The following is a 57671-nucleotide window of genomic DNA, read 5'->3' as shown; positions in this document are numbered from 1 at the left end:
TCATATTGAACTCCAATTTCGCTCCCTTTAATAGCTCGGCGTAGCGAAGGTAGTTTTTATCATACACCTTTCCATTCCAGGAAAGGCGATCTACATAGACTTGGTCTGGGCCCTGCTGTTTTGCATAAATATGAATTTCTTTTCCATTTTCGAGTTTTAAGGTCGCCTTCTCAAACTGAGGAGAGCCAATAACGTACTCTCCGGAGCCCGGCGAAACAGGATAAAATCCCAGCGAAGAAAAGACATACCATGCAGATGTCTGCCCATTATCTTCATCGCCACAGTAACCATCCGGAGTAGGTAAATAAAGTTTATCCATTATCTTGCGGATCCAATATTGTGCCTTCCAAGGTTGTGCCGCATAATTGTAGAGATAAGGCATGTGCTGGATAGGCTGATTGCCATGAGCATACTGTCCCATATTCATTACCTGCATTTCACGCATCTCATGGATCATGCTACGGCTCTTCATTCCCTCATAACTTGGAATAGCAAATACCGTATCCAACATGGAAACAAATGATTTATTTCCGCCCATCAAATCTATTAATCCCTGTGGATCATGAAATACGCAGAAGCTCCAATGCCAGGCATTTCCTTCAGTATATTCACGCGACCAGGCGCTTGGATCAAAATTAGTGACAAACGATCCATCAGATTTTTTGCCCCGCATCAACTTTGTACTTGGGTCATAAAGATTCTTGTAATTCATCGCACGTTGCGCATAAATGGCTATTTCGGATTTTGGTTTCCCCAGCGCCTTTCCAAATTCATAAATACACCAGTCATTATAAGCGTATTCTAAGGAACGTGCTACATTCTGGTCCACCTTGACATCTGCTGGAATATAGCCCAATTTATTATAATATTCATGGCCAAAGCGTCCGGTAGAGGAATGTTTGGGATATGCATTATGCGCTCCGTGTTTTAGGGCCTCCCAAAGCACTTCTTTATCATAACCTTTTCGATCAGTTATCAAAGCATCTGTTACTATTGAGGCAGAATTATTACCGATCATAGATGCGCGGTGTCCTGGTGATGCCCATTCAGGCAAATAGCCACTTTCCTTGTAAGCATTCACCAAGCCGACCTGCATACGGTCGTTCATCGACGGATACAATAAATTCAAAAGTGGAAACAAACTTCTGAACGTGTCCCAAAAACCTGTATCCGTAAACATCTCACCAGGCAAAACCTGTCCATTGTAGGGACTATAATGGATTCTATTTCCGGAAGCATCAATTTCTGAAAAATCCCGGGGAAATAAAGTCGAACGGTAAAGGCAAGAATAAAAAGTGCGTAAACGGTCTATATTGTTATCTTCAACCTGGATACGACCCAATACTTCATTCCATTGCGCTTTACCCTCATCAGCAACCTGTGCAAATGTTTTGGATTTCACCTCCTTGAGATTAAGTTCGGCCTGTTCAAAGCTAATAAAGGAGGAAGCAACTTTAGCGACTACTTTATCACCCCTTTTTAACGAAGGAAAACCTACGATCGCCCCAGCGTGATCATCCCGAACTTCCAGCTGATTGTCTTTAATATTACCATTCGTTACACCGGCTTTGTAGGAAAAAGGCCGATCGAAAGTAATGACAAAGTAATTCTTAAAATTGTCCGGAACACCACCGCTATTTTTTGTCGAATAACCGATAATTTTATTTTCCTGTGGAATAACTTTAATATACGACCCTTTGTCAAAGGCATCAATAATCACGTACGCCTGATCTGTCTTGGGAAAAGTAAATTGAAATACCGCTGCCCGCTGTGAAGGTGTAAGCTCGGCCGTTACATCATGATCCGCTAGATAAACACTGTAATAATAAGGTTTCGCGATTTCAGCTTTATGCGAGAACCAGCTCGCGCGTTTTTCCTGATCAAACTGTGGTTTGCCCGTCATGGGCATCAAAGAAAATTGGCCATAATCATTATTCCAGGGGCTTGGCTGATGCGTCTGTTTAAATCCCTTGATTTTATCCGCAGTATAGGTATACACCCATCCGTCGCCCATATTCCCCGTCTGTGGTGTCCAAAAATTCATTCCCCAGGGACGTGCTATCGCCGGATATGTATTTCCGTTTGACAGTTCATATTTAGATTCTGTACCGATCAATGGGTTTACATAGTCTACGGGTGAAGCTTGCTGTGCCAAACTCAGCTGAGCCGCAAAAAGAAATAGAATGCCGCCTGTTATTTTTTTAATATTGAACATAATTATTGATTTGGTTGATGCTGCCTAAAAAACAACCTAAAAGCTAAAACGTATTAGTAAATATAATTAAGAATTTTAAATATAAGCAATAAAGCCCCTGTTTTTCACAAGATGGTTACAATTCAAACCCGATTATCTGGGAGTTCTGATCCTTATTTTTGTTGTTTTTTTATAAAAAAAACAGCATTGAAGTCCAGGTCTTTTATGACCTGTAAACCTCAATACTGTTTTCTAAAAATCACCCCACTTTTTCTAGCGTGCATACATTCGATTGCAGCTAAAATTATTTTTTTCGTTATTGTGGCAACTCTAATAACCTGAACTCTGTCATTTGAAAGTTTGATCCTGATGATACAGCTTTCACAACGTAGCGGTAATAGCCATATGATTTTGTATTCGAGAACGTAAACGGTTGCGATCTTCTTCGATCTGTGGGCGCTGTACCAAAACTATAACCTGTGACAGTATTCAAAGTCACCCAAGTCTCGCCATCATTAGACCCCTGTATTTCCCAGTCTTTGGGATCCCGTTCAGGCGAATCGTTTCCGGTCGTGATGGTATACCCATTGATTGTCTGAGGTTGATAGAACGCAAACTGCCAGAACATTCCCGGCTGGTAGCCACCAATAAACAATTTGGTTGTCAGATCACCATCTATAAGCTTCTTCGACCCCTCCCCCGCATCAGGCCCGCTGGAATTATCCTGCGAGATGCGGAAGGTATTGTCGATATTGGTCAAGTCTTTGACGATCCCCAGGTCCGTAAGTAATTTGGGGATTTCTATCACAGAACCTTTTGGTGTCTTGACGGCAAGTTTATAATTTGCAAACGTTCCAACGTCAATAGCTATATCGGCTCTGGCCTGATCAGAAACCTGTTGGTACTTGTCATCATCCGTCATCACAGACCAGGTGACACCTTTCACCGCAATGTCGCTATCGTAGCTCAAGGTCAGTTTACCCACTCCATTTTTTGTCGCATTGAAGCGCACCAATTTTTCTGCATCAATTGTCACTACCTCTTCACGTTGCGCCCAATCGCCATTTTCATTAAGAACCCGCAACTTCACAATAAAAGTTCCTGTGGTTAAAAATGTATGCTGTGGAGATGTTTTCGATGATGTACTGTCATCACCAAAACTCCAGCGCGTTTCCGTATAATCTTTAGACTGATTCGTGAATTCAAATGTAAAAGGATCATCCTTGGCGACCTGCTTGATTGAGAAAGCTGACTGAGGATTGGGGAGTTGCGGTTTTTCAACCACAACTTCCTTATCCTTACCACAGCCCAGTAAAGCAAATAGTAAAACTATACTATAAATATATCTTCCTAATTTCATGACTATAATTTTCATCGTTATAAAATAACACAAGTGAGTAGCTCTAATTACAAGAATTCAATCATCCGCCATTCCGAACATTGGAACAAGCGATCGCCAACATTTTCCGTTATATTCAACCGGTAGAATTTGTAGCTACCTGGTTTTTGAATATTAAATCGTCGCGTTTGGATCCGATTTGGAAAGCTTTCATTTGTTCTACTATCTATAATAACCCAATTGGCCCCATCCAACGAGCCCTCAAGGAACCAGCTTTTTGGATCTCGACTTATTGCATCATTTCCAGAAGTTAATGTGTACGCACCAATTTTTAGTGTTCTTGTAAACGTTAATGTACATTGTAAATCTCCTGTGAATGCACTTTGCAAAAATTTAGTACTTGTCAAGTTATCTACAAATTTGAGACTTCCTTCGCCGGCATTTGGACCGCCATTGTTATCTCTATTAACTGTTAGTGTAGCTTCTTGCGTCACATCAAATTCAACAACGTTCGCACAGTCAATTAAAATAGTTGTATAGTTCTTTTTCGGATTGATGACATGCAATGTCGGATCTTTTAAATAGACAGTAATTGCCAGATATTTGTCTTTATTTTTTGCAATAATGTCCCAAGGAACTGAAATATTGAAGTCCGCAGATGACTTGTTACCCAATACCTGCACACGTGATGGAAGCATAAACTCATTATCTTTCAATCCTATCGTATTTGCGGGCAATATTTTCTTCGCTATCCAATTTGAAATAGAGTCCGTCGTACCGCGTATTTCCACATAAAACCATTTACTCGGAAACGAGGCTAGTGAAACTCCTAATGGAATTTCAATCCCTGAAGGGGTTGTATTATAATTATTGTGACTACTCGCCAAAATTATGCTCGCGGGCGAATTCGTTATGGAAAGATAATGAATATCTGCAGCCGTTAGCAAACTTTTGGAATCCAGGGTGACAATGATGCTATTGGGATTACCCAACTGATTGCCCTTACCCGGATTCGTTAGTTTATAAGAAAGTGCAAATTTTTTACCATACACGCGTTCTATTTCCGTTCTGGATATAGTGAGCACAAAGGAAGCCGTATCTGAACCGTATTGAAATTTAACCACATTCGGGAAAGAAAAAGCCGAATTAGGCAATGTTATTACATCTTTTAAAACTCCTGATTCAATAAGCTTCGTTACCGTGTCGGTATTCAGCTGGAGCTCGACATCAAAGGTTTTTGATGCGGGAGCGCTCAGCTTAACTTTCATAGGTACCTGAACATAATCATTGGTCTTGATCAGGTCTTTGCCTCCGCCTTCAGCAATTACTTGCACAGGACTGTTATCCTGCAAGTTAAATACTTCAAGATTATCTTTCGAACAGCCCATGAATTGGCTATAACTCAAAATTATCGCCAAAAAATAAAAAAATCTCTTCATATTATCTCCTTTAAGATTATTTATCAATCCACACCCGGCCATCCAGCTGCCAGTTCTCCTGTCTTGCAATCTGAAGCCAACTGAAAATCTGCGCAGTAATATCTGTACTTTTCGGCACTAAGGTGCTGATGGTTTCCACGGAAGGGGCACATAGAAAATCATTGAGTTTTGATATCTCATACGTTGTATTACCAACTTTCAAGGTATTTCCAAATGGTCCTTCGTCATAAAGTACACCGTCTGTAACCGTCCCAACGACTGGCCAATTCGCCGCTAACGCATCAAAATAAGGATGATCCTCACTTATCCCAACCTCACAATTATATTGTGAAACAACCGACTCAGGCAAAGCCTTCTTCCAAAAACGCACATCTGCGATATAATAGTCACCTTCATTCCAATTACTGCCTCCATTGACCAACCCAAGCCGCAGTTTTGCAGGACTTTTAATCACGCCCCAATCGCTGACGTCCATTTCATTTCCCGGCAACCCATTTGTATAGGTTTTGATAACCCTTTTTCCGCCACTGCTTATGGATCCCACAACGGTAACATTGTTCCAGGTTGCATTGTTCAATTTCGGGCCGTTAACCTCGCCGCTTCCATTCGGGCCACGCGCATTAAACATCCAATAATCCTCCTTAAAGGCCATAATCCATCCGTTGGTCGGCGCACCAGACTCCCATTTTTCACGTTTTCCAATAAAAGACGGATAATTTGGAAACCTGTATGTATTATTTGGCCCCTTATTCTTTTTCACCTTTAATTCGATGGTAAATTCGCTATTCCTATCTCCCAGGTCAAAAAGTGTATCGGCTTCAGCCATCTCGGCAAATATGCCTCCTTTAAACCGTAGAAAGTCTCCGGAAAACCTGCTCCCCAGATAAGGCTTATTGATAAATCTTGAATTATATTTCGGTGAGTAGAATATTGTAAATGTATTGACATTTGCATTGCTAAAAATCGTATTGTCGTTTTGTGCTGGAGGAATTTCAAAAGGCCCACCCTTACTTGAGGTGATAATCACCAGCCAATTTTCCTTTTTAAAGGTCGACCGCTGTTCTAGTGCCTTTGTGATTTCGCCCACTTGTTTATCGAAGTTTTCGATCGCCATTTTATACCGCGCACTGCTATTATCATAGGCTGTTGCCTTTCCAGCCTGGTCAATTTCGGTGAAATGGGCAGTCAACATCGTTAAGTCCGGCTCTTTCAACCCTTCTTTTACGGCATCAGCAACAGCTTGATCAGAGCCTTCAAGCTTAGCGACGGCTGTAGGAGCCAAATTGTCAACAAACAATTTGGAGCTACTATATACTTTAAACTCTGGCGCTTTAACATTCGCAGCAATCCGTGTATAGACCGTAGGAAAAGTCTGTAGGTTATTATTGCTAAAATTGTCTCCCATCACCAAATGCTTGTTTTGGGTGACTCCAGTAATAATACTTGCCAAATCGGACCCTGTCGCCTGCTTATCTTCGTGCTCTGCACTCAACGATACCCATGAATAAATGGCATGATCCAGCAACCCGTTCATGACAGGAATATTGGCATTACGGACAGACTCACCTCTGGCCCCATCCGCTATTATCAGCAGTACTTTTGGCTTTCCGTACACTAAATCTACCGTATCCTGCTGGCCCTGATTGTCCGGTATAACGCGTCCAAACTCATCCTTACAGGCAACCATCGTCGAAATCAGCAGTAAATAAATTAGCCACAAATGTATATTTCGAAAATTATCTTGCATTTTCATCCGTTTAATTTTAGGTTATTGTTCCAGTTTAATGCGAATCAAATTGCGCACTTCTTCATTATTAAATCGATCAAAAGATCCCATCAGCAGCAATGCGCGTTTTCCATCCTCCGTTTTCGTTTCAACAGCTTTGTTGATATATCCTGAAAAGTATCCCGAAGTATTGTATGCAGCATTCAATTCGCCGTTTGCATTCAAAATCATAAATCCGTTACGAGCGATATTATTATAGCGCACAAAATCTCCCGCCAGTACAATCAGTCCATCGTTCAGTTGCAAACCATACGATGGGTTTCCACCCTCGAATATTTTCGCCTGAAAAGAAGGATCCAACGTGCCATTTGCATTGAGCAAGGCGACTTTGACTGCCGTAGAACCATTGTATTTTGTAAAAGAACCGACTACCAGATACTTATTCGTCACACTATTATACGTGACCGATGAGATGTTGTAGTCGGCGCCTTGCGCACCAGGATTAAATGTTGCATCCAATGTACCATTTTCATTTAAGCGGGCGATATATCCTTTGGACTCACCATCAAAACGGTTAAATCCACCATACACCAAAATCTTTCCTTTTAGTGGACCAATGGCATGATAAACCGTGGCAACATTGCCATTTCCACCGACAAACGGTTTACCATCGGACCCAAATCTGAACGATTTATCCAATGAACCATCGGTATTGAGTCGCGCAACGTGCCGGATTTCAGTACTGTCCAAAATAACAGTGTCTCTCGTTTCCAGCTTATTAGGCTTACCATAGGTCCGATGTATATAATACCTAAAATTTCCCGTGGCTAAAATTTTTCCATCAGATTCATAAATATTCCCCACATTGCCGTCAAATCCACCATTAAACGCAGGATAATATTTCAACGTATCCGATTGACCGGGTCTACGGAATGGTTTGATCCCCATGGTATCTATCGCGCCTGTCATACTGATCCGGGTCAAATTGCTGATATCGGCGTTCCGCTGCCCATATCCAGAAAAAGATCCTGCCAAATAGTAAAAATTACCAAACTTTAAAATGCTATTCAGTGAATTATTTGCTCCAGTTCCTATGCGAAAACTTGCGTCATAAGTACCATCAGCAAAAGTCCGCACCAACCGGTTTATCGGACGTATTGACCCCTTATTATTATAATTTGTAAAGGCACCGGTAAAAATCATTTTACCATCCTCCAAATAAAGTACATCCGAAACAAAATTATTTGTCCCCACACCCACCTGAAATGTCGCATCTATTGCTACATTTCCTAAAACAGTAAATTGTGGACCAAAGAATACGATGTCATCAATTGTTACCGAAAGTACACCTGTACTTGCATACGGAGGCACCTTCAATTTGACATGATCTGCGGTCAGTTCAATCACATCAGCTTTTTCTCCATTGAATCGAATAACCGCTTTATCTTTATATTTGTCCAATCCCTTGATCCGCATTGTTGTTTCCGTACCGGTTTTTCCAGACTCCGGTTGCATCTTATCTGTTGGATTAATCTCGATATCCAAAGGAGGTAGTCCCTCCTCATAGGGTGCAGAAAACATTTTGTTATCCTTCTTACATCCGAAAAAGAGAGAGAAAACAAACAATAGCGCAATATATTTCCACATGATTCTATACATAACATCCATGATTTAATTCATAACTGGTTCTTAACGTTTACTTTCCAAAATATCAACCATAACCTCTCCTCTTCCATATCCAAACTCAGCTTTTGTATAATCGATAACGTGCACAACACCATTATCAGGCTGTATATCAGAGGACGCAACGGGGCAGGAAATCCATTCCCTTGGCCTACTGATATCTGGGATATAAGAAATATGAAGCTGCCGATACCCCATATATTTCAATCTGGTAATGTTATTTTTGTCCGAGTCATTGATGGCGTCATTGTACACCACACCAATATTAGAGACAGTATTACCAAACGACGTATAATTCTGTCCTTTATAGACATTTAATAAGTCGAAATCAATCTGCGGATAATCCATCAATTTACGTTTTCCATTGAACATATACCGCAACAGATATTTTCGCCAAATCGTACTATCTACATCCGCCAGTGTTTTAATTGTATCCCTCCCCAATTGGTACAGCAACATATTGGCACCCGAAGGGCCGTTTTGTGCATTTCCTCTTGCCAGGCCAATTAACCTTTTGATATTCTCATCCCTTGGTGCAAAGAAGGTAAATTCTTTGGTTTTGAAATCTTCTTCCAATCCAGCCAAACGGACGATCTGTGCAATGGAATCAAATTCTCTCGGTTTTGAATCCAGATAGGCCATAATTGATCCCTCAAATTTCGCCTGCGCCAATCCACCATCTTTGTAATAATCATCTTTCTTACATGAAGCTATACCACAAAACAACAGGCTTATCAAAATTACGTAGCTTATATTTTTTAAACTTCTCATAATACACATCGTTAGTTTCCACTAGTCCAATATTCGTTCAATACGATTTTAGCATTAAAATTCTTGGCCGAAGCGTCCAAAGGCCATGTCCAGGCGCGTCGATTGTACTGGTCGATTGTCATCGGCGCCATTGTCCACTGCGGGTTCAATATCCGTCGTGTTCGGATCAGATCAAAATAGCGTATCCCCTCCCCGATCAATTCTCGGCAACGTTCTTCAAAAATGAAGTTCTTGAGCTCAGTACCGCCGCCAGTATATCTAGGGGCTTCAGCTCTGTCCCGAACAATATTTAATACGTTGATTGCTTCGGCCTCACGTGCCGATCCAAGATTTGCCAAAGCTTCGGCCTCCAAAAGAAGTGCATCGGCATAACGAAAAATCATAAAGGTATTGTCCGGATTAGAATCCTCATTTCCTGAGGCAAATACATTTGCAGCAAATTTTTTCAACACAAATAGACCATCATTCGCATACATATCCTCGTACCAAATCTCCTTTCGTTTATCCGCAGGTCCGTTCAAGGGATAAATCCGCGACATAAACACCGATGAATAATACGCGATGCTAAATTGTTGATTGTAGCGTGGGAATTTATATGGCCACCTCAAAAAGTGGTCCCATAAGGGAGCATAGGCATTATTTTGGTCGCCATAATTGATTGTGCGATAAAATTCAAAAAGAGATTCTTCGGTACGGCCTTTGGAGACTTTAGCCCAATTTTCCGGTGTAAGCGCATACAAATAATGTGCGCCACTACCCCGCAGCTCCTTGCCTAGAGCTGCAACGCTTTCATAATATTTCGTTGCAATGGATGGATTAAAGTTTGCATTCCACATTTTCATATGCATCAACAAAGCGATAATACTTCCACGGCTCGCCCTTGCTCCACGTTGTGAAGCATCGCCAAAAGTCCAGGGCATAATATCTTTGACCGGTTCCAGATCAGCGATGCACTTGTCAATGACGGACACCATGTCCTCTCTACCCAACTGCTGCGCAAAATAGGGATCAGTATAATAAACCACATCACCATAAAGCCGAACCATCCAAAAATAGCTGAGGCAGCGCATAAATGTCGCTTCCGCTTTATAGCGGTCTTTATCGGGGGCTGAAAGCCCAGGGATGCCTTCTTCCAGCTTGGAAATAAGGATATTACAACTTTGAATCACTTTATAGTAGGTATCCCAGATTCCAACTTTGTACATCTGGTAACCACTTGAGCGACCTCCGGGAGAACTATTGATATAAACCATGTTCATATTATTCGTACCCAGATCCCGCAGGATCATCCGGTCGCCTGAAGAGGTCGGAGATGGAAATATTTCACCGGACCGCGCCTCTCCTATGGCGCCCATTACCCAAGATTCATTCAATTTTTCAAAAAACTGGCTATAGATACGGGCGATATTCGCCTCAACATCCTCTTTGGATTGATAAAAATTATTTCCAGTAAGCCGATCAATGGGCTCAACGGTCAAAAACTTCTTACAGCCCACAGTAACAAATGCACATAGGCATATGACAACTGCGATTTTTCCTAAACTCAATTTAATTTTCATGACATCAACCTATTAGAAATCGATATTAACACCTACATTATATTGCCTCGGGACAGGGTATCCGCCAGAACCATCCCTTCCCATACTCGTAACATTCTCGGGATTGGGACCACTGTATCTCGAAAACGTGTTTAAATTTTCTGCTGATACATACACGCGCAAACGCTCCATACCAAACCGTCTCGCAGCATTTTTTGTAAACATATAGGAAAGCGTTACACTGTTTAATTTAAAGTAAGATCCGTCTTCAGCCCATAGATCCTGATCCATCCGGAAAGGGTTGATGTTCGCATAACGTTTAAAATCATAAGCATAGGGATACTTCGCTACATCACCGGGTTTCATCCACATGTTGATATCATCCAATGGGACTACTGCCCTATCCCCATAAGGATCACTCATCAATTGGAGTCGCTCTGCCAGGGCATTATTCAAAATTGTACGTTTGGCTGTATAAGATGCATATACATTTAATCCAAATGAGCCCAAAGTCTCATGGTTGTAATTAAAATTCAATTGCATCCCGCCTGTGATCAAGGGCTGAGAATTTCCTGTACGCGCATAATCATTTTCGTCCAGGATATAATTGCCATCAAGATCAGCAATAATGGGATCCCCGGCCTGAAACTCAGTACCATTTGCCATTCGGTAGCGCCGGCCAGTCGCGGGGTCCACAGGCACATCGGCATCTGTACTATATACACCACGGTTTAGCAACATATAATTGGACATAGTTGATGTACCAACACGAAAAACAATATGTTGCTTATATTTATCATCGTTCTCCCAACGGACAAACTGACCGCCGTAATGTTCTGGCAACTTGAGCAATACATCCTTATTATAGGCCCCATTTGCGCCAATTGACATGGTAAAGCGCCCTTCGGTCCAAGGCCTGAACATCAGGGAAAGCTCATGCCCATAATTGGCGATTGCAGCAGAATTACTATTGACCTTTTCAAACCCCAAAGAAGAAGACAGACGCTCTTCGAAAAGAATATTATCCACCTTTTTATAATAGGTGTCATAAGTCATTTCAAACCTATTGTTGAAGAGAGCGAGGTCTAATCCAAGATTATACTGTGTCGTAGTCGTAGGTTTTAGATTGGGATTTGGAATCTGCTCATAATTGATCCCGATACCGATCTTGTCATTGTAACTACCGGTAATATCGTATTTACCATAGACCCGCTCCAATGTACTATTGGGCATCACATTTACCCCCCAACTGGTTCGCAGGGAAAGTAGGTTTATCCAATCGACCTCTTTTAAAAACTCTTCATGGTATGCGTTCCACCTGAAACCAACAGCTGGGTTTTTGGTGTACAAATTTCCAAATCCGTTTTGAGAAGATCCATCCCTACGGTAGGAAAGATCTACCACATAGCGCTTCATGTAATCGTAGGTCCCTGCAATCGCAAAAGATAGCCCACGTTCTTTTCCAAATCCGCGTCGCAATAGCCCCCCACCTTTAGAGAAATACCCGTCAAAACCCAAAGGTCCCTCAAATTGATCATTTGGCGTACGTGCCTGTAATGTCGCGTTTGCCTGTTTTTCTAAGGTGCGGATTTCATTGAACAAATTGAAGAACACGGTATGTTTTTCATTGAACGTATGACTATAGTTGATCGAATTCCGATTATAGAGAGAATTGTAGCGTCCATAATAGGCATACACCTGGGCAAATTGACCGTTTGCCGCAGCCGGCGTAAAGGTATTCTCATTATCAGAGGTAGACTCATAGCTTACAGTCGTTGTTGCGCGCAGCCCAGATAGAAATTCGTAGGAGGCCTCGATAAAAGGCTTAATCGACTTGGAAGAATTATCATTCTTTGTTTGCAAAGCCGAGTTATATCCCGATGATGCCAGATAAAAGGAAGGACCGGGTAGTAAGGTAGAAAATGTTCCATTGGTTGCAACCCCAGATTGCAATATACCTAAACCATTTCCCTTACTTTTAGACCCAAGAGATGCATTTACCTGCGCTGTAAACCTAAATTTTTCATTTGGATAGTACTCAAAGCGCATATTGGCCATGTAACGATCAAAACCGGTATTTTTGATGATCCCGTTTTCATTATAATAATTCAGATTTGCTTTATAGTTCAACTTCTGGTTACCTCCATCAATGGCGACGTTATGCGTTTGGTTATAAGTTGTTGCATAAAATAAGTCCTGCCAATTAGTCGAGTTATTATAATAAGCATTCAAACTATCGGACAACATGGGTGTCTGCGAAATTTGATCCAGATCCAACTGAGATAAGGCATTGCCGTAAATTTGCATTAATTTAAGGCGACGTTCAAGATTTCCGCCCAGTGTCTCCCGTAATTTTGGTGGTGTTTTCAAAAAGAAATTGCCCGTATAACGTACCCTGGGTACTTCGGAATTGCCGCGCTTGGTATTAATAATAATAACACCATATGCGGCCAATGAACCATACAAAGATGTTGCTTGTGCATCCTTAAGAACCTCAATACTTTCAATATCTTCAGGCGGAATCAATGACAACGGACTGATCCCCGGCCCCTGTTGGCTCAATCCCAGCTCATTTGCGCGGTCAGCGTCCATGGGCACCCCGTCGATGACATATAAGGGTGAGGTTGGCGTCAAAAACGACTGCTCTCCACTGCCACTGACACTAATGGTCGATAGTCCCCGGATCTGTGTTGAGCCCCTGAACCCCGGAGCCCCGGTATTCACCTGTATATTTAATCCGGCCACTTTTCCCTGGAGCAGGTTTTCTACATTGGCGGCAGGAATATCCTGAATTTCTTTCCCACTGATCTTGGTCGAAGCTCCGGTAGTTGTCTCCCTGGGCCGCTTGACATAGCCCCGTACTACAACCTCATCCATCTGATTGTCGAGTTCCTTCATACGAACAGTTACTGTGCGGTCTGCCCGAGCGGTCATCGTAACGCCTTCGTAACCAATCAATCGAAACGCGATTGACGTACCGGCACTAACAGTCACGCTAAATGCTCCCGAAGAATTCGTTGAGGTGACCTCACGTGAAGTTTTCCCAAAACGTACAGTTACCCCGGCAAGCGCCCGCCCCTTATCATCCGTCACTTTGCCGGACATAATAATCGCTTGTGCAAAAGCCCCAACAGACAAAAGCATACACAACGCCAGTAAAATAAATCTGCTATAAAATATTTTTAATTGCATAACTTTCCGCTATTATTCATTATCAAATCGTGGATTTTCCCGTTGAAAATGGAAGACAATCTCCCAATCACCTTTGGTAAATATTTTGAAGTTTAGACCAAATCCTGCCGTGATTAATGTCCCCCCAAATCCAATCCTTGAATAGCCAAAATCAATTTTTGCGCTACTTCCGCTGGTGTATTTGGTCGGATAATTGGTCAACGGAATCGGATATGCCACATCATATTGCACATAAGTAGGTGTTTTCTTTATGTTAAAACCATGCACAAGTTCAGCCCAGTTTGTTTCATTAAAACTTTCGGGATTGATCGGTTTTTTGTCTTTATCCCAAAAAACAAATCGCAGATTATGGCCATTTCCTCCATCGAAACGGCGGATATAAACAACTAAATCCTTGAATTCATCATTTGTCCGCAAAAGCTGGTTAGAAGACTCGCCGTAAACGTTGTTCATATAAGCGGGCCAAATGTAACTTTGCTTCCTTGGGTTTTTGGGATCTTGTGGATCGGGAGCAACTTCACCATTATAGGGATTCTTATCCGAATAAGGCTCATAATCCTGCACCCGCCAAGGAAGAATCATAAAATCTTTAACGATAGTTGTCCCTCCGGAATTAGAAACTTTGAGATCAAAGTAACGCACATTCTGAACGAGATCAATACTGTCCTTAGAGCGGGGTGGAATCAACTCATTGGTAGAAGAATTCCAGAGGATAAAGGTACCGGTGGAATCCACTTCAAAAAGTGGACGGTTGACCAGCTTACGCTTGGCCTCAATTTCTTCCAGATTCTTTTCTGTACCGTCATAACGTGTGACCCACTGGTATACAGGTTTTACCTGAAAAAGGTCAGTATAAGGTCTACCATCACCATAGCGGGGATTAATAATCTCAAAATGCAAGGGTGTGGTTGAGTGATCTGTATTGACTGTCCCCATAAGCGTTGTACGGCCCAAAATAGGGTAAAAGGATTTTCCATCATAGGTCAGATTCACACTCAGAAAGTCCTTTTCATCCGGTAGATTGTATAATTTTTTACACCCGTTTAAGCCTGCACACAACGAGATCAATAAACCCCAGGAGTATGCATGCCTATATATCGTACTATTTCTTTTCAAAATTTTCATGTCTATATCTTGTTAAATTGGTTTATTGATCGCGGTTCATCGTCCAATCTGCCAACTGGAAATCCCCCCCACTATACATCCGGATAATATTCAAACGATATATTTTATAGGCTCTGGTATTATTGAAGAAGAATACACGTAACTGAAAACGCTCATCAAAAACTTCATCTTGCTTTGAGTCCAGAAGATCCCAATCTCTTCTCTCTTCATTCCATCCTTGCAAGTTCCAATCCGTTGGATCCCGCTGCTGAATATCATTGGCTGACCGGAGCGTATAACTGTTAGCGGCCACCGCTACCGGAAAATCCCATTGCAGATAGAATCCACCCGGATTTGAAAGGAAGAATTTAGTTTCCGGATTACCATCAAATACATACTTCGAGGCCTCCACGGCATTGGGACCACCAGAAGCTTCTTTTGATGCGGAGCCCTTACCACCGACTGTAACGAATAGATTCTCTGGTGGCGGGATGTATATGATTTGACTGACAAACTTGTTGAAACCAAAAACATGGTCTGGGTTCAACACATGCACCACTGCATTGTCGGTCTGTATATTTAGTGAGCTTGTCTCCGTAGTAACCCAGTTACGATTGAAAACAGATCTTCTGGTATCAGAAAAGTCGATGATAGTTGGTCCACCGTCCAAGAACCCGGACGAAGCTTGTCGATTCAATCCAATATGCATCGGATAGCCATATCGGATACCGCGAACATCTTTACCGTCCTGATTTAAAAGTGAATCACTCGAGATCCGTCCCTGGACAATATATTGGCACATCAATGAATCAAGTATCTCATATTTTACCGAGGTCAGATACTGCGCCGGCTTATCCGAAACATTCAACGTATTATTGAGATTCTGAATAGCCAGTTGAAAATTTGCGTTGGTCAATGCAAACAAAGTCACTGTGCTGTCCTCCAGTTTTTTTTGTAAGCCAATCCGATCAATCACCTTGATCAGCGAATCGTAAACCCCGTGTTTACTTTTCAGATAGCTATATAAATTGCCCTTATAAACTGGCTCTTTCGATATCGGCGAATAATAGCCTTTATCCTTGGCGCAAGCGTAGAGCAAGACCAAAACTAAAAATGCAAATATGCAGCGTACAAATAGGTTCTTTCTCATTTTTGTTGTTCCTTTACTTCCAGTAAGAATTTTGTGCTATCAACTTATTTTGGGCCAGAATTTCCTTGGCAATTGGCCAATAGATTCCATCGTTTGCAATTAATCCGGCCAACTGGGGATTATCATGTTTGATCTTTTCACGACGGATCATATCATACCAACGATGCCCCTCTCCCATCAATTCTCTTTTCCGCTCCAAAAAAATCGCATCAATTAAATCGCCGTTGACCGTTTCGCTATAAACTTTGAGGCCCCTCCTTTCCCGAATTTCATTCAATAGTTCAACCGCTGTAGATTTCTCCCCGAGTACAGCAAGTGCTTCGGCGCGCAACAATGTAATATCTTCCAGTCGGGTCAAAATTGTCGCACTGGTAAAAATCCGGAAGGTGGGATCGGTAGTACCCCCCATAATACATTTGATTTTGCTAAAAATGGGATATTTGCTATTAAAATTTCGGAAATAGACTTCCGTATTCGGATTTCCGAGTGTATCGATGCTAAAGCGTTGATCTTTTTTCTCGTTAAAGGTTTTTAGGATCGTCTCCTTCGGCATGTAAATATCCGGAACAGATTTACTCACCACAGGAGAGGCAAGTGTAAGTTCTTCAATATGCCCTGTGAACGACGCTTCAACGTGTGCCCAGATATAGGGGAAAGAAAACATCTGTTCGGACCGTTTTTCAAAGAAAAACCCGTTACCATCTGTTAAAAATGAAGTTGATAAATAATAGGCTCCCCCCTTTGAATAATTATTCATAATAAATTGTGTGTATGCAGCTGCATCCGCATAATTTGCCTGCCAAGCGGCTAAATGTGCTAAGATGGCATAGGCAGAGAGTTTACGGACGAGTGCACCACTCCAACGTGAGGAGGCTTCATTGTAATAATTGCCTATTTGCTGTTCATCTCCTGTGCTATATGAGTAAGGCAAGAGCTGTGCAGCATCATACATTTCCTTTTCGATCCAGGCATAGATTTTTAGGCGATCCTCTCGCGCTTTATTTTCAAAATTTCCATCATGGGAATTTAAAATCAATGGGACATCACCCCAGATGCGCACCATATTAAAATAGGCATAGGCACGTAAAAATCTCGCCTGGGCAACATCTACCACCAGGTTATTTTCGGTATAGCGCAGATCTTTTGTCCGTACTTCCGGAGCGCGTTCCATAAATATATTGGCAGCATTGACTACCGCAAACCAGCGTCTCCAATTGGACAATGCGTTTAAAGATTCATAATTTGCCTTGAGGTCATTTTTAATAATAGCCTTTAAATCCTGCCGGTTTGGACTTTCGAAATCCCCCGACCTAACTTCTCCATAAAGCCAATACGCATTATTATCGTCCAATGCTGCTTTGGTCAGACCATAGATCCCCATCAGACCGGCTCGGGTATCTTCAAGGGCATTCCACATATTCTCCTCTTTGACTGTACGAGAAGAATCAATATCCAACATTTTCTTACACCCTCCCAGAGTGAGTAGGAAAAATGGTAAAAAACGAATTATAAGGTGGTATCTTTTCATTTCTTTTCGTTTAAAAGTCAACTTTAATACCTAGGGTATAGATCCGTGGTATCTGCATTTTGGATCCAATATCATAGCCGGTATAATCCACAATCTCCGGATCAACGCCACTATAGGATGTTATTGTCGCTACATTATTCGCAGAAACATAAGCATAGGCACGCTGGATACGTTGTTGCCGCCCGCCCAAAAGCGAAGTCAGATCATAACCCAGGGTAATGGCCCGTATTTTCAAAAAAGACGCATTTTCTAAAAAAAGATCCTGATCCGCTTGATAAGGAATGACAGAACTCCAAGGATTGTATAATGGATACTTACTATAATCGCCTCTCTTTTCCCAATACGTGATCTCCTTGATCGCATCTAATTTTTTAGCACCTTCATTATTGATAAAGTCAAATCGGGTCGCCATTTCCTGATTAATTAGTTCACGTCCAATATTGTAGTACATATTGATCCCTAAATCCCATTTACCAAGGACAAAATTGTTAAACCAATTACCAAACAATAGGGGTAATCGGTGCCCCTGCAAGGTCCGGTCACTATCATCGATCCGGTTGTCCCCATTCTGGTCTTTCCATATCGGATCTCCGGCGTGTAATTGAATAGAATTATAAGTCATCCCCTTCGGCACCTCGGCATCCGTTTTATAAATCCCTGTATTAGAAAGCAACCAGTATTGGTCAAGGGATTTTCCCACCTCCAACAGGCTATTGCCCATGACGAGCTGTTCCAAACCATTAGGTAGCGCCTTGAGCTTATTCTGATTGTGTGATACATTGAGTGCCGTGGACCATTTAAACCGGTCGGATTGGATCGGATCGAGTCCAACAGTAAGTTCAACACCTGTATTTTGAACATCCATTCCTGCCATGTAACTGGATTTATAGCCATATTCGCTATAGGACGGAATATTAATAAGCTGATTTTTAGTTTGTTTCATGTACACATCCAAGGATACATGAAAGTTCTTTTTTTCAACTGCGTAGTCAAGACCTAAATTGCCCTGATCTGTGTAAGCCCAGGGAATATTGTAACCTACCCATCCCGATTCATAAGGACGTACCAGCCCAGCGATTGCATTATATCCTGCGATCAGCTGGTTACCTGTGAATCCCATTTGAGCAACATAATTGGGTCCTTGCGCAAAATCATCAAACACGTTACTCACGCCTATGCGTCCGATGCTAAATCTGGCGGTCAGATCTTTCAAGCTATTATTGGAAATGAAATAACTGTTTTTAATATTCCAATTCGCTGAAAGCGAAGGCGTAAAAATCCAGCGTGCATCCGGCTGTGCATTGGAAGAACCATCTGTTCTCAACAGGAGTGAAACATCAACCTTTTTATCATAGTTATAATTTGCCCGGCCATAGAAGGAGACCAAATTATGGCGTATGCGGTCCAAAAATTTAAAAATAAGTGCCTTAGGATATGCCGTAGCTTCCAAATAATTAGAAGCATTCATATCATCTTCCAAAAGATTCACTTTAATAAAATCATTTACTCCTTTGTAAGCGTAAGCATAATTGTAGCGGTACGTATCCCATTGCAAGCTATTTCCGATCAATAGATTCAAGTTATTTTTAGCATCAATTTTCCAATCATAGTATGCCTTATTTTCAAAAATTGCACGTTGGTTATAACCATAATAATTGGATGCGAAATTATTGGATTCCATCAATTTACTATGGTAAAACTGATCTCTATAGCCCTCGTTGTAATCGACCATACCCGTTGTTAGAAAGTGGAAATTTCCAAAATCCAATTGCAGCTTTCCATACCCTTGTACAACGTTGGTTTTATTGTTATCGAAACCTTTTTTATAATAACTTAAATACTCATTGTATACCTCTTTATTTGGGGAAAGAGGAGCGGACAGATCCGGAAAATAAGCCAATTGGGCAAATCTGTCTCTCATATTGAGATTCCGATTCCGATCCAACCTGGAGATATTGGCCTGCATGGAGAAGGTCAGCCAAGTAAGAGGTCGCATATTTAGACCAAACAACGCATAATACTTATTTAGTTTTACCTTTTCCGCAACCCCCTTATCCTGAGTCGATCCCGCCGCAAATTGAAAATTTGCCCGTGGCCCACCTCCAGAAAGGTTGGCATTTAAATTATATACCAAACCATTGTTATAATATGAATCTGACCAATCCGACTTACCAAAATAATTCATATTAAGCGAATCGCTTAAGTATACAGGGTAGGAATCACCATCATCGTATCGGCCATTGGATGTATACAGATCATAAAACTGCTTTCTGAATTTATTTTCGTATTCGCCGTTGATTGTGGTCACCTGCGGCCGTTGCGCTAATCCAGTATACATATTGACAGCAATACGATTTGTTTTGTCCGCTTTAGGTTCCTTTGTCTGCACGACAATTGCTCCATTGGCGGCATTGGGCCCATACATAGCCATTGCAGCCACATCTTTCAATACTTCGATTGACTTTACCATATCAATATTGATATTAGCGAAAAGATTAGTCGCTGGGCCGATACGCTCGAGGTCGTAAGTCTGCACGGCATAGGCAAACGGATGCTCCCCGACCAATGGGATACCATCCACTACCACCAAAGGCTGGTTTTGAAACACATCAATATCAGAAAGCAATGGTCGAGAAACGCCACGGAAATACATGGGTTGTTTCGTCCCGGGCTCTCCAGACGGTTCGGTCACGTAAAGTCCTGTATTGTTTCCTTTAAGGTACTGTTGAAGGGATGTATAGGGCAACAAACTTTGCTTCTTGATCTCAACAGGATTGACCTGACTAGCTTTGATCTGAAATATGGAGTCTAATTTTACAGTTCCAATCTGAAGCTTAAGACTGTCTGAAGGAGATAATTGCTTATTGTCCTGACCAGAAACAAGAGAACAGCAAGCACAGGACCATCCCAAGACAACGAGTCCACTCAAACACCTCTTTTTAATCATGTACATAAGAATGATATATAATTAGGTTATTTTACTTTTCTAGTTTAAATTGGTTATAGCACCCCTGAATCAGGGGCCAATTGTGTATAGGGTCTTCGAGACAAGAAAATTGGCTTATTCTTTCTCAAAACACGTTATGCAGTATCAAATAGAAGTACCATCATAATTTAAGGTTTAAAGTGTATATAAAAAACGTTTTAGCATAACAGGAAATACCTCTCTGTCAAAACTGGTTTACTTGCTTAATTGGTCAGCACTTATCGCTTTCGGTTATATTGAAGATATATAGAAAACGGAGAAAAAAAAATTTTTTCTCCGTTTTTTTTGTTTTGCTAAACTGGTTTAGTATGCGACATTAAGCTGTTTTATGCGAAAAAACTCGATTTTTGACCACCAAAATTAAGATTTGCTAAAAAAACTCATGAGTTATTTTTTTTACAAATTGTAACACTCCGCTCCGTCTTGGCGACTAGAAGCCCCCCAACTATCCATACAAAATGCGTATAAAATATCTCTATTGAAAATGCAGTCCAAAATTAACGGCAAGCAACACGGGCGTTAACAAAAAAAGACCGATCAGTAAATGATCGGTCTCTCCCAATAGTAAAGTTATGGTTTACTGGACGGCTACTTCCCCTTCTTGGGCTTACTTGTCATATCAAAAACCAGTTCACCACCATTTATCAACGCGCTATACGATAATTTTAAATCATCCAGCACTTTACCGTTCCATGTTACGGATTTGACGTACACATTCTTTTCAGACTGATTACGCGCAGTGATCTGGATACTTTTCCCGTTTTCTAGTTTAATCTTCGCGGATTTCACTAATGGGCTACCGATCCAATACCCATCATCTCCTGGCGCAACAGGATAAAATCCAAGTGCAGTAAAGAGATACCAGGCAGACATTTGTCCACAGTCATCGTTTCCACCTAAACCAGCGTGCCCATTATGATATTGATTCCGTATAATCTGACGCAATCTTGCCTGCGCCTTCCAAGGGCTTTGGGTAATATTATACAGATAAGCCACATGATGAGAAGGTTCATTTCCATGTACATAATTGCCAATAATACCATCCCTTGTTATATCCTCCGTATGCTCAAAATATTTATCAGGCAGTTCCATTGTGAATAAAGAATCCAGATAGGTCTCCAGTTTTTTTGGGCCGCCCATAACTTGCATCATCTCTTTGGGTTGATGCGGCACGTACAAGCTATAATTCCAAGAATTCCCTTCTATAAAACCCTGCCCGTGTGTATCTAGGACATCAAATTTTTCCTTAAACTTCCCTTGGGAGCTTTTTGGACGCATAAAACCAATCGTCGGATCATAAAGCGCCCGCCAGCTTTCCGCCCGTTTTGAAAAAGTCTGATAGATATCTTCTTTACCCAGCTTCTTTGCCAATTGAGCAATACACCAATCATCATAAGCATATTCCAACGTATTGGATACCGAAGTACCTGACACATCATCCGGGACATATCCTTTATCGATATAAGCGCCAATTCCTTCATAATTACGGGTATTTGCCGTTTGTACACAAGCCCTTAAAGCAGCTTCCGGATCGCCTTTATAGACACCTTTTAATATCGCGTCAACGATGACGGATACAGAATGATAACCGCTCATACACCAATTGTCGTTTGCATAATGCGACCAAATAGGCAGCATTTTCAACACACTCTGATCGTAATGTGCCATCATTGAAGCGACAATGTCTGAATTGCGGGAGGGATGAATTAAGTTCAGCAGCGGATGGAATGCCCTAAACGTATCCCAGAGCGAAAACGAGGTGTAGTTCGTAAATCCCTTAGCCTGATGTATCTCCTGATCCAATCCTTTATATTCGCCGTTCTGATCCATGTAAATGGTTGGCATCAAACTGGCATGGTACATCGCGGTGTAGAAGTTGACGAGATCCTCCTTGTTCAACATATCCACTTCAATCTTTTGGAGTTCCTTTTCCCAGTCCAGTTGTCCTTTGCGTACATATGCGTCAAAATCCCAATCCGGAGCTTCATTCCCCATATTGCTGAGCGCATTCTTCATACTTACAGGGCTTAGCGCAACTTTCATCTGGATAGATTCTTGCGCTTTGGTGTCGAAATCCAAATGCAACTTGATGTTATGAGCCGCCAGATCGGGGAAATTATGCTTCTGGTCAAACTTGCGCCAAAACCCATTGTATACGGACTTGCCATCTTCATATTTCGCACCGTAGTTTTTGAAAGGTTTGGACGTCTTTATCGCAAAATATACGGTACGTGTCCGGGACCAACCATTGGTCTGGCGATAGCCTACTAAAGTTGAGTCATTTAAAACTTTGACAACCGTCCAGACATTTTTACCATCATAGTTATAAATTCCAGCCGTTAAATCCACGACAAGATGCGATGCATCTGATTGGGGAAAGGTATAACGATGGATTCCCACACGAGTTGTCGTCGTTAATTCGGCCTTAATCTGATGCTTGTCTAACAAAACACTGTAATAGTTTGGCTCCGCCCGTTCATTTGCATGTGAATAAGGTGACCTATATCCTTCCTGAGGTTTATCCGCCGTTCCCGGATTGAGCTGTACCTTCCCTTGGGTTGGCATGACCAAAATATCGCCAAGATCAGAATGGCCGGTACCACTAAAATGGGTATGGCTAAAACCCACAATCGTGGGGTCGCTATACTGGTAGCCGGCGCAATACTTATACACATCGCCATTGTATTGTCCATTTACGGCATACGATAACGTATCTGTATCCGGACTAAGCTGCACTGCCCCAAAAGGAACTGTCGCACCGGGGAAAGTATGGCCCATTCGTGCCGTTCCTATAAGCGGTTTGACATATTGGATTAATTTGGTTTCCTGTGCCCTTAAAAAAAATGGAATACATAGTAAACCGACACCAAGTAAATTTCTTACGTTCATCACTTAAGGATTAGATCTTAGGGTTTTTACTATAAGCACTCCATAATTCATCAATCGTCTTGCCTGTCTGCTCTTTCCAAAAATCATCAGTATACGTTTTACTGCGCATTGCTCCGTCCAATTTTTTAACAAAATCCTTTTTCACATTTTTATTAATCCAATAAAGGAATCTTGCCGTCGTACGATATGAATCCGTATATTTTTGTTTCTCTGTATACTCCGGCAATTTCCAATTTGCACCAGCGTTGTCTATTCCTTCATCAAACCGCACGAAATCGGCTATTCCCTCGGTAATCCACCAAGGGCCGGCCCCATCTGGATACGCCTGAACAATGTGCATGACTTCATGCGTTACAACATCTATATCGCCCGGATTTTTAGCAAACCAGTCTGGGCTATACCGTACAATTCCCCCTGCTGTTGCAGCGACTCCTTTGTAATCTGGATCAATAACGAAAGACACTTTTCTTATGGTCTTGTTATTATATTTTTTTGCCAGCTTGGGGTAATTAGTAAAATACGCAGCCACCAATCTATCCTTTAAGGCTGGATTAAAATCCTTGTCTTTATTAATCCAGATCAAGGTGTATCCATTTTTGGTAATGCTATCAACATCCACCGCTGCCTTACGGTCATTTTCGGTATGTTGCCAATTATCCTGTGCCGAAACTGAAAAATAATACAGCAGGCCTACGATGGCCAATCCTTGTTTCAAAAAACTAAAGTTCATAATCAGAGTTATAATTTACCTATTTTTTCTTCTTTGATTTTGTTGAATTCACACCCACCTTCAATTCATTCGTCATCGAATATGGAACTGCGCTCAAGGTAGCCCCTCTATTATAGTTCGGTTTAACGGCCATATCAAAATTAAGATTTCCACCTTCATGAAGAGCCTTGTGACTCAACCAGTTTTTACCATAATTTGTTCCGTTAAACTGCAAAGCATTCACATAAACATTTTCACTGGAATTCTTAGGCGCATCTATGGTCAATGTCTTACCATTTTCAAAAGTTAAGGTCGCTTTTTTAAACAATGGAGCACCGAGCACATATTCATCTGTCGCCGGACAAACAGGATAAAAACCTAAAGCTGAAAACACATACCAAGCTGATGTTTGGCCATTATCCTCGTCGCCACAATAACCGTCAGGTGTCGGTTTGTACATTCTGTCCATGACCTGGCGAACCCAATATTGTGTTTTCCAAGGTTGGCCGGCGTAGTTATACAAGTATGGCATATGCTGGATTGGCTGATTACCATGTGCATATTGCCCCATATTGGCAACCTGCATCTCCCGAATTTCGTGGATAATACCGCCATAATAACTATCATCAAAATCTGGCGATTGAACGAATACGGAGTCCAACATACCGACAAACGTCTTTTCGCCTCCCATTAAATTGATCAGTCCTTGCACATCGTGGAAAACACTCCAGGAGTAATGCCAGCTATTTCCCTCAGTAAATGCATCACCCCATTTCAGTGGATTGAAAGGTGCCTGGAATTTACCATCCTTATTTTTACCACGCATCAGATTGGTGGAAGGATCAAATAAGTTCTTATAATTTTGGGCACGTTTCGCATATAAGTCAATCTCGGCCTTAGGGCGATTTAATGCTTTTGCCAATTGGTATATGGTGAAATCATCATAAGCATATTCTAATGTGCGGGCAGCATTTTCATTGATGTTAACGTCATAAGGAACATACCCCAGCCTGTTGTAATATTCAACACCTTTTCGCCCGACAGCAGTCATTGGTCCCTCATTATTTGCACCATGTTGCAAGGCTTCATACAATTTGTTGATATCATAACCACGCAGACCTTTCATATATGCATCCGAAACGACCGAAGCGGAGTTGTTACCAACCATGATGTCAGCATATCCCGGGCTGCTCCATTCAGGTAGGAAACCTCCTTCCAGATAGGCATTGAGAAGACCTTCCTGCATTTCCTTATTGATGGAAGGATACATAAAGTTTAAGAATGGATACAAGGCTCTGAATGTGTCCCAAAAACCTGTCCCGCCGAATAAATATCCCGGAAGCGTCTTACCGTTATACGGGCTATAATGTACAGGCTGTCCTTTTGCATCAATCTCATACAACTTGTTCGGGAAAAATAAGGTTCGATACATGGTCGAATAAAATGTACGCAACTGATCGATATCATCACCTTCTACTTTAATTTTTCCTAAGGTAGAATTCCAGATCTGACGTCCATCTTCTTTTACTTGATCAAAAGATTTGTTACCTAATTCATTTAAGTTTAATAAGGCTTGTTCGGCACTGATAAAGGAAGACGCTACTTTCACCTGTACTGGTTTCGTTTTGTCTTTTACCTTAAACCCTACGATTGCACCTGTGTGATCACCTTTGATCTGAAGTTGCCCATCCTTCTTCTCTTTGCCTTCCCAGGTAGCAACACTTGCAAAAGGTTGATCAAAAACCAAAACAAAATAATTCTTGAAATTAGCAGGTAGTGGACCGCGTGCATATTTCGAAGAATAGCCAATTATCATATTTTTTTCTGGAATAATCTGAACTTCAGATCCCTTTTCATATGCATCCAAAACAATATAAGCATCGTCTGTTTTATTAAACGAGATCCTAAATATGGCTGCGCGTTCTGTTGGTGTCATCTCTGCAGTCACATCGTGATCTGCTAGATAAACCGAATAATAATACGGTTTTACAATCTCCGCTTTATGTGAAAACCAGCTCGCACGCTCATCTTGATCAAATACAGGCTTTCCAGTCACAGGCATAATAGAAAAAACACCGTAATCATTCATCCAAGGTGATGGCTGGTGAGTCTGCTTTAATCCACGGATCTTATCAGCTGTATACTGATATTGCCAGCCATCGCCATTTTTACCTGTCTGTGGCGTCCACATATTCATCCCCCAGGGCCTTGCAATGGAAGGATAAGTATTCCCGTTGGAAAGCTCAAATTTGGATTCCGTACCCATTAAAGGATTCACCAGATCCACAGCTTCTAGTTGCTGTCCTCTAAACTTCTGGGCCAAAACCGGTTTTGCGCAAAACAAACCCAAGGACAATAATGACCCTAGAAAAACATTTAATGATTTCTTCATTATTTAGGATATATATAAATATTTCTACTAAAACGTATTAGTAAAGATATAAAAAGAATATGAATTAAAAAAAACTCGATACTTTCTAAGGTGTCCGTCTTATGATTTTTACAATTGGGCTTACGTTCATAGGGGCAATCCGAAGTGGATAAAAGCTCCAAGCAGTATATTATCTTTTAATCAAGTCTGTTGAAATCACATATTCTCTGGGAATGGAAATGCCACGGTCTATTTCTTTTAGTAAGACCTTTACACATGTTTTTGCTAACGGTTCCAGGGGCTGCCGGATACAGGAAATCTTAGGATTCAGTATATCGAACAGCTCATGATCATCAAAGGAAAACAACGGGAAATCGAAAATTTTCCCTTCCTCTGTACGTAGCGATTTCAGGCCAAGGATACACAGATAATTGGTCGTAAAATATAAACCATCCAATTCGGTATTTTTCGATACCCAATTCCTTAAGGTCGTCATACCCTTCTGTCGCAAACTGTGGTAGGGCAAATGTAATATCCGCGCTTGCATTCCTGTTTCCTTACAAAATTGTAAATAGGCATTTTTACGCGCTAGCATCTGAGGTTGGTCCGAATCAATTGTAACCAATCCAAAGTTTTCACAGCCGATCGACTTCAAATGTGAGCAGGCCTTCAGGCTGCTGTCTCCATTGTCAATATGCACATAATGTGTGGCTACTTCTGGCGAATTTCGGTCAAAAACAACCAAAGGGACTTTATGTTCCAAGATCTTTCGCTGATGTTCTTCCAGATCTACAGTAGGTGCCAAAAGGATTCCTTCAACTTTCTTTTCAAGCATAAAATCAATGATATCCTGCGCATTTTGAGGATCTCCCAAAGTGCTGCTATAGAGCACATGATAATCCTTCTTGCGCAAAAGCTCTTCAACATATAGCGCAAAAGGGCCGAAAAAGGAATCACCAATATTTTCTACAATAAGGCCAATGGTATTCGAACGGCCCGTAGCCAGACTCTTTGCTAGTGAGTTGGGTTTATACCCAACTTTCTTGACGTAATCCAGCACACGCTTCTCAAGCTCTTTACTGATACGAGCCTGTTCCGCTTTATGATTGATCACCAACGAAACGGTAGATTTGGATACATTAAGTTCCTGTGCAATTTCTTTAATAGATTTGGCCATGCGAGCTATTTCGTAAAATTAAGTGAAATTAGAAAATAAAATGAAGAATACGCTCTTATTGAAGCCAATGAATATCAACACAACCGTTTGCGCGAATTAAATCAGTACTTTTCGTTGTTCCCACAACATTGCGCAATAACAAACAAACTTTTTTCGATAACAACATTTTAAGTTAGCTAAAGTAGCTTCACTGTAATACGATAACAATACCTAAGCCATACTTCAAACCTACTGGAAGCCTATTTCGTCTATGAGCAGTTATTGGTCAATTCATATTAAAAAATCTAAATTTTTGTTGAATTTTAATAAAAACACAAAAATGAATGCAAAAAACAGCGCCACTTTGTCAATCTTGTAATGAGAATGTTAAATTTTTTTTAAATTTACTGGCGACTAGCTCCTTATGAAAAACACTGGATCATATCACTACCAAGATCTCCTCCCCCTTATACAGCAAGGGGATCAGCGTGCTTTTTCGGCATTGTATGATTTATTTGCCCCTGATCTTACTTCTTTTATTGCAAAAAAGATCAACAGCCGCGAAGTAGCCGAAGATATCCTGCATGACCTATTTATTTCAGTATGGAAAAATAGAGCGTTAATTGAAGAAATAGAGTCTCTTCCAGCATATCTATTTAGTTCCTGCCGGTATTTGGTGCTTGCCCATTACCGCAAAGAGATGAAAATAAAGGTTACCCAAAACGTTGAACATTTTGAGTGTGAAGATCAATCCATAAACATTGAAGATCGACTCTATTACCGTTATATTATCGATATAGTTGCCAGAGAAGTAGAAAATCTTCCTCAAAAATGTCGGGAAGTATTCAAATTGAGCAGGGAATATTATATGAGTAACAAAGAGATTGCTATAAAATTGGAAATCAGCGAATCCACGGTAGAAAAACATATTAACAAAGCCATCCGACATCTACGTACAGCAACAAGCCACCTTTTCCACTTTATTTTATTCTTTTAGTTGTCAGTAATCGTCAATTTCAATAAAAAAAACTTTTTTTTACTTTTTGAGTAGAAGCTCCTCTTCTTTTACATCACTTGTATTATAACCAACCAGTATAACGTTGCGATTTATGAAGCAAGTGAAAGAATTATATAGATTGATAAGCAGTTTTCTGAACCGAGCCGAAAATATCGAGGAACGTAAACAGCTTTTTGATTGGTTTGATCAGCAATCTGCCGATCAAATATCAGAAGAGCAGTTTTCGGACATCCAAAAGAATGTCAAAAATCGTTTATTGAACGAAATCGGGACAACTGAAAGAACGTCCACTACACTAAAATATGTGCAATATATCGGTACTGCCGCTGCTGTACTACTAATTGGTTTCTTCGCTTACAACTTATGGCCCTCAACCGAAAATATTGCTTCTGAAGAATTATTGGCTTCTGTCCCAGCTGGAAAAGAACGAGCAATCATTACTTTAGGTAACGGAAAAAAGATCGACCTCGAACAGCTGAATTTAAATCAGCGCATTCAAACCGGCGATGTTATCATTATTAAGGATGGCAATGGGCAGATAAGTTATCATGATGCGAAAAGCAACAAGCCAATAGTTCAAATAAACAGCATGCATACCCCCAAGGGCGCCACGTATGACTTGACCCTTTCTGATGGCACCTTAGTTACCTTAAATGCCGATTCCAAAATTATCTATCCCACCACATTTAGTCAGGGAAACAGAGTCGTAGAACTACAAGGAGAAGCATACTTCCACGTACGCAAGACGAGCAATAAAAGCAAATTTATTGTTAAGACAAAAGACCAACAGGTGGAAGTTTTAGGAACTCAATTCAATATCAATGCGTATCCAGAAACTGGAAAGACACAAACTACTCTGGAAGAAGGCTCCGTCCTTGTTTCCTTAGAAAAAAACAGTAAATCAAGTGTTCGGCTCCTGCCCAATGAGCAAGCCGTACTAAAACAGGGTGGATTGCGTGTTCATAAAATCGACATAGAAGAAGCGTTGAGCTGGAAAAATGATCAATTCTATTTCAATGGAAATAATACGGCCGAGGTACTTCAACAGATTGCGCGATGGTATAATATTACGATTACTTATAAAGCGAATAGCAATAAGGAGCAATATTCCGGAAAAATTCCCCGTAACCTCAGCTTGGATAAATTAATCAAGCTGTTGAATTTTGCTGATTTAAATACAAAGGCAGTGCTAGATAAAGACAATAAAATCAACTTAATCATTACATAACCAAAATTGCTGAACTATGAAAAGTAAAAAATTTCCTCCTTGATCAGATCCGTAATATCAATAAAAAGACGGATTCTGTTGGCGCAGAACCCGTCAAGTTTGTTGGTATTAAAGTATCGTCTAACTTCTAAATTATTAACACGTTAAAACCAAACGAATTTAATGAAATTTACACTAACTCCGTTCAATAAGAGGGAGAAAGATTTTCATTCGACCACCTTGGCGGCAAATGCCGTACCCAATCCGTGGCGTTCCTATGAAAAACACAGCCCTTTTTTTGCGCGCCCATTATCAAGATCTCTTATGAGGATCAACCTAATTACCTTAATGATCGGCCTAGGTCTTTCTCAAGTAGATGCAAACACCTATGCACAACAGATCACCCTCAAAAAGCAAAAGGCGAGCCTCGAAGCTATTTTGAAAAAAATTGAAAAACAAAGTGGATATACATTTTTTTACAAGAAAAATGAGATCAATCAAGTCATTGATTTATCTGCTGATATAAAGGAAGCGCCCTTCAAACAGGTACTGAATATCATTTTTAACAAAGCGAATCTTTCTTACGATTTTTTCGACAAAACAGTAGTCATTAAAAAGAGAACTACAGCGCCATCGCTTCATGCAATAACGACCATTTCGCCCGAAAAGGTTGTCAACACCAGTATCCAACACGGAATCAAAGGTAGAGTTGTAGATGAGCAAGGTAACCCCGTGGAAGGCGCATCAATACGTCAAAAAAACGATGAAAAAAGATCTGTTAAAACCAATGCTGACGGGGTATTCAACCTGCCAATCACAGCACTGAATGAAATTCTCGTTATCTCATTCGTAGGTTACGAAAACCAAGAAATCAAAGCAACATTGTCCGTCAGTGGAATGCTGGTCAAACTTCGCAAGAAGGACAATACGATTGAAGAAGTCGTTGTTACAGGAACAGGGATCAATAGAAATAAAGATAGCTTTACTGGTACGACCACAAAATTCTCCGGTGCAGAATTAAAAGCAGTAAGCAACAACAATATTATTCAGAGTTTGAAGACATTGGATCCTTCGTTTTTACAAATTGAGAACAATTTAGCAGGATCAAATCCAAACGTCATGCCAGTGATTGAAGTCCGTGGCAAGAGTAGTATTCCTAGTTCCACGCTAACGGACCAGTTTGGGGCCGATCCCAATCAACCGCTATTTGTATTAGATGGTTTTCCAACAACAATACAAACTATTGTTGATCTTGACATGAATCGCGTCGCATCAGTAACGATACTTAAAGATGCTGCTTCCACGGCGCTATATGGTTCACAAGCATCTAATGGTGTTGTTGTTATAGAGACTGTAAAACCCAAACCTGGTGAGTTACAGTTTACATACACACAAGACTTTAGATTCGAAATGCCCGATTTGTCCGCATACAATATGATGAATGCGACCGAAAAATTAGAATTTGAAAGACTCTCCGGGCGTTACAACTCATCGTCAAGTCCTACACAACAAGTCTATCTCGATAGCCTATACAATCAACACCTTTCATTTGTAAAAAAAGGAGTTGATAGTTACTGGCTAAGTGAACCGCTACAAAATGGCTTCTCGACGAATAACTCGATCAATGCCGCCGGTGGCGATGAGACTTTTATCTACAATCTTGGCTTAAACTACCGGAAAGGAAAAGGAGCCATGATTGGATCAGGAAGAGATAGTTATAGCGGTAGTATCAACCTAACTTATCGAAAAAACAAGGTCAATATTAACAATATTACCTACATCAGGGGCAACAAGACTACCGAATCTCAATATGGCTTATTTTCCACTTGGGTAAATACAAATCCATATTATGAAAAAAATTGGGAAAACCCTTATTTGGAAATTAGTCGAAAATCCAACTCTTCCGTCGATTTCTATATTGCCAATCCATTATATGATGCCATGCTGCCGCAATATAATAAATCCAAAAACTTGGAGGTTCAGAATAACTTTAATGCCAACTATGACATTAAGAGTTATCTAAGAGCGAATGCTGCGCTACAAATGACTAAGGGGACAACAGAAGGTAAAATCTATAAGTCGCCCGAAATGAGCGATTTCTTTGAGACACCAACCTTACGGAAAGGAAGATATACGGACAATCGGAATAACAATTTTTCCTATCAGGGAAATTTTATGTTGACCTTTTATAAAACCTTTGCACAAAAGCATCAATTAAATGCCAACTGGCGCAATACAATAGCTGAAAATAAAAACGACGCCTATACAACTGTAGCTGAAGGGTTTCCTGCAGGAAACACGGGCAACCCACGTTTTGCCTATAGTTATTTACTAGATGGTGCTCCGGTAGCATCCAGTAGCACATATAGATCGGTTAATACAACGCTAAGTGCTAATTATTCCTATGATAACCGCTACCTATTTGATGTTGTGTATAGATTGGATGGCTCAACGGCTTATGGCAGTAACAAGCAATTTTCTCCTTATTATGCCGTCGGTTTAGGCTGGAATATCCACAAAGAAGCATTCGCAAAAAAAATGCCTTGGATAAACTCTTTACGACTAACCGGAAATGTGGGTATCACAGGTAATCAGAATTTTGCTAATATCAGCTCAATTTCGCTATACAATTATACGAGTACAAATTACAATCAGTTCGGTCAGGGCGTAACTCTTAATATGCTGGGCAATCCCAATCTAGAACCCCAAAAGACACAACAGATCAGTACCTCTTTAGATTTCAGCCTATTCAACAATCGTTTTACAGGTTATATCAATGCGTACAACAAGAAAACAGATCCATTAATAGTTCCCGTAGACTTACCGTCCTCAACTGGCGTATTTTCCTATCCTTATAATATCGGCAACCTGACCTATAAAGGATTAGAGACTAAGCTAACAATTTATCCGATCTATAACCTTGAAAAAGGTATCACTTGGAATATTGGCCTTACAGCCGCAAGTTACAAAAGCCAATACGGTGGATTTGGCGACATCCTGCGAACCCTTAACAAGCAGCAGGAAACATCCAAATCCTTGGTCAGATATATAGATGGAAATAGCGCTGAAGCCATTTGGGCGACCCAATCCTTGGGAATTGATCCAACCACCGGAAAAGAAGTTTTCTTGACTAAAGATGGACAATATACATTTGATTACAGCGCTGCTGACGTAGCCAATGTCGGAAATACAGCACCTAAAGTCGAGGGTGTAATTTCCACGAACCTTCGGATTAAAGGATTTACATTCGGACTGGGCCTACGCTATAGATTAGGTGGTGATATCTTTAATACAGCATTATTTGACAAAGTGGAGAATATTAACTTCACGAACGTTGTGAACAACCAGGACAAACGTGCATTGTACGACCGCTGGCAAAATCCAGGGGATATTGCACAATTTAAGGCGATTTCCCAAACGGCAACTACGCCGATATCATCACGATTTGTCCAATCGCTGAACACACTCAGCAGTGAAACCTTAAACATTGGCTATCTATTTGACAAAAGTCCGTGGCTGGAGAGCATGAAATTGAAGACCTTGTCCGTCAACCTGATGGCAAATGACTTCCTATATTTCTCCACCGTCAGAAGAGAGCGTGGTATATCCTACCCTTATGCCAGAACTTTTGCCTTCTCCTTCAGAGCATCATTTTAATTATTGACTTATGAAACGCACTATTAAAATACTTCTAATTCTGCTGACAACTGTCTCTTTTTTCTCCTGTAAAAAATTCCTGGATGTTCAACCGGAAGACAAGGTTTCAGAATCTCAGTTATACAGCACCAAAAATGGCATTCGATCCGTGCTCAATGGAATCTATCTGGACCTCGCAGCAAACCAGTTATACGGAGATAACCTAACACTTTCTACCATCGAAATCCTCGGTCAGCGCTATAATATCAGTACTGAACATAACCAATATAAGACGGCCACTTATGCCTACAAAGATAAACCAACCGTAGACCGTATGGAAGATATCTGGTCGGCCGCTTATTCGACGATCCTAAATATTAATGTCTTTTTGGAAAATCTCGATAAATACAAAGGTGTTGTCGATCAATCCACAGAAAACATGTATAGAGGCGAAGCAATCGCCATGCGCGCATTCCTGCATTTCGATCTATTACGACTATATGGCCCTCGCTACTCAACTGTAGATTCTACAAAACAGAGTTTGCCCTATTATAGAAACACGAAAACCGAAGTAAATCCCTTATTACCAGCCAATGATTTTATGGATAATGTAATGGCTGATTTAAACCTTGCTGAAACTTTACTACAAAATGATCCCATCATCACGACTGGTGTGAATATTGCCCAACCAGAAGACTTAGTCGACTTTCTAAGCAATAACAGAAATTATCGGCTTAATTATTATGCGATAAAAGGTCTCAAAGCACGTGTTTACCTCTATCGTGGCGACAAAACCAATGCTTTAACCATGGCCAAAGAGGTGATCGCTATAAGCGACAAGTTTCCTTGGACAACCTCTGCCAATGCTTTGGTTGAAAAGCAAAATCCCGATCGCGTATTTTCGTCAGAAATGCTATTTGGCGTGATGAATTCCCAGCTATACAATCGTTACCTGAATTTGTTCGATCCATCTCTTAGTGACAGGCAAATATTAGCACCTACGCCAAGTCGGCTAGCTACTGTATACGAAAACAATGAAAATGATTACAGGTATAATCTGAACTGGCAGATGCCTTCCAATGGCTCCAAACCTTATAAAACGTTTCTTAAATATGCCGATGTCGTAGACAAAACCAGAACTTTTCGTTTCAGCATTCCTTTGCTCAAAATAAGTGAAATTTATTACATCGCAGCCGAATGCGAGCCCAATGCTGCCGACGGAATAACCTTGCTGAATATCGTGCGTGCCAACAGAGGCTTACTGCCCTTGGCAACAACGGTAAACATCTCCACCGAACTTCAAAAAGAGTATCAGAAGGACCTTTTCGGAGAAGGCCAGCTTTTTTATTATTACAAACGAAGGAACGTAACCTCTGTAGCCAATGGCTCTTCGACAAGTGGTAACGTAACGATAAATTATAACGTTCCTCTGCCAGATTCTGAATCAATTTATAGACAATAAAATGCTACACATGAAAAATATATGCTACTTATTATTAGCTCTCGCAGCTATTACTTGTCTCAGTTCATGTGAGAAAGAACTTCACAAGTATGAAGGAAAGCCAACCATTTATTTTAATGAAACGGCCCGGCCCCTCGCCTATTCCTCTGAGGTCCTTAAAGATTCTACCCTGATCTCTTTCAGTCTGACCAAAGAGGCAATAGTCGACTCCCTTGTGCATATGGTCATTGCCACCATGGGAAACGCAACAGATAACGACCGACCGTATAAAATCGTCCCAAATGCATCATCTACTGCAATTGAGGGCAAACACTACGAAATCATCAACAAGGATTTTTCGATCAAAAAGAATCAACTTCGGGATACCATATGGCTCAGATTTATGCGAACTTCTGACATGAAAGACCAAAATTTCCTGCTCAGCTTTGACCTTCTTGAAAATGAAAGCTTTTCGGTCGACATGCAGTATAAGGTGACGAACCAAACTACAGGCCAAAGACTGAATTTCATTAATTATAGATGGTTTATCAATGATATAATAAAAAAGCCAACCCGTTGGCTGGACTTCTATCTCGGAACCTTTTCGCGTAAAAAGCTCAACTTAATGGTGGAAGTCCTGAATGTCGACCCCCAGTATATGGATACCAATATCTCAATTGCTGAAACATTAGCCTATGGCAAATTTATGCAGCGGTATCTGAATGAACAAAAGGCGGCTGGCAACCTTATCTTGGACGAAGACGGCCAACCAATGAGTATGGGGAGTGCTGCTCAATAGCCTGTAAACTTAAAACGAAAAAAATGAAAATAAATATCTCATATTCGATCATTAGCCTGTTGATGACATGTATGTTCTTGGGGGGCTGTAAAAAAGATCTTGGAAATTATAATTATGTTCAAATAAATGAATTGGATACGATCGCAGAACTACCCAACGAAGTCACTGCTCTTGTCGGTAAAGACCTCCAATTGACGCCTAAAATCCAATTCACACAAGACAGCAAATTTATTGAAGATAATTATCAGTACCAATGGACTTATATCGGTTCCAACGGCCTTGGAGGCCAAACAATAATCTCATTAAGTGAAGAAAAAGATCTGAATATTAAAATAAATCTTACTGCGGGAAGCTATCAAGCCTATTTTTCTGTCACAGAAAAACAGACAGGAATAAAATATACACGTCCATTCAAACTCAAAGTCGTCAACGAAATCAATGAAGGTTGGATTATGATGAACGAAGCCAATGGTAAGGCCAGAGTCGATATGCTCGTGTTAAATGCATCCAACACCTTTGATGTTTATAACGACATTTTAGCTTATACGGGATCGGAGCTTACATTAACAGGCAAACCTGTCATGACCTATACATATGCTACAGGATTACTACTCGGGCCAGACAAGATCAGCTACGGTTTATATTTCGGCACAGATAACGGTACAACAAAAGTGGATCCCAACACCTTCAAATGGACAAATACCATGGAACTATCATATGAAATGATTGGTGCAATTCCCGCCGGATTTTATGCCGACGTCATCCAACAAAGAAATGGCTCGTCTTCCTATTTGATAGGCGGTGGAAACGCCTACTTTTATGATCGCCCAATGAATATATTCTACTCATCCCCGATCAATTACATCGCAGCTGAGGAAAAAAGTTTTGAGGTAGCCCCCTTCATAGGTGGATGGCATAGGGACATCTCCAACCCTATTATATTGTATGATAAAACCAATCGAAGATTTGTGCGTCATGTATCTACTGCCTCAACTTGCACCACGCTTATCGACCCGGAAAAAGATCTTAAGTTATTCAGCTTTAATACTGGACTGGACATGGTATACATGCGCTGGATGGCATACAATGGCGGTGAGATCTTCTCCATCCTAAAAGAACCTAAGGCCTCAAAAAAATACCTCGCACGATTCAACGCTGTTAGCACCGCACAGACTTACTACAGCGAAATAACAGGTACGGACATCGATAAAGCAGAATTCTTTGCCTTTAATCCCGAATTTGGCTACCTATTTTACAGCGTCGGAGGCAAAATTTATGAATACGATATGACCTATAAAACGTCCAAATTGATGGTTGATCTAGGTGACAAAAAAGTCAGCTATTTGAATTTCTATGAATTCAAGAATTCCACCAAATATACCGATGGAAATAAACTTATGGTTGGTCTTTATGATCCAAGCAAAACAGATGGCACAGAAGGCAGCTTAAACATATATACTGTCCCTGGTCTAAATGCAAATATTGCGTTGGATAAATCCTATACGGGATTTGGCCGGATCAAAAGTTTAACCTACCGTGAACGTTAAACCTTCATCAGTACATCAATATTAAAGGAAAACTAATCATGAACAAACTTCAGCTGTTCCTTTTATGTTTTATACTATCCCCCCTTGCTTTGTTGGCACAGGGGGATAGTATCACCATAAAAGGACAACTTCATACAGTTGTTGGCAACTCCGTCAATAGGATCATCCTATCTTTTACCGACAACAGCAACAAGAAACAAGTTTTTTCTCAGACAATTCCTAACGGAGGATTTGAATTCAAGGTGCCCAAACAACCAAAAATAGCAGAAGCTACGTTACGTACAGCAGACCAAATGACCGCTACGAATCCAATGCAATCACCGCTTAACTTATTCATTGGAGAAGATAATATCAGCATTAAATCCGATAACGAAGAGCTCCAATTTGCAGATGTCGAAGGTGGAGAAGAAAACAATGCTTACAATAGTTTACGCCAGTCTACCGCAATTTTTATTAAACAAAAACAAACACGTTATACCCCAATCTTAACAAACAAAATCTCTACTGAATCGCCAGAAGGGAAAAGCATACTTCAACAAATCAGTCAGCTCGGTAAAAAAGAAAACCAGCTTCACAAGGAATTCGTAAAGCGTCATCCCCATTTGTACAGTAGCTTATTTCTACTCTACAGAATGAGATCTAGCTATACGTCTGCAGATTACAAAACGGCCTTTGATGAATTGTCCAATACCTACAAATCAACGAGCATTGGAATGGCGGTACAAGCTCGTATCGAAAAAGAATTAGTGACTGAAAAAGGTAAAGCTGCGCCCCTTTTCGAACGTCCTACTTCAACGGGAACACATTTTAAGTTGGAAAACTTGCGTGGGCAAGTTGTTTTATTGGATTTTTGGGGGAGCTGGTGTAGTCCCTGTCGGGCTAGTATGCCCCACCTCCAAGAGCTCTATAGCCGCTACAAAGAAAAGGGATTTGAAATTGTAGGTATCGCCCACGAACATGGAAAAAGCCTAGAAGACTCCAAAAAAACTTGGAACAAAGCTATACAGCAGCTCAACTTACCTTGGATCAATGTACTCAATAATGAAAAGAAAGAGCAGATGGATATCGTAAAGACTTACCAAATAAGTGGGTTCCCAACGAAAATTCTAGTGGATGAAAATGGTAATATTCTCTTACGTGTTATTGCTTCCGCTACAGACGATATCGACGTCGCCCTGAAAGAAATCTACGGATTTTAATAAGCGTTATAACAATTTTCATCTTTTTTTCAGCTTACACGTAGGTGCTTGACAAACTTTTTACAACTATACTTCTACATGGCAACCAGAGAGAACAATGAAAAAAAACAAATGTGTTATACTTTGTCTAAAAGACACCAATAGATCACCTTCTTTCCTCTCTTTGAGGGACTATTAAAAATGATAACCAATTTTATGTGGTATACACAAACTAAAAAATCAATTTTAACTGGAGTATGTACCTTAGTGGTATTCAGCAGTTATGCCCAATCCAGTGCTACATTCGCTCAAAAACTTTTTCAAGCGTTCCAGCAAAAAGACACGACCTTCCTAACTGGCGAGTTGGCATCCAACTTTTCCATTGCTGGACACACAGACGCTGGAGCTAAATTCCGTCTTGACCAAATTGTCAAAAATTACCAAATTTCAAAAATTGACATCAAAGCAGATAGGAAAGTGAAAAGAGGGCACGTCATGCAACTAGCTATCCTAGATAAAGTAAACAAATCGATCAATGCCGAAGCATTATTCGATACAACAGACAAATTAGTCCACCTGTCGCTATTCGACCAGCTTTATGGAATGCAACGTATGGACTCAGCAAAGTTACGGGCTGTCATTCCCTTCGAAAACCACAATGGCTCCATCTATCTACAAGTCAAAATCAACGGCTACGACAAACCACTACGCCTACTTTTCGACACAGGAGCGGATGGCATGGCCGTCAGCCAGCAACTCGCTGATCGCATCGGTTTAAAAATAACAAGAGAAAAAAATGCGTCTGTGGTAGGCGGGCATGCTAAAATCCAAATTTCTGAAAACAACACGGTTGGTCTAGATACCCTCAACATTGAAAAACAAAGTATTGCCATTTTTCCAGAGATGGGCCGCGATGGTGATGGCATCATTGGCAATACCATAATTCGACGATACATCACCCATATTGACTACGACAATAATCTCCTGTCTCTCTATGAATTCGGTGGTTTTCAATACAGTGGACAAGGCACTCTAGTGCCAATCAGTATGCCCTCCGGGGTCATGGTACTTCCCGGACAGCTCGATATCACGAAAGGCAAAAGCTACGCCGGTCGTTTTGTTTTCGACACAGGAGCTTCGTACGACCTCATTTGTTTCAGACCTTTTGTACGCCAAAACAAATTACTCGTCAGCGGTTTCAAACCCGAGGCCCAGGCCGCGACAGTCAGCATGGGTATTTCCTCACCTACATTTCTAGGTAAAAGCCACCAATTTGCGATTTCACCACTTCCCCCAATGGCAGGCCTACCTATAACATTGATGGGTGGTACTGCTGATAACGAACAATGGCAGCCCGGCGTTGACGGATCTATTGGTATCCGTCTATTGAGCAGATACAATATGACCATCAACCTCGCAGAAAGCGAAGTCTTTTTTGCACCAAATAAACTACATGCACTACCGCAGGACTTTCTGATTCGAAACCATCAATTTGGCTGGGATAATACCGGACTGTTAAAAGCACTTGGCTCCGTTGGTACCCCTCCAAATGAAAGCCCGCTGAAAAATGGTGATCTCATCCAACAGATTGATGGCTATTACGTCGATCAACTCGAGAAAAACCCCAGATTGATCGGCCAAATTTGGCTAAAAGCCAAAGAAAATGAAATCACGATCATGCTAAAGGACAACACCCAAATAACGCTATAAATATACAACCAGTACGAAAATCCTAAAAACAACAAAATGAAAAAAATCTTTCTTTATTTGGCAATTCTTAGCATGGGCATTTTTTATCGACTGGCATTAAATGCTCAGGAAAAAGCTTTTCAAGGAACCTTTGCCGAATGCCAGACCCAAGCTAAAAAAGATAATAAATTGATCCTTATCGACCTCTACTTTGTTGGCTGCATCCCTTGTGCGCAGATGGATAAGGAAGTGTTTCCGGATGCTAATGTCATCAAAGAGCTCAACAAAAATTATCTTCTTTACAAAACCGATGTAATGAAGGAAATGGATGGCAAAAAATTGGCACGTAAATATGGTGCGCCCGGTTTCCCAACGTTTGTCGTCGTGAATCCCGATGGCCAAACCATTTTGATAGAATCCGGCTTCTTTTCAGTGAATAGGTTGATTGCCCTCTTACAGGAAGCTAAGCAACGAGATAACGCGCAACAGTATTTAGCATTTAACAAGACATTGGACAATCCATACCCCGCTGCTTACAGCGAACGGTTTATCAAAACTGGGGAAAAACATGATTTTGCTGAATTAGAAAGCTATCTAGACCAACAAGAAGATCTTTTCAATGAAACGGCTATCTTAGCCAACTCCGTTACCGGATTTACCAAGTACAACAATTGGGCTTACAATAACCTGCCAAAACTGATCAATATGTACGGGGGAAATCTACTGCGAAACAAAATTACAAACATAGCAAAAGCAAGAAGCAAGGAGTTCGGTAACAGACAACAGCTGGATAGTCTCCACAATATGTTTAAATACATACGCCCTACCTTCACCGATAGATTATGGGATGTATTTCTACCATCCTTTATTACAAACTATTACACGGGCTCCAAAGATGCCCGAAGCTATTTAGCATTAATCGACCAGTATAAATTATATCCGACCTGGGATGAAAGAAGCAATGCTTTAGGGCCAATTATTATAGACCAGTCAAATAATTCGACGATTTTACAAGCCATTCGTTCACAATACCTAGAACAACAACAGCCTTTAGATATAGTTGACAACTATCGGCTAGCTCTTTTGCATTATTATCTACAAGATTATGATAACGCTGCCAAATCCATAGCGATTGTACTTAACACCTCAACTTCACCCTATTTCTCACCCAATAAAAATGAGTTTCTCGCACTACAAAAAGCAATTGAGAAGAAAGACAATACACTATTTAAAGCCAAAGACATAAAAAAAAATATTCCAGTTAAACTAAGTTAAACGAACTTTACTATGATCAGAAAAACCCTTTTATTAATTACAGCAGCACTGACATCGTTCGCCGCATTAGCCCAATTGCCCAGTAACATCAATGGCTCAATAACTCCCGGAAAATTAAACCGCATCGGGCTCTTTAAAGTCCTTAATGGCCGCCTGAAAGAAATCGCTACTGCCGTACCGGATGGACAAGGCCGATTCGGATTTCGGTTCACTCCAGAATATGAAGGTCTATATGCGCTGGGGAGTGGAAACCCACAAAGCCAACAAGGATTATTTCGTTTCTATTTCAAAGGTAACGAAGAATTAAACCTCAAATTAGACCAAGGGGCCTACGAATTGACAGGAAAAAATAGTCCGGAAAATCAAGCATTATACACATGGGATCAACAGTCCAAGTCTTTTCACGACAAAGGACTCACACCTGGAGGTAGAAGCACATACGTGGACTTCTTTCCAGAGGTAGAAGATTTCAAAGGAAAATTGGATGGCATCAAGAAAAAAGCTAAAACAGGAAATGCAAATTTTGACAAATTGTTCTCCGAGCTGATAGACTATGATTTTGCCTATTATGCGACATCCTACTTGCAAATGCCACGAACAGCACATCCGAGCAAAGAGGAAATGAGTGACTATTATACCGCATTCAAAGCAGACAGGTATCTTACACCGACTCTATTGAAACTCCCTTATGGTGATCGTTTCTTAACCAATCTGGTGTATCGAAAAGTTGATTTAGCAAGTAAACCGACTGTAGAGCAGCTGGTGTCTACCATCGGCCCCGATGTGCTTAAAGGACAATATATTTTGCAACGTTTAGAAGGAGTTCGCTCGTACAGCGACTTTCAGGAGATGAACAACACTTATAAAAAATATTTCACTTTACCCGAACAGATTGAACGAGCAAAGGCCATCGAGCTAAAACTGGTAGAAACAAAAACAGGTGTGCCAGCTTTCCAATTTAGCTATCCCGATCTTAGTGGCAAGAAAACAAATCTCGCAGATCTTAAAGGTAAGGTGGTATTGGTCGATATGTGGGCTACATGGTGTGGACCTTGTCGTGCGGAAGAACCACATTGGGAAAAACTTAACGAGGAGTTTAAAGGAAAACCTATCGCATTTGTTGGTATTTCTGTCGACCAGGACAAACCAAAATGGGAAACCTATGTTAAAGAGAAAAACATCAAAGGAATTCAATTACACGCCGGACCGGGAAATGAGTTAACAAATGCGTATAAAGTAAATGGTATACCACGTTATATTCTGATCGATAAGGCGGGAAACCTAATTTCCGCAGATAGCCCGAGACCTAGCGACCCAAAATTGAAAACATTACTTGAAGAATGGAGTAAAAAATAAGGATCACAATAAGTTAGGGTAACAATATGAATGCCCTAACTTATTTTTATTTATTCATTTTTTAAATACTTTTGTATGGTAACTACCCGAAAATGGAAAACAATATTGCATATTGGCTACAGCAGATCGCAGAAGGCGATCGTACGGCATTTGATGCATTGTACAACCACTTTTGGAAACCAATATACCAACAGGTCTATCAGAGAATAAAAAACACCGAAGCCACCGAGGATATCCTACATGACCTCTTCTTGAGCATATGGAAAAACCGAAACAGAGTACAAGAAATCAATAATATTGAATCTTACTTAAAGACCGGTGCACGTTATCTAAGCTTCACGTACCTTAATAAAAACAATGCACAATATGCTGTCGACATCGATAGGGTTGACATTATTCTAGACGATGCCCCCATCGAAGATCGTTTACATTACCGCTATCTACTCGACCTGATCCAAGAGGAAATTGAAAACCTGCCCGAACGATGCAAACTGATCTTCAAGGAAAGTCGCGTCAACAACAAATCCATTAACCAAATCGCCCTTGAATATGGGCTATCCAAGAGTACAGTTGAAAACCAAATCAATAAAGCCCTTAAACGTTTACGCCTCATAACCAAAGACTTTCACCTCTTTATTTCATTTTTTTAATTTTTTTTTATTTTTACATAGGTGCTTTTTATTCTTTCGGTGACTATATCTATACAAGGCTAACCAAAAGAAATAATGAACATATCTAATTCATTCGCCGCATTAATACGTAAATACCTGCTCGGTTTCGAGACAAAGGAAGAATACCACACTTTAAAGGATGCCTTTGACGAACAATCTTCATTACAGCTTCCTGCCGAGGATATTATCCAAGGTGGTCAAAAACGGGTCCGCGAGCGCCTATTGGGGCATCCTGCATTTATCGAGGTAATTCCTTTTCACAAAAAGCACCGCCTCCAATTACAGGCAGCTGCTAGTATCTTTATAATCGTAAGTGCGAGCTTAAGCTATATTTACTATAGAAACAACTTTGTCTTCAATCCAGTTCCTCTCGCTCAATTGGCCGCTATACAACCTGCCAAAGAAAAGGTAAAACTATCTTTTGAGGATGGTAAAGTCATCATATTGGATAAAACAGGAAAATCCGTACCGGCCATAGAGGGTATACAGGAAATCAAAAACGGAGAAATTGTTTATAATAATCAGGCAGATAAGATTGTCCAGAATACATTATCGACACCTAGGGGGCAGCTATTCAAAATAGCGCTGCCCGATGGTACCAAAGTGTGGATGAATGCCCATAGTTCATTAACATATCCATCTAAATTTACCGGAACCGAACGCTTGGTCGAACTGCATGGTGAGGCCTATTTTGAAGTAACCAAAAATCCTGCACAACCTTTTATCGTCAAAACATCGAGCCAAGACATCAAAGTCCTTGGAACACACTTCAACGTACAAGCCTACGACAATGAGCCATTGACCAAAACAACCCTAGTCGAGGGGAAAGTAGAAGTGCAACAGCGAAATCAAAAACTTGTCCTATACCCCAATCAACAGGCGCTATCCAATGCCTCCTCGATCAGCAAAAAGTCTGTAGATGCCACGGAATACGTTGCATGGCGCGAAGGGTACTTTACCTTTAATAACGCCAGCCCCAACGAAATAATGCGCCAACTGGCGCGTTGGTATGATCTACGCGTTGAACTGGACAATTCAAATGTCAGTGAAAAATTCAGTGGTAAGATCCTGAAACAAACTAATCTAAAAGAGGTGCTTGAAGTGCTGAGGACCGCTGGTATATCAATAAGAATTGAAAAGAATAACAACAACGTAAGAATGATCCGTTTAGCAAACTAACTAAATACGAATTAACACCTACCTTTCATGAAAGAATTTAACAAAACAAGACCGCGGGTACCTTGGGTACCCCTCCTATCCACAGCCCAAATTTTCACTGCCGCCTATTGGAGCAAGCAGCAGACAAGCGACCACCATAGTATTAAACACAAGCCGTTTGGGGGAAATAATACAAATTTTCGCCTGTTACCAGCGTTATTAACTGCCGGTCTTTTACATGTATACGGTTCACTAAGCGCTCAACAAATTTCCATCAATACCCAAAACGCCAATATCCGGCAGGTCTTCCAGCAATTGGAAAAGCAATCGGGATACAGCTTCTTCTATAAAGACGTCGATATGGAGAAGATTCGGACCAATAAAATTATACTCAAGAACACAAGGCCTTACAGAAGCGTTAAAAGCTATTCTCGAGCCAAATGGTCTAGATTATGAAATCGTCAACAAAACCATTGTTATTAAATCCATTCCGAAGAAAGCAACATCCAGTATTAACAATAACCGAACTGATCAGAGCACAATTACAGGGCGTATCGTAGATGAAACTGGGCTTCCTGTAATAGGTGCTACAATACGGCTCAAAAGCGATTCACGAAAAGCCGTCCAATCCATGTCCAATGGAAATTTCTCTCTTCCATTGTCAGCGGATGGACAACAGGCACTAGTTTCTATGCTTGGTTTTGAAGACAGTGAATTCACGGCAAAAAAAACATCTACAGGTCTGCTCATCAAACTAAAACGTACTGAACGTGTTGTCGACGAAGTAATTGTAACCGGTATGATGGAGCGCAAAAAGGAAAGTTTCACTGGGGCAACAGCAAGCTTCACTGGCGAAGAACTCAAAATGGTCAACAACCAAAATATAGTGGCCAGCTTGCGCGCACTTGACCCTTCCTTTATCCAAATTGAAAACAACAGTATAGGTTCCAATCCCAATGCGCTTCCTACAATCGAACTGCGGGGACAAACCAGTATTGCCACATCCTCACTTCGCGATGAATTTTCGTCCGACCCCAATCAGCCCTTATTTATTCTCGATGGCTTTGAATCCGATCTACGAACCATCATGAGTCTTGATATGAATATTATCAAGTCGGCCACCATCCTAAAAGATGCTGCTTCAACAGCGATATACGGTTCCAGAGCATCCAACGGTGTCGTTGTCATTGAAACCATTAAACCTGTTGCCGGAAAAGTACGGTTAAGTTATACGTCAGATCTGAATCTTGAGTTCCCTGACTTAAGCAGCTACAATATGATGAACGCCGCAGAAAAATTGGAGTTCGAACGCTTGTCTGGAAGATATACAGCAATTTCAAATAACTTTGAACAACAAATAGCCTTAGACAATATCTATAATATCCGTTTACAAAATGTCTTGCGAGGGGTAGATACATACTGGTTGGACAAACCTATTCAGACAGCCTATTCACAACGTCATTCATTAAGCGCCAGAGGAGGTGAGGGAGCTGTAGTCTTCGACCTTGGGGGCAACTACAGAACAACAAAAGGAGCCATGATCGGCTCTGGAAGGGAAGATTGGGGGGCCAATATTAATTTAAATTATCGGACGGGGAAACTAAATATTGCCAATAGAGCCTTTGCTTCAGGATATACAGGTAATGAATCACCTTATGGTAGCTTCTCTCTCTGGGTAAACACAAATCCGTATTATGAATTCAAATCAGCCGATGAAAAATATCTAGCCCGTACAGAATCCAATAGCCCGGGTGCTTTTTTATCAATAGCCAACCCGCTTTATAACGCTTCATTGTCCAGCTATAATAGGACCAAAAATTATACGATTAGCAACAACCTACAGCTGACCTATTCTATTAGTCCCGCTTTAGGTATAACAGCCGGAGCACAGATCAGCAAAAGCACAACCAATTCAAATACCTTTGCCTCGCCATTGGATACCCAATTTGATGAAGTGACCAATGACCTCAAAGGGAAGCTTACCTATCGCGGAGCTGAATCATTTAGCTATACAGCCAATGCCATGTTGACCTATGCAAAGGTTTTTCAAAAACTGCATAGCCTAACAGCTAACTTACGTGGCGAAATCAATGAAAATAATAGTCGATCCAATGGGTACATTGCCGTGGGATTTCCTTCAGCGAGTAACGGAAATCCATCTTTCGCCTTTGGTTATCAAACTGGCTCAAAGCCGAGCGTAGCGACCAGAATCGCACGCCGAAACTCCATTGTCGCTTCCGTCAACTATTCCTATGACCAACGTTACAACGCGGATTTTAATTACAATATAGACGGTTCGACAAGTTTTGGGTCCAACAATCTCTATTCCCCCTATTACTCCATCGGTTTGAGCTGGAATGCACATAAAGAAAAGTTCCTCAAAAACAATACATGGATCAATAACTTAAGGATTCGCGGAAATATAGGGATTACGGGCAATCAAAGCTTCGGCAATGTCAGCCAGTCCATATTTGACTACGATCGCAATGTCAACCGCTTTGGTCAAGGTATTTTCCTTTCCGCTTTAGGCGCACCAGATCTCGAATGGCAACGCACACGGCAGACCAGCATCGGTGTGGACGGTACATTTTTCAAAAACAAGCTGAACATACAATTCAATGCTTTTGACAAATACACAGATCCGCTCGTCGTCGCTGTCACATTACCTGCCTCCACAGGGCTTTCCAACTATCCTTTTAACGCGGGTACATTGGACGTCAAAGGAGTAGAAACAATCGTCAACTATTCGCCCATATATCGACCGAAAGATCAATTCGTACTAACCTTTGGTCTCACAGGAGCCATCACAAAGCAACGGTATGACAATTTTAACGATAAGCTCAATGCTCTCAACGAAGAAATGCAAACCAGCCAGTCTCTTGTTCGTTTCAAAGATGGTTATAGCCCCCGCGATTTATGGGCTGTACGTTCTCTGGGCATAGATCCAGCAACTGGGCAAGAAGTCTTCTTATCAAAAGATGGCCAGCAAACCTTTAATTATAACACCAATGATATTGTCGTGGTCGGAAGTTCACAGCCTTTGGCAGAAGGAACCCTGCGCGGTACCTTGGGCTATAAAGGATTTACAGCAAGTGTCATTATCCGCTATAAGCTGAAAAGTGACTATCTCAATTCCGCTCTGTATAATAAAGTAGAGAATATATCGATCAATAATGTCGAAAACAATCAGGATAAGCGGGCATTATACGAACGTTGGAAAAATCCAGGCGACATTGCACAATTTAAAGCAATAGCCATTACCGGTTCAACCCCTATTTCTTCCCGTTTTGTACAAGACGAAAACACATTTAGTGGTGAATCCATTAATCTCGGCTACGAATTTAGAGGCAAACAATGGCTGGATAAGGCCAAACTCTCCAATCTACGGCTCTCAGCCTATATGAATGATATATTTTATACCTCGACCGTCAAACGCGAACGTGGTATAGACTATCCCTTCACAAGATCAATATCCCTAAGTTTAAACGCAACACTGAAATAATGAAACAGCTAAAAAAAATACTCATCCCATTTTTCGTTTGTGCATACGCATTAACTGGCTGCAACAAATGGCTAGATGTAAAGCCCGAAGATAAGTTTATCGAAGATGAAGTCTTCCAGACCCCTCAAGGATTCATTGACGGACTCAATGGCATCTACCTCAAGTTGGGTGCCGACAACCTCTATGGCAGCGAACTAACGCTACAAGTGCCTGACCTCCTGGCACAATATTATTACATGTCCTCTACACATGACCTTGGAATACAAGCTCTCACAAATTTCAATTACGATGAAGCAGGACCAAAAAACCGCATCAGTGCAATCTGGACAAATCTTTATGTCAACATTACCAATATCAATAAATTTCTGGAAAACATCGAAACCTATGGTTCGGTGTTGGACGAGCAGTCCAAAGCCATTATGTCGGGCGAAGCGCACGCGCTCCGGGCCTATCTTTACTTTGACCTTGTCCGCATGTTTGCCCCAGCTTACACAGTAGCTCCAGAAGCCGCGACAATTCCTTATTACGAACATACAGGCTATGAATCGGCCCCATACTCAACCACCAAGGAAGTCATCTCCAATGTCCTTGACGATCTCCAACTTGCAGAACAATTACTGCAAACGTCAGATCCTGCACTTACAATGACAAAAGTAGATCAGACCACAGGTACTATTGACTATGGCAAAAAGCCATACCTGCAGGCGCGTAATTATCACCTCAATTACTATGCAGTTAAAGGACTACAAGCACGTGTACTATTATATGCAGACCAGAAAACAGAGGCATTAGCGGCAGCCGAAACTATTATTCAAAATAAAAGCAAATTTCCATGGGTACAAAGTACAGATATCAGCGATCCCAGTACAGTAAATCGTATTTACTCCACCGAAGTTCTTTTTGCTTTTGAAAACCGTAACTTGTATGGCATATACAACAACCTCTATAATCCCGCACTAGCGGACAATACCATTCTAACGGCCGGAACAAGCCCATCTTTCTTGAATGCTATCTTTGACAATTGGCCCAATGATTATCGATACAGTCTCAACTGGCAGGTAGCTGGCGGCAAATCATACAATGTCTTCCTTAAATATCAGGATCTCAGCAACACCAATGCCCCAAATTACCGATATACAATAGCAGGGCTTAGGCTAAGTGAAATTTTTCTGATTGCCGCAGAATGTGAAACCGACCCAAACAAATCACTAGCGTACCTCAACGAAATTCGGACACACCGCAACTGTCAGGTATTAGCGGAATATGCAGACGCTACACTTGATATCATGAAAGAATACCGTCGTGAGTTTTATGGAGAAGGCCAACTTTGGTATTATTACAAACGTACAAATACAGCCTCTATCTTGAGCGCTACGTCCAATGCACAGAAAACAATAACGACCACACAGTACACCTTTCCATTACCTTTGGTCGAAACTGAACCTAGATAAACCAACATGATGAAAAAACTAGCTTACCTTTTTATTGCAACATTAATCTATGCAACAGGTTGTAAAGAAGACACACTCGATCTTTATCAATCTCAGAATAGCATTTATTTTCCGGGAGAACGAGTCTCCAACGTATATCGTCCGATAGACAGCAGTTTCTTTTCTTATGGCTATATCTCTGAACTTATTCAGGATACACTATTACTGGTCCCCGTCACAACCACAGGCGCAAAAGCAGCCACCGATCGGAGGTATAATTTAGAAATACTGTCTAGCAGTACGATGGTAGAGGGAGAGGACTATGAAATTGAAAATGCGACTTTCCAGATTAAGGCACAACAGCTCCGGGATACAATACGAATTCGGCTCAAACGATCTAAATCGCTACAAACAGAAAAGCGAATCTTAAACCTAGCCTTACGAGCCAATGAAAATTTTGCGCTGCAAATGGAATCGCAGATGATTGGGACAGGAGACCAACAACAAATACGTTACTTCAATCGATTTTCTGTTATTGCGGACGATATCGTTGGTCCTCCTTGGTTCTGGGATGAATCTCGAAATAAATACGCCTATCTAACTGTCAACTATCTTGGTGCTTATAGTCAAAAAAAATTCCAGCTATTAATCGGTGTGCTGAACCTCGATATCAATGAGATTACCAAGGAAGTGATGCCCGGTAACAGCTTGCCTGCTTGGGGATATGGACTCCAGGCTTATCTCAATGATATGACAGCAAAAGGAACACCCATTTTAGAAGACGACGGTACAGCAATGAAAATGGGAAAAAATGTACAATAATAAACCTATGAAACTAGAAAAATGAAAAACATACGCTATCTCCTATTCCTCATTACATTGTGGATTGTAGTCCTTTCAAGCTGTAGAAAAGACCTAGGCAATTACAACTATACAAGTCTGGATACCATTGGTATCAGAGGTATTGAAAAAGCATATAGTGGTGCTACCGGGAAAAACCTAACTATTAGCCCCGTATTTATTACTTCGTTTAGCAAAGCTATTGATAGCACCAACTTTACCTTCGAGTGGTTTGCCTACAATTGGCAGGCGACAGTCAATGCAGATAAAAAGATCCCTTTGGCAACAACAAAAGATTTAAATATAAATTTACCCCTGCCAACAGGTTCTTATGTATTGTATTATCGTCTTGTTGACAAAAGCACAGGTGAACGTTGGCAATATACCTGTAATCTTACCATGACATCCGAACTGGGAAATGGCTGGCTCATTCTTAATGAAATCGATGGAGGAAGCCGGCTTGATATGCTCAACTATAAAGCTGATACACTGCCATTTGATCGCTATACTGATCTTTTATCTACTACCAGTGACCTTAAATTGGAGGGGAAACCAATTCAGGTATATTATACGCCCAACAAAGACATATTTAGCAACAATGATAATAATCGCGTCTACATCAGCACGGATCTTGCCACCTATAGTATCAACAACCATACACGTAACTGGAGCGATTACCGCAATCTCAAAACGGAAGTACTTCGTTCTACTGGAGCGAAGTATCACGCCAACCGCATTGTAGGCATGGGAAGTAGCTCTACGCCACAAACTTACGTTGTGGATAGTGAAGGTATCTTAATGTTCGAGTACAAACAACAAGCCATTTTATATGGTCCGCCGATTAATAGGCTAAATTCGGGGAGTAATATAAATATGGCTCCCTTTTTAGCTTGTTATGACGGAAACCGTGATGCTTACACTGTTTACTACGACAAAGATAGTCGACGTTTTGTGCTGCATATGGGAACAAATAGAGTCTCTGTAATACCAACGTCGACAGATGCCACTATCGTCAACCCAGCCAATATGGGACAGGATTTATTGTATCTTGAATGCGCATTGACCAGTACCAAACAGTTCTACGCTTTGCTCAAAAACCCAACGACCCAAAAGTTAATGCTCTATCGCTTTGTACCTTCAAGTTCCAAATTTACACCATTGGGTTATGACGAAGTGGAGAATCTCAATCAGATTGATCAGGCGGATTTTTATGCGATCGACCCCACCTACGGCTACCTGATATACGCTGTCGGAAGTAAAGTCTATCAATACGACCCTTTCAACAAAGTTCACAAACAGCTGCTTGACCTTGGAAATAGAAAAATCAGCCTGATTAAATACCAACGTTTTATACAAAATAGAACTAGTGCCCGCTATAAAAATTATGCGGCAAAGCTAATGGTGTGCAGTTACGACGAAACAATCCCCAATACTTCGGGTAAAATGGAATTCTATCAAATACCATTATCTGGTACTGCATCATTATCCTCTTCTTTTGACGGATTTGGAAAAATTGCTTCGGTAACTTACCGCGAATAGCTCCTGCAGTACTTCCTTTACTGGAGCCTTGGCTTTAAATGCCAAGCTCCAATGAAGGTAATCGATAAAAAATCAAACAGCTACTTATGAAAAACTATACCAGCAAAATATTTAAAGTTATTTTCCTGATAGGTATCGGTCCATCGATCCAAGCACAATCCCTGCTGCACAAAAATGATCTTATGAAAATGGAAACGTATTTCGACGCACGCCTTGCAAACGTTGCCGCCGAAGATTCACTAGTCTCCACCTCCATAAACACCAAAATAAAAGCTACTGAGATTACAGCGCTACAACAGGAAATATGGGCTGTATGGAATTCCGTGAACAGTCGACGCGAGACACTTCCTTTGCCAACACAAGCAGCTCGTGGTCTACAGGACTATAAACTACACCAATGGGAATTGGTCAATGAAAATCCTTTACCCTATTATTACATCCAGAAAGGCTCGATAGGTCACACAAAATTACCACTATTTCTCAACCTCCATGGTTCTGGCCCAAAAGAAATGGAACTCAAAGCAACGCTAGCTTGGTCGCTGCGTTACCGCGATTCACCATCACGTTATTTTATTCCACAGATTCCCAATGAGCGAAGATATCGGTGGTGGTTGAAGCCTGTTCAGCTAGCTTGGGAAAAGCTGCTTCGTCTTGCCATGCTTGACCAGCAAATTGATCCAAATGCGCTGTATGTCATGGGGATTTCCGAAGGAGGCTACGGAAGCCAGCGATTAGCAGCTTTTTACGCCGATTACTTCGCCGGAGCCGGGCCAATGGCCGGGGGAGAACCCTTAAAAAATGCTCCGCCCGAAAATTTCAAACATTTGGCCTTTTCATTTCAAACGGGTGCCAACGATACCGGATTTGGAAGGAACAAACTCACCCTTTCCGCTAAAAACGCGCTCGACAGCTTGGAACATCTATTCCCAGGAGATTTTGTACACAATATTGTCCTGCAGGAAGGGAGAGGACATGGGATAGATTATACACTCACATCACCATGGTTAGTTCAATATAAACGTAAACCAAATCCACGATACGTCAATTGGATCTGGTTTCCGATGGATGGAAGATATAGAAAAGGTTTCTACAATATCGCTATCGAACAATCCCCGGTATCCCTCAAAGACAATCCCCAATACGACCGTGTCAGGTTTGATATTGACATGGATAAAGCGACAAATACCATTACAATAAAAACTAAATTATTAAACCCAGATATGACTGCGCAGCAAGCTTTGAAAAAAGGAAAAATCGCAATTTTTGTCAATAATGAACTTATCGACCTATCCAAAAAAGTCACAATTATATATAATGACAAAAATATAGGGCAGCAAAAGATTGTACCTACCGTTTCTGCTTTGGTAGAAAGTGTCGCATTGTTCGCAGACCCCAATCGCATCTACCCTGCGAAAATACAGCTTGCTTTATAAGGGAGTGCAAGGAATAGTATATTAAAAAGATCCCGATTCCAATAAAACCGGGATCTTTTTTTGTTTATATAGCAAGTAGCCCCCTTATTCTCAGCTTTGCTTATATGATTATTATCCCAATTGTGGATCAGTCTTCGAGTGATTTCCTGTCTCCACACGACCGGCAAATTGGCGAACAAATCTACTTCCCACAATCTGTAAAGTAACATCATACCAACCGCTAATCTTCTGAGATTCTACAACCCACTTGGTGGTTTTACCGGCACCCAATACAATATCTTTCCTCCAGGAACTGTAGGCATTATCTTTCACCTGCACATGAAGCACTTTGTCTCCTTTATTGCTCGCTTCCAAGATCAGGTTTCCCGTGGGAACACCTTTTTTCCCGATCTCATAAGTTGCGACCACGGACAAAGATTCCCCATCCCCTTTAAAGCTACGCATAAATCCATTTGGCCCGTATACGGTTAAATCATAATATCCATCTTTAAAGTCAGCTCGATTCCAGTCAAAACTCAATTCTTCACCTGCAATCACCGCAAAAGGCCAGAAACTGACACCATCTTTATAGCTCGGTCCACTATACACATTAAAAGGACTGCTTAGGGATTTCGTTCCGAATAGCTTATTCCCAGCGGACATCGTCAGTTTTACGCTGTCCTTATCAATAGTTTCACTTGCATATAACTCATAGGCCAGCGCATTGGAGTTTTTTTGACCTTTTTCTTGTCTCGCCAACTGTGCGGCCTTTCCGGCAGATCGCAAAGCTTGCATCTCATCTTGGCTCCATACATGGAAATTATTAGGCAAAGGTTTAGATTTGGCTTGATCAATCGCATAAATCTGTTGGTTACGGTTCAAGAACGGCAAATCCACATGAACACCCCCTTCTGCTTTCCGAAATACCGAAGTCAGATCTCCCGTAATGGCACGGCGCCACGAACTGATGTTGTGTTCTTTCACATCCTTACCAAGCTTCTTGTCGAAGAAATACTCCATAAATTGAATGGTCGAAGTGATGTCGCACACCTCCGAATTAACCCAGCCACCTTTGCTCCATGGAGATGCAATGATCAACGGCACCCGATAGCCCAGACCAACCGGCCCCTCTGTAGCGTGTTCCTTTTTCTCACCGCTGGCAAGTTCCTGCTCCAAACTTACATATTCACCACTATAATCCAATCCGGCGGAGGTCTTTCCTGACCGTGCATCTGCCGGATTAGGTGCTACAAACGGTGGAATATGATCGAAGTAACCATCATTCTCATCGTAGTTCAATATAAAGATCGTCTTCTTCCACACATCAGGGTTTTCCGTCAGAATATTCAGGATTTCGGACACATACCATGCACCATACATCGGAGCACTCGGATGGTCTGAAAAACACTGCGGCGCTACAAGCCAAGATACAGCAGGCAGTTTGCCCAACTTGACATCTTTCCGGAATTGATGGAGTACATCCCCTTTTGGAACAGTAATCTCTTCACCATCATGTAGGACAGAAGCTGTCTCACGATAGAACGCATCGTCTTCATTGGTCTGAAAAGCACGTTCATGCAATGCTTTTTGCTCTTTGGGAAGTCGTTCAAAAGCCTGTTCAGTCAATCGCTCTAGCCGCGTTTTATAACTGCTGAGCTGTTCCTGTTTTTGCTTAAGTTTATTTTGGGTCTTCTGTACACTTTCGGCTCCATGATTTACCAAGGATTTTTCAAGTTCCTGAATCTCCACAGGCAGTTCGATAACACGCTTACGCATAAATTCCAGGTGGCTTTTCTTGAATTCAATATGGTATTGTGAAAACCACTCCAAGTTATTGTCTGTAAAGTTACCTAACCATTCATCGCCATGAAGGCCACTTTCCATACTAACTTCATTCTGGTATACTTTCCAAGAAATACCTGCTTCCTCCAGACGTTCAGGAAAAGTTTTCCAATGGGCCCAGCGGTTAAAATAAATATCTGAATTACGAATCAATGGTTTGGCGCCTTTTTCAGGCACACAAGTCCCCGTCCAAAAAAAATGTCGATTGGTAGTTGTGCCCGTAATCGAAGAACAAAAATGTTGATCACAGATCGTAAACGCATCAGCCATCGCATAATAGAAAGGGATATCTTCACGAGTATAGTACCCCATAGTCAATGGAATATCACTCAGCACCTTTCCACTGGGACGTTTAGCTTCGATCCAATTATCGTGTTTACCCCCGTTGCGAGCTGCCATTTGATTTTCCCATGAGTGGGGAAGATTTCCTGTCCAGGCTGCATTCGAATTCTTAATATCCAATCGAAATGGAGAATATGTTTTTCCCGATCTGGAGGCCTGCAACCATACCGGATTTCCACTAGGCAACTCGATGGCTCTTGGATCATTAAATCCCCGAACCCCTCTCAGTGTACCAAAACTATGGTCAAAGGAGCGATTCTCCTGCATTAACAAAACAATATGCTCGGCATCTAAAAAAGAACTCCCCACAACTGGTTCAATCGCTAAAGCGCGTTGTATCGCATCCGGTACAGCACTTTGTAAACCAAAAACCCCAGCCAGCAATGAAGCTTTCTTGATAAAATCTCTTCTACTATCCATAAAATTATTTATTATATCTCCTATAAATTCGATGGTTTATCAGCGAATATATTCATTCGCCATTGTTTTTTATGTAACGTTTTTAACAAAAATCCCCGCACACGATTGATATGGTGCGCGGGGATAGTCTTCACGATAAAAAATCAACAGATCAAAGTATTACCTATTTTAAGATCCACATCAGTTGATTGATTTCATCATTACCATCATACTGACGTTTCATCGCCTCGTCCAGGTTTGACGCATTGTAGTTATACTCCAGAGCCGGGTAACGCCAGCGTACAGGTATCTTTTGTGGCGCTACGGAGTTCAAACTCGATGCCGGATTAATTTTCCATTTTGGATAACCTGTTCGTCTATAATCGTAATATGGTGTCATCACTCCCTGCAAATAACTTGCTAAATATTTCTGTGTTATAATCGCCTCCAGTTGCCCTTCAGGAGAAACGGGAAATTGGTTTCCATAAGTTGTCACTGCTAGATTAATATAGCCCTCATCTAAAGGCATATTATGTGTAAATTGAGCTGTATTAGGTGTATTATCCGAAATGAATTTCATTGAAGCAGCAATGCCTTTCTTATACCAATTGACAGGAGATTCCGCAACCCAGCCTCGTGCAGCAGCCTCTGCAACAACAAAACATAAATGGGCATAACTATATTGTTGTGTAGGTTCACCACTCACCAACTCGGTATAACGATCATTTAATTTGGAATAATCATTCTTCTTTTTCAGTTCAGCAATCTCACTGAAAGAGAGGGAAGGATCTGTCCCCACATACGCATTAAAATCATTAGACTGTTTCCCATTAGCGATTTGTAAGGCAGAAGGATTCGCATAGTAAAACAACCTTCTATCCTGATATTGTTTTAACCGGTCTATGATCTCCGTCGACACAATAGGATAGATTACAAAACTATTACTCACCTTATAGAATGGATAGGTCTGATCAGCCTTGTCTTCGTGCGTTACTTGAAAATTATCCGCATTCCCTTCAAAAATCGGCTTATTTATGAATATGGATTTAAAACGCTCTTTGACATTCAGCTCCCCATCAGCGTTCTTTTTGCTTAATTGAATCAATACATTCAAAGCAAAACTATTCACTAATTTTCGCCATTTTATAATATCACCGGAGAAAATGGGATCCCCGTCAAACTTTACACCTTCAGCAAATAATTTGTCAGCTAGCTCCAATTCATTTAAGATCCCAAGAAATACCTCTTTCTGTGTATCGTATTTGGGGAAATAGATCTTTTCCGTTTCACCTTTTAAGGCATCTTTGTAGGGAATATCTCCAACACTCATCGTTGCGTCATAGAATTTCATGGCACGGGCAAAATACATTAAGCCATTATAGGAGTTTGCTAATGCATCACTGGTTGCAAATTTCGCCATAAAATGTGCGTCATTAATTGCCATCATCGAGATATCCCGCTCACCTAAACTATTATATTGATAACTTTCCGTCAACTCAGTCCATGCAATCTCCTTAGTAAGCATGTATGGCTGCATGAAGCCTTTGGTATTCGACTGACGCGCCAAATTTAAAACAATTCGTGTCGCCAACATGGATGGTCGTACCGTTGAAGG

General features: G+C 41.0%; 36 protein-coding genes (2 of these 36 cut by a window edge). 18 read left to right on the top strand and 18 right to left on the bottom strand.

What is annotated here, in order from left to right; all coding sequences use genetic code 11:
* From D7322_RS11235 to D7322_RS11160, 16 genes are all read right to left on the bottom strand, one after another.
* Window positions 1–2215: the 5' portion of a GH92 family glycosyl hydrolase gene (locus tag D7322_RS11235; RefSeq protein WP_121124260.1), read on the bottom strand. 74 nt of this gene lie to the left of the window's left edge; the window shows 2215 of its 2289 coding nt (coding positions 1–2215); the start codon lies at window positions 2213–2215; its stop codon lies beyond the left edge, outside the window.
* A gap of 295 nt (window positions 2216–2510) precedes the next feature.
* Window positions 2511–3554 carry a PKD domain-containing protein gene (locus D7322_RS11230; protein WP_183078678.1) on the bottom strand — a complete coding sequence of 348 codons (1044 nt, stop codon included), beginning with the start codon at window positions 3552–3554 and terminating at the stop codon, window positions 2511–2513.
* 47 nt (window positions 3555–3601) lie between these two features.
* A complete protein-coding gene (locus tag D7322_RS11225) occupies window positions 3602–4972 on the bottom strand; it encodes a DUF1735 domain-containing protein (protein ID WP_183078677.1) in 1371 nt (456 codons plus the stop codon).
* A 16-nt stretch (window positions 4973–4988) separates the two neighbouring features.
* Window positions 4989–6719 (bottom strand): alkaline phosphatase family protein, encoded by a 1731-nt coding sequence (locus D7322_RS11220; protein ID WP_183078676.1) that lies wholly within the window; start codon window positions 6717–6719, stop codon window positions 4989–4991.
* A gap of 21 nt (window positions 6720–6740) precedes the next feature.
* Window positions 6741–8357 (bottom strand): DUF5008 domain-containing protein, encoded by a 1617-nt coding sequence (locus tag D7322_RS11215; protein WP_183078675.1) that lies wholly within the window; start codon window positions 8355–8357, stop codon window positions 6741–6743.
* 30 nt (window positions 8358–8387) lie between these two features.
* Entirely contained in the window at window positions 8388–9152 is a 765-nt protein-coding gene (locus tag D7322_RS11210; RefSeq protein ID WP_183078674.1) for a fasciclin domain-containing protein, read from the bottom strand.
* 11 nt (window positions 9153–9163) lie between these two features.
* Complete coding sequence (locus D7322_RS11205) at window positions 9164–10711, bottom strand: RagB/SusD family nutrient uptake outer membrane protein (RefSeq protein ID WP_121124249.1); 1548 nt, start codon at window positions 10709–10711, stop codon at window positions 9164–9166.
* Between the two features lie 12 nt (window positions 10712–10723).
* Window positions 10724–13882 (bottom strand): SusC/RagA family TonB-linked outer membrane protein, encoded by a 3159-nt coding sequence (locus tag D7322_RS11200; protein WP_245971323.1) that lies wholly within the window; start codon window positions 13880–13882, stop codon window positions 10724–10726.
* A gap of 12 nt (window positions 13883–13894) precedes the next feature.
* On the bottom strand, window positions 13895–15007 hold the full coding sequence (locus tag D7322_RS11195) for a DUF5007 domain-containing protein (protein WP_121124245.1): 1113 nt from the start codon (window positions 15005–15007) through the stop codon (window positions 13895–13897).
* Between the two features lie 22 nt (window positions 15008–15029).
* Entirely contained in the window at window positions 15030–16136 is a 1107-nt protein-coding gene (locus tag D7322_RS11190; RefSeq protein WP_121124243.1) for a fasciclin domain-containing protein, read from the bottom strand.
* 13 nt (window positions 16137–16149) lie between these two features.
* Complete coding sequence (locus D7322_RS11185; RefSeq protein ID WP_245971322.1) at window positions 16150–17664, bottom strand: RagB/SusD family nutrient uptake outer membrane protein; 1515 nt, start codon at window positions 17662–17664, stop codon at window positions 16150–16152.
* 10 nt (window positions 17665–17674) lie between these two features.
* The gene (locus D7322_RS11180) at window positions 17675–20593 is read right to left on the bottom strand and encodes a SusC/RagA family TonB-linked outer membrane protein (protein ID WP_183078673.1); all 2919 of its coding nucleotides are present in this window, start codon (window positions 20591–20593) and stop codon (window positions 17675–17677) included.
* Between the two features lie 645 nt (window positions 20594–21238).
* Window positions 21239–23539 carry a GH92 family glycosyl hydrolase gene (locus D7322_RS11175; RefSeq protein ID WP_121124239.1) on the bottom strand — a complete coding sequence of 767 codons (2301 nt, stop codon included), beginning with the start codon at window positions 23537–23539 and terminating at the stop codon, window positions 21239–21241.
* Window positions 23540–23549: 10 nt separating this feature from the next.
* On the bottom strand, window positions 23550–24269 hold the full coding sequence (locus tag D7322_RS11170) for a basic secretory protein-like protein (protein ID WP_121124237.1): 720 nt from the start codon (window positions 24267–24269) through the stop codon (window positions 23550–23552).
* A 19-nt stretch (window positions 24270–24288) separates the two neighbouring features.
* On the bottom strand, window positions 24289–26640 hold the full coding sequence (locus tag D7322_RS11165) for a GH92 family glycosyl hydrolase (RefSeq protein ID WP_121124235.1): 2352 nt from the start codon (window positions 26638–26640) through the stop codon (window positions 24289–24291).
* Window positions 26641–26809: 169 nt separating this feature from the next.
* The gene (locus D7322_RS11160) at window positions 26810–27796 is read right to left on the bottom strand and encodes a LacI family DNA-binding transcriptional regulator (protein WP_121124233.1); all 987 of its coding nucleotides are present in this window, start codon (window positions 27794–27796) and stop codon (window positions 26810–26812) included.
* Between the two features lie 403 nt (window positions 27797–28199).
* Here D7322_RS11160 and D7322_RS11155 point away from each other — a divergent pair, with 403 nt between their 5' ends.
* From D7322_RS11155 to D7322_RS11075, 18 genes are all read left to right on the top strand, one after another.
* On the top strand, window positions 28200–28772 hold the full coding sequence (locus tag D7322_RS11155) for an RNA polymerase sigma factor (RefSeq protein WP_121124231.1): 573 nt from the start codon (window positions 28200–28202) through the stop codon (window positions 28770–28772).
* A gap of 112 nt (window positions 28773–28884) precedes the next feature.
* Window positions 28885–30021 (top strand): FecR family protein, encoded by a 1137-nt coding sequence (locus tag D7322_RS11150; RefSeq protein WP_121124229.1) that lies wholly within the window; start codon window positions 28885–28887, stop codon window positions 30019–30021.
* 162 nt (window positions 30022–30183) lie between these two features.
* On the top strand, window positions 30184–33657 hold the full coding sequence (locus D7322_RS11145; RefSeq protein WP_121124226.1) for a SusC/RagA family TonB-linked outer membrane protein: 3474 nt from the start codon (window positions 30184–30186) through the stop codon (window positions 33655–33657).
* 10 nt (window positions 33658–33667) lie between these two features.
* Window positions 33668–35098: a RagB/SusD family nutrient uptake outer membrane protein gene (locus D7322_RS11140; protein ID WP_121124224.1), complete on the top strand. Its 1431-nt coding sequence runs from the start codon at window positions 33668–33670 to the stop codon at window positions 35096–35098.
* Window positions 35099–35108: 10 nt separating this feature from the next.
* The gene (locus D7322_RS11135) at window positions 35109–35876 is read left to right on the top strand and encodes a DUF4843 domain-containing protein (protein ID WP_183078672.1); all 768 of its coding nucleotides are present in this window, start codon (window positions 35109–35111) and stop codon (window positions 35874–35876) included.
* 23 nt (window positions 35877–35899) lie between these two features.
* The gene (locus tag D7322_RS11130) at window positions 35900–37423 is read left to right on the top strand and encodes a PKD-like family lipoprotein (RefSeq protein ID WP_121124220.1); all 1524 of its coding nucleotides are present in this window, start codon (window positions 35900–35902) and stop codon (window positions 37421–37423) included.
* Window positions 37424–37461: 38 nt separating this feature from the next.
* Window positions 37462–38622, top strand: a complete 1161-nt coding sequence (locus D7322_RS11125) for a TlpA family protein disulfide reductase (RefSeq protein ID WP_121124217.1) — start codon at window positions 37462–37464, stop codon at window positions 38620–38622.
* A gap of 180 nt (window positions 38623–38802) precedes the next feature.
* Complete coding sequence (locus D7322_RS11120; RefSeq protein WP_121124215.1) at window positions 38803–40311, top strand: retropepsin-like aspartic protease; 1509 nt, start codon at window positions 38803–38805, stop codon at window positions 40309–40311.
* 36 nt (window positions 40312–40347) lie between these two features.
* Window positions 40348–41565 (top strand): thioredoxin family protein, encoded by a 1218-nt coding sequence (locus D7322_RS11115; protein ID WP_121124213.1) that lies wholly within the window; start codon window positions 40348–40350, stop codon window positions 41563–41565.
* Window positions 41566–41577: 12 nt separating this feature from the next.
* Window positions 41578–42921, top strand: a complete 1344-nt coding sequence (locus tag D7322_RS11110; protein ID WP_121124211.1) for a TlpA family protein disulfide reductase — start codon at window positions 41578–41580, stop codon at window positions 42919–42921.
* Between the two features lie 92 nt (window positions 42922–43013).
* Window positions 43014–43571 carry an RNA polymerase sigma factor gene (locus D7322_RS11105; RefSeq protein ID WP_121124209.1) on the top strand — a complete coding sequence of 186 codons (558 nt, stop codon included), beginning with the start codon at window positions 43014–43016 and terminating at the stop codon, window positions 43569–43571.
* Between the two features lie 75 nt (window positions 43572–43646).
* Complete coding sequence (locus D7322_RS11100) at window positions 43647–44771, top strand: FecR family protein (RefSeq protein WP_121124207.1); 1125 nt, start codon at window positions 43647–43649, stop codon at window positions 44769–44771.
* Between the two features lie 27 nt (window positions 44772–44798).
* Window positions 44799–45206 carry a hypothetical protein gene (locus D7322_RS28930; protein WP_245971321.1) on the top strand — a complete coding sequence of 136 codons (408 nt, stop codon included), beginning with the start codon at window positions 44799–44801 and terminating at the stop codon, window positions 45204–45206.
* The gene (locus D7322_RS11095) at window positions 45097–48252 is read left to right on the top strand and encodes a SusC/RagA family TonB-linked outer membrane protein (protein WP_317125727.1); all 3156 of its coding nucleotides are present in this window, start codon (window positions 45097–45099) and stop codon (window positions 48250–48252) included. The genes D7322_RS28930 and D7322_RS11095 overlap by 110 nt, the downstream gene beginning before the upstream one ends.
* On the top strand, window positions 48252–49703 hold the full coding sequence (locus tag D7322_RS11090; protein WP_121124204.1) for a RagB/SusD family nutrient uptake outer membrane protein: 1452 nt from the start codon (window positions 48252–48254) through the stop codon (window positions 49701–49703). The genes D7322_RS11095 and D7322_RS11090 overlap by 1 nt, the downstream gene beginning before the upstream one ends.
* Before the next feature lie 6 nt (window positions 49704–49709).
* Window positions 49710–50504: a DUF4843 domain-containing protein gene (locus tag D7322_RS11085; RefSeq protein WP_121124202.1), complete on the top strand. Its 795-nt coding sequence runs from the start codon at window positions 49710–49712 to the stop codon at window positions 50502–50504.
* Between the two features lie 21 nt (window positions 50505–50525).
* Entirely contained in the window at window positions 50526–52061 is a 1536-nt protein-coding gene (locus D7322_RS11080; RefSeq protein WP_121124200.1) for a PKD-like family lipoprotein, read from the top strand.
* 86 nt (window positions 52062–52147) lie between these two features.
* Window positions 52148–53494: a hypothetical protein gene (locus D7322_RS11075; RefSeq protein ID WP_121124198.1), complete on the top strand. Its 1347-nt coding sequence runs from the start codon at window positions 52148–52150 to the stop codon at window positions 53492–53494.
* Window positions 53495–53605: 111 nt separating this feature from the next.
* Here the strand turns inward: D7322_RS11075 and D7322_RS11070 are convergent, their stop codons facing one another.
* Entirely contained in the window at window positions 53606–56077 is a 2472-nt protein-coding gene (locus tag D7322_RS11070) for a phosphocholine-specific phospholipase C (RefSeq protein WP_121124196.1), read from the bottom strand.
* Window positions 56078–56240: 163 nt separating this feature from the next.
* Window positions 56241–57671: the 3' portion of a SusD/RagB family nutrient-binding outer membrane lipoprotein gene (locus D7322_RS11065; RefSeq protein WP_121124193.1), read on the bottom strand. Its footprint extends 93 nt past the window's final position; 1431 of the gene's 1524 nt are visible here — the last part of the coding sequence; the start codon falls outside the window, past its right edge; its stop codon occupies window positions 56241–56243.

Source organism: Sphingobacterium puteale, assembly GCF_003627955.1.
Lineage (GTDB): Bacteria > Bacteroidota > Bacteroidia > Sphingobacteriales > Sphingobacteriaceae > Sphingobacterium > Sphingobacterium puteale.
This window is presented reverse-complemented; position numbering and strand designations above follow the sequence as displayed.

What these genes read in the sequence shown, in the direction of transcription:
- D7322_RS11215 (WP_183078675.1), bottom strand. Translation starts at nt 8,357, where the DNA reads ATGTATAGAATCATGTGGAAATATATTGCGCTATTGTTTGTTTTCTCT.
- D7322_RS11155 (WP_121124231.1), top strand. Translation starts at nt 28,200, where the DNA reads ATGAAAAACACTGGATCATATCACTACCAAGATCTCCTCCCCCTTATA.
- D7322_RS11185 (WP_245971322.1), bottom strand. Translation starts at nt 17,664, where the DNA reads ATGAAAAGATACCACCTTATAATTCGTTTTTTACCATTTTTCCTACTC.
- D7322_RS11165 (WP_121124235.1), bottom strand. Translation starts at nt 26,640, where the DNA reads ATGAAGAAATCATTAAATGTTTTTCTAGGGTCATTATTGTCCTTGGGT.
- D7322_RS11115 (WP_121124213.1), top strand. Translation starts at nt 40,348, where the DNA reads ATGAAAAAAATCTTTCTTTATTTGGCAATTCTTAGCATGGGCATTTTT.
- D7322_RS11105 (WP_121124209.1), top strand. Translation starts at nt 43,014, where the DNA reads ATGGAAAACAATATTGCATATTGGCTACAGCAGATCGCAGAAGGCGAT.
- D7322_RS11125 (WP_121124217.1), top strand. Translation starts at nt 37,462, where the DNA reads ATGAACAAACTTCAGCTGTTCCTTTTATGTTTTATACTATCCCCCCTT.
- D7322_RS11130 (WP_121124220.1), top strand. Translation starts at nt 35,900, where the DNA reads ATGAAAATAAATATCTCATATTCGATCATTAGCCTGTTGATGACATGT.
- D7322_RS11120 (WP_121124215.1), top strand. Translation starts at nt 38,803, where the DNA reads ATGATAACCAATTTTATGTGGTATACACAAACTAAAAAATCAATTTTA.
- D7322_RS11175 (WP_121124239.1), bottom strand. Translation starts at nt 23,539, where the DNA reads ATGAACGTAAGAAATTTACTTGGTGTCGGTTTACTATGTATTCCATTT.
- D7322_RS11210 (WP_183078674.1), bottom strand. Translation starts at nt 9,152, where the DNA reads ATGAGAAGTTTAAAAAATATAAGCTACGTAATTTTGATAAGCCTGTTG.
- D7322_RS11225 (WP_183078677.1), bottom strand. Translation starts at nt 4,972, where the DNA reads ATGAAGAGATTTTTTTATTTTTTGGCGATAATTTTGAGTTATAGCCAA.
- D7322_RS28930 (WP_245971321.1), top strand. Translation starts at nt 44,799, where the DNA reads ATGAAAGAATTTAACAAAACAAGACCGCGGGTACCTTGGGTACCCCTC.
- D7322_RS11230 (WP_183078678.1), bottom strand. Translation starts at nt 3,554, where the DNA reads ATGAAATTAGGAAGATATATTTATAGTATAGTTTTACTATTTGCTTTA.
- D7322_RS11150 (WP_121124229.1), top strand. Translation starts at nt 28,885, where the DNA reads ATGAAGCAAGTGAAAGAATTATATAGATTGATAAGCAGTTTTCTGAAC.
- D7322_RS11220 (WP_183078676.1), bottom strand. Translation starts at nt 6,719, where the DNA reads ATGCAAGATAATTTTCGAAATATACATTTGTGGCTAATTTATTTACTG.
- D7322_RS11080 (WP_121124200.1), top strand. Translation starts at nt 50,526, where the DNA reads ATGAAAAACATACGCTATCTCCTATTCCTCATTACATTGTGGATTGTA.
- D7322_RS11085 (WP_121124202.1), top strand. Translation starts at nt 49,710, where the DNA reads ATGATGAAAAAACTAGCTTACCTTTTTATTGCAACATTAATCTATGCA.
- D7322_RS11110 (WP_121124211.1), top strand. Translation starts at nt 41,578, where the DNA reads ATGATCAGAAAAACCCTTTTATTAATTACAGCAGCACTGACATCGTTC.
- D7322_RS11205 (WP_121124249.1), bottom strand. Translation starts at nt 10,711, where the DNA reads ATGAAAATTAAATTGAGTTTAGGAAAAATCGCAGTTGTCATATGCCTA.
- D7322_RS11145 (WP_121124226.1), top strand. Translation starts at nt 30,184, where the DNA reads ATGAAATTTACACTAACTCCGTTCAATAAGAGGGAGAAAGATTTTCAT.
- D7322_RS11170 (WP_121124237.1), bottom strand. Translation starts at nt 24,269, where the DNA reads ATGAACTTTAGTTTTTTGAAACAAGGATTGGCCATCGTAGGCCTGCTG.
- D7322_RS11190 (WP_121124243.1), bottom strand. Translation starts at nt 16,136, where the DNA reads ATGAGAAAGAACCTATTTGTACGCTGCATATTTGCATTTTTAGTTTTG.
- D7322_RS11070 (WP_121124196.1), bottom strand. Translation starts at nt 56,077, where the DNA reads ATGGATAGTAGAAGAGATTTTATCAAGAAAGCTTCATTGCTGGCTGGG.
- D7322_RS11075 (WP_121124198.1), top strand. Translation starts at nt 52,148, where the DNA reads ATGAAAAACTATACCAGCAAAATATTTAAAGTTATTTTCCTGATAGGT.
- D7322_RS11090 (WP_121124204.1), top strand. Translation starts at nt 48,252, where the DNA reads ATGAAACAGCTAAAAAAAATACTCATCCCATTTTTCGTTTGTGCATAC.
- D7322_RS11160 (WP_121124233.1), bottom strand. Translation starts at nt 27,796, where the DNA reads ATGGCCAAATCTATTAAAGAAATTGCACAGGAACTTAATGTATCCAAA.
- D7322_RS11135 (WP_183078672.1), top strand. Translation starts at nt 35,109, where the DNA reads ATGAAAAATATATGCTACTTATTATTAGCTCTCGCAGCTATTACTTGT.
- D7322_RS11195 (WP_121124245.1), bottom strand. Translation starts at nt 15,007, where the DNA reads ATGAAAATTTTGAAAAGAAATAGTACGATATATAGGCATGCATACTCC.
- D7322_RS11140 (WP_121124224.1), top strand. Translation starts at nt 33,668, where the DNA reads ATGAAACGCACTATTAAAATACTTCTAATTCTGCTGACAACTGTCTCT.
- D7322_RS11200 (WP_245971323.1), bottom strand. Translation starts at nt 13,882, where the DNA reads ATGCAATTAAAAATATTTTATAGCAGATTTATTTTACTGGCGTTGTGT.
- D7322_RS11100 (WP_121124207.1), top strand. Translation starts at nt 43,647, where the DNA reads ATGAACATATCTAATTCATTCGCCGCATTAATACGTAAATACCTGCTC.